The 55935-nt window shown below is 64.2% G+C and carries 57 protein-coding genes and 1 pseudogene (1 of these 58 only partly in view); 25 read left to right on the plus strand and 33 right to left on the minus strand.

What is annotated here, in order from left to right; all coding sequences use genetic code 11:
• The first annotated feature begins 212 nt into the window (after positions 1-212).
• Positions 213-1985 carry an ABC transporter ATP-binding protein gene (locus HGB41_RS22135; RefSeq protein WP_171088481.1) on the plus strand — a complete coding sequence of 591 codons (1773 nt, stop codon included), beginning with the start codon at positions 213-215 and terminating at the stop codon, positions 1983-1985.
• A 218-nt stretch (positions 1986-2203) separates the two neighbouring features.
• On the opposite strand, the gene HGB41_RS22140 is transcribed toward HGB41_RS22135, so the two are convergent.
• The gene (locus HGB41_RS22140; RefSeq protein ID WP_171088482.1) at positions 2204-2410 is read right to left on the minus strand and encodes a hypothetical protein; all 207 of its coding nucleotides are present in this window, start codon (positions 2408-2410) and stop codon (positions 2204-2206) included.
• Between the two features lie 57 nt (positions 2411-2467).
• Here HGB41_RS22140 and HGB41_RS22145 point away from each other — a divergent pair, with 57 nt between their 5' ends.
• Both HGB41_RS22145 and nudC read left to right on the plus strand, forming a co-directional pair.
• The gene (locus HGB41_RS22145; RefSeq protein WP_171088483.1) at positions 2468-3625 is read left to right on the plus strand and encodes an MFS transporter; all 1158 of its coding nucleotides are present in this window, start codon (positions 2468-2470) and stop codon (positions 3623-3625) included.
• An 84-nt stretch (positions 3626-3709) separates the two neighbouring features.
• A complete protein-coding gene (gene nudC, locus HGB41_RS22150; RefSeq protein ID WP_171088484.1) occupies positions 3710-4531 on the plus strand; it encodes an NAD(+) diphosphatase in 822 nt (273 codons plus the stop codon).
• Here the strand turns inward: nudC and HGB41_RS22155 are convergent.
• Positions 4528-5382 carry a hypothetical protein gene (locus HGB41_RS22155; RefSeq protein ID WP_171088485.1) on the minus strand — a complete coding sequence of 285 codons (855 nt, stop codon included), beginning with the start codon at positions 5380-5382 and terminating at the stop codon, positions 4528-4530. The genes nudC and HGB41_RS22155 overlap by 4 nt on opposite strands.
• Before the next feature lie 146 nt (positions 5383-5528).
• On the opposite strand from HGB41_RS22155, the gene folE reads away from it, so the two are divergent.
• The 3 genes and pseudogenes from folE to HGB41_RS22170 all read left to right on the plus strand — a co-directional run bounded on the left by folE (position 5529) and on the right by HGB41_RS22170 (position 6699).
• The gene (gene folE, locus HGB41_RS22160) at positions 5529-6095 is read left to right on the plus strand and encodes a GTP cyclohydrolase I FolE (RefSeq protein ID WP_171088486.1); all 567 of its coding nucleotides are present in this window, start codon (positions 5529-5531) and stop codon (positions 6093-6095) included.
• A gap of 95 nt (positions 6096-6190) precedes the next feature.
• A pseudogene (locus tag HGB41_RS22165) lies at positions 6191-6466 on the plus strand (transposase); the annotation flags it as partial.
• Positions 6467-6528: 62 nt separating this feature from the next.
• On the plus strand, positions 6529-6699 hold the full coding sequence (locus tag HGB41_RS22170) for a phosphatase PAP2 family protein (protein ID WP_212761065.1): 171 nt from the start codon (positions 6529-6531) through the stop codon (positions 6697-6699).
• Positions 6700-6910: 211 nt separating this feature from the next.
• Here the strand turns inward: HGB41_RS22170 and HGB41_RS22175 are convergent, their stop codons facing one another.
• Positions 6911-7321, minus strand: a complete 411-nt coding sequence (locus HGB41_RS22175; protein WP_229423176.1) for a polysaccharide biosynthesis/export family protein — start codon at positions 7319-7321, stop codon at positions 6911-6913.
• Between the two features lie 100 nt (positions 7322-7421).
• Entirely contained in the window at positions 7422-8492 is a 1071-nt protein-coding gene (locus tag HGB41_RS22180) for a lipid A deacylase LpxR family protein (protein WP_171088488.1), read from the minus strand.
• A 130-nt stretch (positions 8493-8622) separates the two neighbouring features.
• On the opposite strand from HGB41_RS22180, the gene HGB41_RS22185 reads away from it, so the two are divergent.
• Positions 8623-9876, plus strand: coding sequence for an RtcB family protein (locus HGB41_RS22185; RefSeq protein ID WP_171088489.1), 1254 nt, complete (start codon positions 8623-8625; stop codon positions 9874-9876).
• Between the two features lie 143 nt (positions 9877-10019).
• Here HGB41_RS22185 and HGB41_RS22190 read toward each other — a convergent pair whose 3' ends face one another.
• The 3 genes from HGB41_RS22190 to HGB41_RS22200 all read right to left on the minus strand — a co-directional run bounded on the left by HGB41_RS22190 (position 10020) and on the right by HGB41_RS22200 (position 12295).
• A complete protein-coding gene (locus HGB41_RS22190; protein ID WP_171088490.1) occupies positions 10020-10649 on the minus strand; it encodes an HAD hydrolase-like protein in 630 nt (209 codons plus the stop codon).
• A gap of 8 nt (positions 10650-10657) precedes the next feature.
• Positions 10658-11398 (minus strand): SDR family oxidoreductase, encoded by a 741-nt coding sequence (locus HGB41_RS22195; RefSeq protein ID WP_171088491.1) that lies wholly within the window; start codon positions 11396-11398, stop codon positions 10658-10660.
• A gap of 93 nt (positions 11399-11491) precedes the next feature.
• Complete coding sequence (locus HGB41_RS22200; RefSeq protein ID WP_171088492.1) at positions 11492-12295, minus strand: MBL fold metallo-hydrolase; 804 nt, start codon at positions 12293-12295, stop codon at positions 11492-11494.
• A 90-nt stretch (positions 12296-12385) separates the two neighbouring features.
• Here HGB41_RS22200 and HGB41_RS22205 point away from each other — a divergent pair, with 90 nt between their 5' ends.
• The gene (locus HGB41_RS22205; RefSeq protein WP_229423177.1) at positions 12386-13360 is read left to right on the plus strand and encodes a GlxA family transcriptional regulator; all 975 of its coding nucleotides are present in this window, start codon (positions 12386-12388) and stop codon (positions 13358-13360) included.
• 4 nt (positions 13361-13364) lie between these two features.
• On the opposite strand, the gene HGB41_RS22210 is transcribed toward HGB41_RS22205, so the two are convergent.
• From HGB41_RS22210 to leuA, 6 genes are all read right to left on the minus strand, one after another.
• Entirely contained in the window at positions 13365-13832 is a 468-nt protein-coding gene (locus tag HGB41_RS22210; RefSeq protein WP_171088494.1) for an MSHA biogenesis protein MshP, read from the minus strand.
• Positions 13829-14674, minus strand: coding sequence for a type II secretion system protein (locus HGB41_RS22215; RefSeq protein WP_171088495.1), 846 nt, complete (start codon positions 14672-14674; stop codon positions 13829-13831). The genes HGB41_RS22210 and HGB41_RS22215 overlap by 4 nt, the downstream gene beginning before the upstream one ends.
• On the minus strand, positions 14671-15141 hold the full coding sequence (locus HGB41_RS22220) for a type IV pilus modification PilV family protein (RefSeq protein WP_171088496.1): 471 nt from the start codon (positions 15139-15141) through the stop codon (positions 14671-14673). The genes HGB41_RS22215 and HGB41_RS22220 overlap by 4 nt, the downstream gene beginning before the upstream one ends.
• Complete coding sequence (locus HGB41_RS22225) at positions 15131-15589, minus strand: prepilin-type N-terminal cleavage/methylation domain-containing protein (protein WP_171088497.1); 459 nt, start codon at positions 15587-15589, stop codon at positions 15131-15133. Before HGB41_RS22225 ends, HGB41_RS22220 begins: the two co-directional genes overlap by 11 nt.
• Positions 15586-18378: a DUF6701 domain-containing protein gene (locus HGB41_RS22230; RefSeq protein ID WP_171088498.1), complete on the minus strand. Its 2793-nt coding sequence runs from the start codon at positions 18376-18378 to the stop codon at positions 15586-15588. Before HGB41_RS22230 ends, HGB41_RS22225 begins: the two co-directional genes overlap by 4 nt.
• 152 nt (positions 18379-18530) lie before the next feature.
• On the minus strand, positions 18531-20210 hold the full coding sequence (leuA, locus tag HGB41_RS22235; RefSeq protein ID WP_212761066.1) for a 2-isopropylmalate synthase: 1680 nt from the start codon (positions 20208-20210) through the stop codon (positions 18531-18533).
• Positions 20211-21108: 898 nt separating this feature from the next.
• Here leuA and infA point away from each other — a divergent pair.
• The 3 genes from infA to HGB41_RS22250 all read left to right on the plus strand — a co-directional run bounded on the left by infA (position 21109) and on the right by HGB41_RS22250 (position 24343).
• Positions 21109-21381 carry a translation initiation factor IF-1 gene (gene infA / locus HGB41_RS22240; protein ID WP_171088499.1) on the plus strand — a complete coding sequence of 91 codons (273 nt, stop codon included), beginning with the start codon at positions 21109-21111 and terminating at the stop codon, positions 21379-21381.
• A gap of 130 nt (positions 21382-21511) precedes the next feature.
• The gene (locus HGB41_RS22245; protein WP_171088500.1) at positions 21512-23140 is read left to right on the plus strand and encodes an ATP-binding domain-containing protein; all 1629 of its coding nucleotides are present in this window, start codon (positions 21512-21514) and stop codon (positions 23138-23140) included.
• A 117-nt stretch (positions 23141-23257) separates the two neighbouring features.
• Positions 23258-24343: an NHL repeat-containing protein gene (locus HGB41_RS22250; RefSeq protein WP_171088501.1), complete on the plus strand. Its 1086-nt coding sequence runs from the start codon at positions 23258-23260 to the stop codon at positions 24341-24343.
• A 109-nt stretch (positions 24344-24452) separates the two neighbouring features.
• On the opposite strand, the gene HGB41_RS22255 is transcribed toward HGB41_RS22250, so the two are convergent.
• Entirely contained in the window at positions 24453-24953 is a 501-nt protein-coding gene (locus tag HGB41_RS22255; protein WP_171088502.1) for an NMCC_0638 family (lipo)protein, read from the minus strand.
• 121 nt (positions 24954-25074) lie between these two features.
• Here HGB41_RS22255 and HGB41_RS22260 point away from each other — a divergent pair, with 121 nt between their 5' ends.
• From HGB41_RS22260 to HGB41_RS22265, 3 genes are all read left to right on the plus strand, one after another.
• On the plus strand, positions 25075-25743 hold the full coding sequence (locus HGB41_RS22260) for a flavin reductase family protein (RefSeq protein ID WP_308788949.1): 669 nt from the start codon (positions 25075-25077) through the stop codon (positions 25741-25743).
• Between the two features lie 104 nt (positions 25744-25847).
• Positions 25848-26063, plus strand: coding sequence for a helix-turn-helix domain-containing protein (locus HGB41_RS23665; RefSeq protein ID WP_229423178.1), 216 nt, complete (start codon positions 25848-25850; stop codon positions 26061-26063).
• A gap of 30 nt (positions 26064-26093) precedes the next feature.
• A complete protein-coding gene (locus HGB41_RS22265; protein WP_229423179.1) occupies positions 26094-27107 on the plus strand; it encodes an RNA-guided endonuclease InsQ/TnpB family protein in 1014 nt (337 codons plus the stop codon).
• Positions 27108-27329: 222 nt separating this feature from the next.
• Here the strand turns inward: HGB41_RS22265 and HGB41_RS22270 are convergent, their stop codons facing one another.
• Positions 27330-28091 (minus strand): HNH endonuclease, encoded by a 762-nt coding sequence (locus HGB41_RS22270; protein WP_171088503.1) that lies wholly within the window; start codon positions 28089-28091, stop codon positions 27330-27332.
• A gap of 168 nt (positions 28092-28259) precedes the next feature.
• Between HGB41_RS22270 and HGB41_RS22275 the strand changes: the two genes are divergently transcribed.
• Both HGB41_RS22275 and HGB41_RS22280 read left to right on the plus strand, forming a co-directional pair.
• Positions 28260-29546 (plus strand): MFS transporter, encoded by a 1287-nt coding sequence (locus HGB41_RS22275; protein WP_171088504.1) that lies wholly within the window; start codon positions 28260-28262, stop codon positions 29544-29546.
• 37 nt (positions 29547-29583) lie between these two features.
• A complete protein-coding gene (locus tag HGB41_RS22280) occupies positions 29584-29913 on the plus strand; it encodes a hypothetical protein (RefSeq protein WP_171088505.1) in 330 nt (109 codons plus the stop codon).
• 27 nt (positions 29914-29940) lie between these two features.
• Here the strand turns inward: HGB41_RS22280 and HGB41_RS23795 are convergent, their stop codons facing one another.
• From HGB41_RS23795 to dnaA, 4 genes are all read right to left on the minus strand, one after another.
• The gene (locus tag HGB41_RS23795; RefSeq protein WP_171088506.1) at positions 29941-31362 is read right to left on the minus strand and encodes a TonB C-terminal domain-containing protein; all 1422 of its coding nucleotides are present in this window, start codon (positions 31360-31362) and stop codon (positions 29941-29943) included.
• 156 nt (positions 31363-31518) lie between these two features.
• Positions 31519-34020, minus strand: a complete 2502-nt coding sequence (gene gyrB, locus HGB41_RS22290; RefSeq protein ID WP_171088507.1) for a DNA topoisomerase (ATP-hydrolyzing) subunit B — start codon at positions 34018-34020, stop codon at positions 31519-31521.
• Positions 34021-34266: 246 nt separating this feature from the next.
• Positions 34267-35373, minus strand: a complete 1107-nt coding sequence (gene dnaN / locus HGB41_RS22295; RefSeq protein ID WP_171088508.1) for a DNA polymerase III subunit beta — start codon at positions 35371-35373, stop codon at positions 34267-34269.
• 240 nt (positions 35374-35613) lie between these two features.
• On the minus strand, positions 35614-37020 hold the full coding sequence (dnaA, locus tag HGB41_RS22300; RefSeq protein WP_171088509.1) for a chromosomal replication initiator protein DnaA: 1407 nt from the start codon (positions 37018-37020) through the stop codon (positions 35614-35616).
• A gap of 366 nt (positions 37021-37386) precedes the next feature.
• Between dnaA and rpmH the strand changes: the two genes are divergently transcribed.
• The 5 genes from rpmH to mnmE all read left to right on the plus strand — a co-directional run bounded on the left by rpmH (position 37387) and on the right by mnmE (position 41460).
• Positions 37387-37521: a 50S ribosomal protein L34 gene (gene rpmH / locus HGB41_RS22305; RefSeq protein WP_057289000.1), complete on the plus strand. Its 135-nt coding sequence runs from the start codon at positions 37387-37389 to the stop codon at positions 37519-37521.
• Between the two features lie 31 nt (positions 37522-37552).
• Entirely contained in the window at positions 37553-37954 is a 402-nt protein-coding gene (gene rnpA / locus HGB41_RS22310) for a ribonuclease P protein component (RefSeq protein WP_171088510.1), read from the plus strand.
• On the plus strand, positions 37951-38220 hold the full coding sequence (gene yidD, locus HGB41_RS22315) for a membrane protein insertion efficiency factor YidD (RefSeq protein ID WP_171088511.1): 270 nt from the start codon (positions 37951-37953) through the stop codon (positions 38218-38220). The genes rnpA and yidD overlap by 4 nt, the downstream gene beginning before the upstream one ends.
• Before the next feature lie 10 nt (positions 38221-38230).
• Positions 38231-39910: a membrane protein insertase YidC gene (gene yidC, locus HGB41_RS22320; RefSeq protein WP_171088512.1), complete on the plus strand. Its 1680-nt coding sequence runs from the start codon at positions 38231-38233 to the stop codon at positions 39908-39910.
• A 173-nt stretch (positions 39911-40083) separates the two neighbouring features.
• Positions 40084-41460 carry a tRNA uridine-5-carboxymethylaminomethyl(34) synthesis GTPase MnmE gene (gene mnmE / locus HGB41_RS22325; RefSeq protein WP_171088513.1) on the plus strand — a complete coding sequence of 459 codons (1377 nt, stop codon included), beginning with the start codon at positions 40084-40086 and terminating at the stop codon, positions 41458-41460.
• Positions 41461-41469: 9 nt separating this feature from the next.
• On the opposite strand, the gene HGB41_RS22330 is transcribed toward mnmE, so the two are convergent.
• Complete coding sequence (locus HGB41_RS22330; protein ID WP_171088514.1) at positions 41470-42366, minus strand: LysR family transcriptional regulator; 897 nt, start codon at positions 42364-42366, stop codon at positions 41470-41472.
• Positions 42367-42473: 107 nt separating this feature from the next.
• On the opposite strand from HGB41_RS22330, the gene HGB41_RS22335 reads away from it, so the two are divergent.
• The 3 genes from HGB41_RS22335 (at position 42474) to HGB41_RS22345 (ending at position 44391) form a co-directional block, all read left to right on the plus strand.
• Positions 42474-43232 carry an SDR family NAD(P)-dependent oxidoreductase gene (locus tag HGB41_RS22335; RefSeq protein ID WP_171088515.1) on the plus strand — a complete coding sequence of 253 codons (759 nt, stop codon included), beginning with the start codon at positions 42474-42476 and terminating at the stop codon, positions 43230-43232.
• 100 nt (positions 43233-43332) lie between these two features.
• Positions 43333-43902, plus strand: a complete 570-nt coding sequence (locus HGB41_RS22340; RefSeq protein WP_171088516.1) for a DUF1439 domain-containing protein — start codon at positions 43333-43335, stop codon at positions 43900-43902.
• Between the two features lie 282 nt (positions 43903-44184).
• Entirely contained in the window at positions 44185-44391 is a 207-nt protein-coding gene (locus HGB41_RS22345; RefSeq protein WP_171088517.1) for a hypothetical protein, read from the plus strand.
• A gap of 14 nt (positions 44392-44405) precedes the next feature.
• Here the strand turns inward: HGB41_RS22345 and HGB41_RS22350 are convergent, their stop codons facing one another.
• Entirely contained in the window at positions 44406-44969 is a 564-nt protein-coding gene (locus HGB41_RS22350) for an Hpt domain-containing protein (RefSeq protein ID WP_171088518.1), read from the minus strand.
• 107 nt (positions 44970-45076) lie between these two features.
• Complete coding sequence (locus tag HGB41_RS22355; RefSeq protein ID WP_171088519.1) at positions 45077-46054, minus strand: CAP domain-containing protein; 978 nt, start codon at positions 46052-46054, stop codon at positions 45077-45079.
• 141 nt (positions 46055-46195) lie between these two features.
• On the opposite strand from HGB41_RS22355, the gene pssA reads away from it, so the two are divergent.
• Complete coding sequence (gene pssA / locus HGB41_RS22360) at positions 46196-46975, plus strand: CDP-diacylglycerol--serine O-phosphatidyltransferase (RefSeq protein ID WP_171088520.1); 780 nt, start codon at positions 46196-46198, stop codon at positions 46973-46975.
• A 199-nt stretch (positions 46976-47174) separates the two neighbouring features.
• Here the strand turns inward: pssA and HGB41_RS22365 are convergent, their stop codons facing one another.
• From HGB41_RS22365 to HGB41_RS22415, 11 genes are all read right to left on the minus strand, one after another.
• On the minus strand, positions 47175-47342 hold the full coding sequence (locus tag HGB41_RS22365; RefSeq protein ID WP_171088521.1) for a metal-sensitive transcriptional regulator: 168 nt from the start codon (positions 47340-47342) through the stop codon (positions 47175-47177).
• A gap of 234 nt (positions 47343-47576) precedes the next feature.
• Positions 47577-47888 carry a metal-sensitive transcriptional regulator gene (locus HGB41_RS22370; RefSeq protein ID WP_171088522.1) on the minus strand — a complete coding sequence of 104 codons (312 nt, stop codon included), beginning with the start codon at positions 47886-47888 and terminating at the stop codon, positions 47577-47579.
• A 2-nt stretch (positions 47889-47890) separates the two neighbouring features.
• On the minus strand, positions 47891-48817 hold the full coding sequence (locus HGB41_RS22375; protein WP_171088523.1) for an aldo/keto reductase: 927 nt from the start codon (positions 48815-48817) through the stop codon (positions 47891-47893).
• A 105-nt stretch (positions 48818-48922) separates the two neighbouring features.
• A complete protein-coding gene (locus HGB41_RS22380) occupies positions 48923-50068 on the minus strand; it encodes a D-alanyl-D-alanine carboxypeptidase family protein (protein ID WP_171088524.1) in 1146 nt (381 codons plus the stop codon).
• 102 nt (positions 50069-50170) lie between these two features.
• Positions 50171-50800 carry an alpha/beta hydrolase gene (locus HGB41_RS22385; protein WP_171088525.1) on the minus strand — a complete coding sequence of 210 codons (630 nt, stop codon included), beginning with the start codon at positions 50798-50800 and terminating at the stop codon, positions 50171-50173.
• Positions 50801-50824: 24 nt separating this feature from the next.
• A complete protein-coding gene (locus HGB41_RS22390) occupies positions 50825-51106 on the minus strand; it encodes a (2Fe-2S) ferredoxin domain-containing protein (protein WP_229423183.1) in 282 nt (93 codons plus the stop codon).
• Between the two features lie 138 nt (positions 51107-51244).
• Positions 51245-52441: a VanZ family protein gene (locus HGB41_RS22395; RefSeq protein WP_171088527.1), complete on the minus strand. Its 1197-nt coding sequence runs from the start codon at positions 52439-52441 to the stop codon at positions 51245-51247.
• Positions 52438-53079 (minus strand): ABC-type transport auxiliary lipoprotein family protein, encoded by a 642-nt coding sequence (locus HGB41_RS22400; RefSeq protein ID WP_371868573.1) that lies wholly within the window; start codon positions 53077-53079, stop codon positions 52438-52440. Before HGB41_RS22400 ends, HGB41_RS22395 begins: the two co-directional genes overlap by 4 nt.
• Positions 53080-53087: 8 nt before the next feature.
• Positions 53088-54035, minus strand: a complete 948-nt coding sequence (locus HGB41_RS22405; RefSeq protein ID WP_171088529.1) for an MlaD family protein — start codon at positions 54033-54035, stop codon at positions 53088-53090.
• A gap of 2 nt (positions 54036-54037) precedes the next feature.
• On the minus strand, positions 54038-54895 hold the full coding sequence (locus HGB41_RS22410; protein WP_171088530.1) for an ABC transporter ATP-binding protein: 858 nt from the start codon (positions 54893-54895) through the stop codon (positions 54038-54040).
• Positions 54895-55935: the 3' portion of an MlaE family ABC transporter permease gene (locus tag HGB41_RS22415; RefSeq protein WP_171088531.1), read on the minus strand. 93 nt of this gene lie beyond the right edge of the window; only the last 1041 of its 1134 coding nucleotides appear in the window; its start codon lies off the right edge, out of view; the stop codon is at positions 54895-54897. The genes HGB41_RS22410 and HGB41_RS22415 overlap by 1 nt, the downstream gene beginning before the upstream one ends.

Genomic DNA, 55935 nt, shown 5'->3' on the forward strand with positions numbered 1-55935 from the left:
TCACGCAGGGCACCACGGCAGCGAAGAAAGCATCCGCTCAAAAGCGAGTGTGACTTTTGGAAAACGGACATTTTAACTTTGCTAAAAGCGGACATTTCTACTTTGCTGTTACACACCCTACGAGAAACCGGCGGCTCTAAGTGATCGGCATTAAGGCAGCTCCGGCAGTGGGCCGTGCGCGCCCAATGCAGCCGGGTTGGTAAGATGCCAACATGTATATCCTCTGGAGCTACCTGCGCCCGCACTGGCGCCTTGCCGGGCTGGCGCTGCTGTTGGCGGGCATCTCACAGGTGCTGAGCCTGGTCGACCCGATCATTTTCGGGAAGATCATCGACGAATACGCCCTCAATCCAGGCAGCAAGACCGACGAGCAGCTGGTCTCCGGCGTGCTGAGCCTGCTGGGCATCGCGGTCGTGGTCGCCCTGCTGTCGCGCCTGGCCAAGGCGCTGCAGGAATACGTCACGCGGCTGGTGGTGCAAAAGCTGGGCGTGTCGATCTTCAACGATGGCTTGCGCCACGTACTGCGCCTGAAATACCAGGAATTCGAGGACCTGCGCAGCGGCGAAACGCTGTCGCTGCTGCAGAAGGTGCGCGCCGACAGCGAGCGCTTCATCAATACCTTCATCAATACCGTATTCGCCTCGCTGGTCGGGGTCTCCTTCCTGATCTGGTATGCGGTGAACAAGCACTGGCTGCTGGTGCCGGTCTTCCTGGTCGGCGTGCTGGTGCTGGGCGGCCTGACCGGCATGCTCAGCCGCGAGATCAAGACCCAGCAGCGCTCGATCGTGCGCGAGACCAACCGCAATTCCGGCTTCATCACCGAGTCGCTGCGCAACATCGAGCTGATCAAGAGCCTGGGCCTGACGTTTACTGAAATCCGGCGCCTCAAGGCGCAAACCGACAGCATCTTCGCGCTCGAGATGCAGAAGGTGAAGCGCATCCGCCTGCTGTCGTTCCTGCAAGGCAGCACCCTCAGCTTGCTGAAGCTGGCGATCCTGTTTGCGCTGCTGTGGCTGATCTTCCGCGACGTGCTCACGACCGGCGAGCTGATTGCCATGCAATTCATCTCGGTGGCGATCTTCGCCCCCTTGCAGGAACTGGGCAACATCATCCTGGCGCACCGCGAGGTCGAAGCGTCGCTGCTGAACTTCCGCGCGCTGATGGACAAGCCGATCGAGCGCCGTCCGGACGATTTCGTCGAGATCGGGCCGCTCGAGCAGATCCGTTTTGCGGACGTGGGCTTCCGCCACAAGGGGGCGCAGGAAGATTCGCTGGTGGACATCTCGTTCAGCGCGGCCCTGGGCCAGACCGTGGCTTTCGTCGGTCCTTCCGGCTCGGGCAAGTCGACCCTGGTAAAACTGCTGGTCGGGCTGTACACGCCGGAGCGCGGCAAGGTGTTCTATAACGAGATCTCGACCGAAGACCTGCGCTACAACGAAGCGCGGCGCCAGATCGGCTTTGTCACGCAAGAGACCAACCTGTTTGCGGGGACGCTGCGCGACAACCTGCTGTTCGTGAAACCGGATGCGACCGATGCGCAGATCGTGCTGGCGATGGAACAGGCCTCGTGCGCGAACCTGCTGCTCAAATCCCCGGAAGGACTGGACACCGTCATCGGCGAGCGCGGCATGAAGCTGTCGGGTGGCGAGAAGCAGCGCCTGTCGATTGCCCGCGCCCTGGTGCGCGAGCCGCGGCTGCTGATCTTCGACGAGGCGACATCGGCGCTCGATTCCCTCACCGAAGAGCAGATCACCAACACCGTGCGCCAGATCTCGGCGCGCGCGAGCCAGATCACGATCCTGATCGCGCACCGGCTCTCGACCATCATGCATGCGGAGTCGATCTTCGTGCTGGAGAAGGGGCGGGTGGTCGAAACCGGCTCGCATGACGAACTGGTGGCGCAGAAGGGCCTGTATTACGCGATGTGGCGCCAGCAGATCGGCGAGCGGCCGGTGCCGCCTGTGGGTGACCAGGCCATGGAGTAGGCACGGGATCGCACCGTTTCCGGACAAGATATTTCACAATTGAAGTATTCACGAACGTCCTCGCCGAGCTCAAACCATCAACGCGTCGAGCTGACGTTCCTGCATCTGTTTCAGGTACAAAAAGTTGGCTAAAAAGCAAGGTGAGCGGCCTGTTCCTCCATTTTTTTGCGTCTTGCTTCGCCGGGAACGTCCGCACGAAATTCGCGAGCTAAGCACTACTACGTATCAATTCCGCGCATTTCGCGCAATTTCATTGCGAACTTTTCAGAATTCTTAGTGCTGCGCCAATGAAGTTGTCTTCTTTGCGTCGACACACAACAACGAATCCAAATTTTTTTCTGCACGGCAAACATAAAATTTTGCCGCTCGGTAAAATTGCCACCTGTCAGCTGACGTACGCCAACTTTTTCGGTTGGCGTTTGCATTTCAAGGCCCGCCGGCAGTTGCTACTCACCCAAAAATTTAACAATTCGTCCCCATCGATGCACACTACTGTTTCCGCCCAGCGTAGTTCTTCTTCCTTCGCACAAACCCAGCAATACGCACTGCCGACCCTGTTCGCGCTGTTCGGCCTGATCATGGGCTCGTGGGCCGGCCGCATCCCGGCGCTGGCCGAGCGGGTCCAGGTGTCGCATTCGGCGCTGTCGATGGTCCTGCTGTGCGGCGGCCTCGGCGCCGTCCTGTCCTACCCGGTCTCGTCCTTCCTGATGGGCCGCTTCGGCGCGCGCAAGGCTATGCTCATCTCGGGCATGGCCCTCTTGGGCGTGCTGGTGGCGATTGGCATGGCGCCAACCGTGCCGCGCCTGATGCTGGCGGTGCTGATGTTGGGCATTACGGCCAGCACCTTCGACGTCGCCATCAACTCGGCCGCCACCAGGCGTGAAAAGCAGACCGGCAAGTCGGAGCTGTCGATGCTGCACGGGATCGGCTGCGCCGGCGGCCTGGCCGGCGCCACCCTCGGCAGCCTGATGGCCAGCATGAAGATCGCCCCTGGCACCCACTTCCTGATGCTGGCCGGTCCCCTGGCCGTGGTCCTGTGGTTCGCCTTCAGCATGATTCAGCTGGAGGACAGCGTCGAAAAAGTGGAGAAGAAGTCGTTCTCGCTGCCGCGCGGTCCGCTGGCGCTGCTGGGCCTGCTGGGTTTCCTGGGCTCGATGTCGGAAGGCAGCATCGCCGACTGGAGCGGCGTGTTCCTGAAAGAGCATTTCGGCGCATCGGACGGCCTGGCGCCGCTGGCCCTGTCGGCCTTCTCGGTCATGATGCTGCTGTCGCGCCTGGTCGGCGACAAGCTGAAAGTGCGCTTCGGCGCCCAGCGCCTGGTGACGGGCGGCGCGCTGGTGTCGGCCGCCGGCCTGTTCTTCGCCGTGGTGGCCCCGAACGCCTATGTCGCCCTCGGCGGTTTCGCGGTCGCCGGCCTTGGCCTGTCGCTGCTGTTCCCATTCGTGTTCAGTGCCGCAGGCAGCCAGGGCCCGATGGCCCTGGCTGCAGTGGCGAGCATGGCCTACAGCGGCAGCCTGATGGGCCCACCGGTGATCGGCGCCGTCGCCCACTTTGTCGGCATGCAGGCAGCCATCGGCTATGTCGGTGGACTGTCGGTGGTCATCGCCCTGGTGGCCAGCCGCACCAAGCTGCTCAAGTAATCCTCTCACCGGCTTAAGCCAGGCCCGGAGGCGGCGTCGGGATTGGCGGTATCATCAGGGCATCGACCTGCCCGGATACCGACCATGCTCCAGACGCCCGCCTCCTTCACGCCCCTTTTTTCCCCGCGTTCCGATCCCGCGCCCCTTAGTTTCCTGTTCCACGGCGGACGGCTGCTGGTGCGCGAAAGCGACCTCTCGCTGCCCGATGGCGGGGTGCTGAATAACCTGGACGTCGACCGCACCCGCCTGCAGCCGCTCGGGTTGTATGGCGAGCGCTATTGCGAGACCGGCTGGTTCGACAGCGAGCCAAGCCTGCCGCCGGGCTTTGCCTGGCGCGGCCTGCGTTCGCTGTTCGCGGAGATGGACGAGGAGCTGGTCGGACTGGCCGCACGCGCCGCCCAGGTGGCCGAGTGGGCGCGTACCCACCGCTTCTGCGGCGCCTGCGGCAATGGCACCGTGATCGCGGCCGGGGAGCGCTGCTTCAAGTGCAGCGCCTGCGGCCACATGGCCTATCCGCGCATCTCGCCGGCCATGATGGTCCTGATCCGCAAGGGCGACAGCGTGCTGCTGGCAATGCACCTGGCCTCGCCTACCAAGCGCTTCGTGCCGCTGGCCGGCTTCCTGGAGGCGGGTGAATCGGTGGAAGAAGCAATCCACCGCGAGGTGTTCGAAGAGGTGGGGCTGCGGGTGCAGAACCTGCAGTATTTCGCCAGCCAGTCCTGGCCCTTCCCGCATTCGCTGATGCTGGCCTTCACGGCCGATTACCTCGATGGCGAGATCCGCGTCGACGCCACCGAGATTGCCGAAGCGCGCTGGTTCGGGCCGGATGACGAATGGCCCGAACGGGTGCCGCATATGTCGGTGTCGAGCGTGCTGGTCGACTCGCACCGCCCGCCCAACCGCTAAGGCTGGACGGCGGCGCTCTCCGGCGTGCTGCGCGCGGCCTGTGCCTGCGGCTTGGCGCCGGTGCTGCGCAGTTGCACGGCGCGTTGCAGCAGGTCGAACCAGAACGGGGCGCCGAACAGCGTGGTGCCGGCCGTGATCAGCCAGCCGGCCACCTGCAGGGCGAACGCGGTATTCAGCGTGGGCGGGAAGGTGCTCCAGCCGATCGGCAGGGCCCACATCTGGCGCAGCGCTTCGGGATCTAACCCTGCCGGGGCTGCCTTGATCTGCGCGGCCAGCGCCGGGTTTTGCCACAGGGTCTGGAACAGGTGGATGCTGTCGATGTTGAGCATGATCGTCAGCAGCATGGCGAGTAAAAAGGAGATCAGCAGCTGGCGCCGCTTGTATACCCCGGACAGGCGTTCCATCGCGCTGTTGAACCAGCCGGCGATGCCGTCCTGGAAGCGCGCCAGGTCGCCGCCGGACTGGCGGTACAGCGCCAGCAGCACGCGCCGCACCTGCTCGTCCGGCAGGGCGTCGATGGCCGCCTGCAACGGGATGGCCGGGCTGCTGCGCAGCGAATCGAGCAGCGCAATCGCGAAATGCGCGGGTTCGATGTAGGATGGCCGCACCGACAACGGCCGCCGTGCATTTGAACTGCCGTGCGGATTGACCAGCGGATGGTCGTACAGGCTCTGCGCCAGCGCTTCGCAGCGCGGGTCGTCGAGCATGCGCTTGATGGCGGCAAGCAGCATGTTGGCGCGCAGGCTGAAGGCCGCCGCCAATGCTTCCTGCAATGTACTGACAACCAGTGCCAGCGTGCCGTAGCAAAACGTCAGGCCGATGGCGACTTCAAGGACTGTGCTGCCCAACATGGTGATCTCCCGAGGCTGGAACCACTGTCCACGCTACGCCGGCCGTGGCGGGGGTACATTAACCTTGCTCAAGAAACCGGCAGCATCCGGAACCCCGGGCGCATTTTCTATATACTTGCGGCAATTCGATTTATCTAGGGTTCACCATGTCTGACAAAGAAGCTTTCACCGAACACGACTGGCGCCGCCTGCTCAGCAGCCTGGGCGAGAATCCGGACCGTCCGGGCCTGCACGAGACCCCGGCCCGCGTGGCAAAGGCATGGAAACACTGGACCTCGGGCTACGACCAGGATCCGGTCGAAGTGCTGAAGGCCTTCGAGGATGGCGCCGAGGAATACAACGAGCTGATCGTGGTGCGCAATATCCCGGTGTACAGCCATTGCGAGCATCACCTGGCGCCCTTCTTCGGCAAGGCAACCGTCGGCTACCTGCCGAGCGGGAAGATCGTCGGCCTGTCGAAGCTGACCCGCCTGGTGGACATTTTCTCCAAGCGCCTGCAGGTACAGGAACGCTTGACGATCCAGATCGCCAACGCGCTGATGGAAGTACTGGAACCGAAGGCGGTCGGCGTGGTCATCAAATGCCGCCACCTGTGCATGGAAAGCCGCGGCATCCGCGCCATCGGCGAAGAAACCATTACCTCGGCCATGTTGGGCGAACTGCAGCCGAACCTCGGCCTTCGGACCGAGTTCCTGGCCCTCGCGCGCGACTAAAAACGCTCTGATTTTAGTCCCGACTTGCTGAAAGTCGGGACCGTCTTGGAACCTGTTCCGGATCCGCCCCCTCCAATTCATTTTGGGGGCTCGTCATGGAACGTCCCGCTTATCCCAGCGATATTTCTCTCGAAGAGTTCGAACCCGTGCGCGGCATGCTGGAAGCGGCACGCCGCAAGACCCGCCCGCGCAAGCACGACCTCTACGACGTGTTCTGCGCGGTGCTCTATTTCCTGCATACGGGCGCCACATGGCGCAGCATGCCGCCGGGTTTCCCGCCGTGGCGGACCGTGCACGAATATTTCACCCAATGGGCGATGGCGCGCGGAGGCGACCGCTCCCTGCTCGAGAGCGTGCTCGAGAAATCGGGACGCGAGGTCGAGCTCATCCAGCTGCGCAAGCTCCTCGGTCGCCGTTGAGTTGGGGTCTCGGCGTGCATTGGCCGAAAGACATGGCTGGCGCGCTGGTGATGTCGGCGTCGATGGCCGTGCTGGTCTATACGCCGGCGGTGCGCGCCGCCTGTGCGCAGCTGCTGCCAATGATGGAACAGGTATATCGGCGCCTGCTGGCGGTGCCGATCGGGCGCGGCTGGCTGCGTCCTTAAGCCGGGGCAGGGCCGGGCTATTGGTAAATCGTAGGGTGGGCAAGTTCCTTGCCCACGCGGCGATAGTTAGCGCTTGTATTTTCGCGGACGGGCCGGCGGACACTGGTTGAACGCGCGGGCCTTCGTAATTCCGGGCACTGCCCGAAATTACCCCGCCCACCCTACGAGACAGCAGCATATCCGGCCCTGGGTAGCTGCACGCGCTAACCCCTTACGACGCCGCTTCAGCCGCCTCGAACACCAGCTTCTTGTCCGCATCGAGATGGAACACGCCCAGCGCCTGGCCGGTCACGGCATTCGCCTCGGGGGCTTCGAGCTCGGCGCAGGCGCCGGTGTCGACTGCCCAGGTAGCTTCGCCCGAGCGCAGGGTATAGCTATTCGGGCCGCTGGCGAACAGTTCGATCTCAAGGCCCGACAAGGCCACCTGGCCCAGGTTGATCTGGCGCTGGCAGTCCGGCAGCCGCGCAGCGGTCAGCTTGACCGTCCCTTCCTTGCTCCAGAAATAATCCTGCACGACACGCACTGTGAGCGCGTGGTCGTTGCTGTCGATCCGGTAGGTGGCCGAGTCGTTCACGCAGCCGGTGAGGAGCAACGGTGCAAGCAAGAAAATTCGAAGGCGCATGGAGGTTCCGGGGTCAAGGATGCAGGAATGCATCGCCTGACGGAGTATAGAAGCGCCAGGAGGCAGGCGCAACCGCGCACCGGGGTTTGACCCGCCCAGGCTAGAACTCGACGCCGAGCGTCAGCGAACCAATCGTATGGCGCGGGACGTTCACCGGCGCCCGGAACTCGCCGCTACGGCGGGTGACCCGCAACTGCGCGAACCAGGGGCCGTGATCGCTGCCGCGGGTGGTGGGAAAATCCATCCGCAGCCCGGCGGTGAGGTCGCCTACCCAGCGCCGTGGCCGTACTTCCGGATCGTCGCGCCATGGCCGGCCCTGCAGGAACATGTTGTAGGCCATGCCGCGTACCTCGGCGCCCAGCGTCACCGTGCACTGGATCCAACGCAAGCGGCAGGCCGTGTCCACCGGGGCGGCCCGGTTGGCGATGCCTGGCGGCGCCGGCGACACGGGTGGCAGGTTCTTGCCCAGCGTGAAAGTCACGCCGCCCGCTGCATAGCTCATGAGGTTGCCGACGGCCAAGCGCCAGTGGCCGGCCGTGTGCAGGCGGATGTCGCCCAGCAACGCGCCGGACAGGCTGGGCCAGGCCGAGCGCCGTTCGGCCGACACCAGTACCGCCAGGGTATTGCCCACCTGGTGGTCCCAGCCCTGCGGCTCCGGTCGGTCGAAGATGCGATGGAACAGTTTCTGGGCAGGTTCGGCCAGCGACAGCTTGCCCGTCACGCCGGCTTGGGCGCTCAGGGTCGTGATCGCCTGCTCGTCCTGGTCGATGAACAGCCACGACCGCTCGACATACAGCAGGCCGGCATACGGCCGGTCGAAGGGCTGGGGGACGGGGATGGTGATGTCGCTGGGTGTGACCATCAGCTGTCCGACGCTGTGCTGGCTGAACAGGAAGCGCGCATCGCCGCAGCCGAGCCAGCGGCAGGCGGCGCCGGTCCAGCGCCGCGTGAAGTCGCCTCGGGCGTCTTCCGTGGTGCGCGAGCTGAACTGGATGCCGTTGGTGTAATAGCGGTCGGTCTCGAACCAGCTGTCGTTGTCCCAGGTGACAAACCTCGCTTCCGCCGCGCCCGCTGCCGGCGCATCGGTTAGCGCTACGCCTGCTTCCTGCGCCGCACACGGAACCGCGAGAAGACTGGCGAAGATGGTGAGAACACTGGCCGAGGCCCGCATGGTCGTCCTTTCTAAATCGAAATATTCTCCAGTCTTGACCTCCTGCCGGAGATCTTGTTGATCTGCAACAGCATCGAGTCGGATTCAAGCTGGACACACCGCTTTGGCGATTTGCGCGATCATAAGCAGCATGAAAAACGACGATATCGAACTGCTCGCCACCAAGGGCGGCAAGCCGGTCAAGATGTGGACGCAAGGCGTGCCGGTCGAGGCGGAAGCCAAGGAACAGCTTCAAAAGCTGGCGCAGATGCCCTTCCTGTTCCACCACGTTGCCGTGATGCCGGACGTCCATGTCGGCAAGGGCTCGACCATCGGCAGCGTGATCCCGACCCTGGGCGCGGTGATCCCGGCCGCGGTCGGCGTGGACATCGGCTGCGGCATGATGGCGGCCAAGACCACCTTGCGCGCGAACGACCTGCCGGACAACCTGGCCAAGCTGCGCAGCGCCATCGAACAGGCGGTGCCGCACGGCCGGGCCACGAATGGCATGTCGCCCAAGACCCGCAACCACAAGGGCAGCCGCGACGTCGGTTCCTGGAACAATCCGCCGCCGGTGGTCGATGCCGGCTGGGCCAGGCTCAGGGCCGAATTCGACGAGATCTGCCGCAAATACCCGAAGCTGCGCGGCACCAACAACTACAAGCACCTCGGCACCCTCGGCAGCGGCAACCATTTCGTCGAGGTCTGCCTGGACGAAGAAGGCGCCGTCTGGATCATGCTGCACTCCGGCTCGCGCGGCGTCGGCAACGCCATCGGCACCCATTTCATCGAACTGGCGCGCCAGGACATGCGGCGCCACCAGGTCAACCTGCCCGACCAGGACCTGGCCTACCTCGAAGAAGGCACCCAGCATTACGACGATTACGTCGAGGCGGTGGGCTGGGCCCAGAAATTCGCGCGCATCAACCGCGAAGTGATGATGGAGAACGCGATCCGCGCCGTGCGCAGCGTCATCACCAAGCCCTTCGAGACGCATGTGGAGGCGGTGAACTGCCACCACAACTACGTGCAGAAGGAGCGCCACTTCGGCAAGGACGTGCTCCTGACGCGCAAGGGCGCGGTGTCGGCCCGCGCGGGCGAGCTGGGCATCATTCCCGGCTCGATGGGCGCCAAGAGTTTCATCGTGCGCGGCAAGGGCAACCCGGAGAGCTTCAACAGCTGCAGCCACGGGGCCGGGCGCGTAATGAGCCGCACCGAAGCCAAGCGCCGCTTCACCAGGCTTGATGCCGAGCGCGCCACCGAGGGCGTCGAATGCCGCAAGGACGAGGGCGTGATCGACGAGATCCCGATGGCCTACAAGGACATCGACGCCGTCATGCATGCCCAGCGCGAGCTGGTCGAAGTGGTGCACACGCTCAAGCAGGTGGTGTGTGTAAAAGGCTAATCCGTCGAAACCCGTAGGGTGGGCAAGTTCCTTGCCCACGCGGTGATAGTTAAGGGCTACGATTTCGAGCTCGGCGAGCTTGCCGCTAACTATCACCGCGCGGGCGGCGAAGCCGCCCACCCTACGGACTACGAAAAGCAGCTTCAGCTGCGCAGAATGTGCAGCAGCTCGCCCGGCGCACCAAACTCGCGATCCAGCCCCGCCCGCCGCAACGCCTCGATCGGCGCATACCCCCAGCTCACCGCCCCAAATCCCACCCCCGCCTTGCGCGCCGCCTCCGCATCCAGCGCCTGGTCGCCCACATACAGCGCGTGGCCCGGCGCCACCGCTGCCTGCCGCAGCACCTTGCGCAATCGCGCCGCCTTCCCGAACACCGACATCCCGCACTCGACATGCGCGAACAGCCCGCCCAATTCCGGCCCCAATATCAACCGCACATTCTGCTCCGAATTCGACGACACGATCGCCAGCCGCACCCCCGCACGGTCGAGCCCCTGCAACACCTCCTCGATGCCGTCGAACAGCGGAATCCGCGCCGCGTTCTCGCGCATTAGCCCAATGAAGCTGCTTGATGCCAGCGGCAGCTTCCAGGCCGGCATGCCGACGTGGCGCATGATGGCGCGCATGTCGTGGTGGCGCAGGCCTTGCGCTTCGCCGGCCGCGATGCGCCGGAAGCCGTGCTGGTCGGCGATCTGGTTGAACACGCTGACGAAAAACGGAAAGGAATCGGCCAGGGTGCCGTCGAAATCGAAGATGGCAAGGCGGCAGGACATACAGGATGTCAGGCGGTGCCGCCGTTGGCGCGCAGCACCTGGCCGTTGATCCAGCCGGATTCTTCGCTCACCAGGAAGGACACGATGCGCGCGATATCGCCAGGCTCGCCCAGCCGCTCGAGCGGCGGCAGTTTCGCGAAATGGTCGACCTGTTCCTGCGTCTTCCCCGTGAAGAACAGTTCGGTGGCCACCGGCCCCGGCGCCACGGTATTCACGCGGATCTGCCTGCCGCGCAGCTCCTTGGCGAACACCCCGCTCAATGCTTCCACCGCGGCCTTGCTGGCGCTGTAAACCGCATAGCCCGGCAGCTTCATCGCCAGCACCGTGGTGGAAAAATTCACGATGCGCCCGCCGTCGTTCAGGCGCGTGGCCGCTTCGCGCAGGGTATTGAAGGTGCCCTGCACATTGACGCCGAAGGTCTGTTCGAACAGCGCGTCGCTGGTGTCGGCCAGCGCCATGGTCTTGAGCACGCCGGCGTTATTCACCAGCACGTCCACCTTGCCCAGCTCACGCTCGGCGGTGTCGAACATCGCGCGCACTTCGTCCGGCCTGGAGACGTCGGCTTGCACGGCGATGGCCGTGTGCCCGGTCGCATGCAGGGTGGCGACGACGCGGTGCGCCTCGGAGGCGTTGGCGGCGTAGTTCACGACGATCCGGTAACCGTCCTCGGCCAGCCGCTGCGCGATGGCCGCGCCGATGCCGCGCGAGGCGCCGGTGACGATGGCGACTTGTCGGGTGTCCTGGTTCATAGCGCGGGTCCTTGGGGCGTGGTGTCGTTAACGACATGATGAACCATTTTGCCAAAATTTTTGGCGCGGCGATTATTGCCGTGTACTCAACAATCAGGCCGGTATCTTGACCCTGGCGTCACAAGTGAAGGCGAGGGTAGCGCCGTCATCCGGCACCCGCAGCCGCTCGCCGAGGCCGGCCTCCTGCGCCGCCGCCAGCAATTCGCTGCGCGTCACCGGGCAGTGGCTCAGCGCCTCGAGGTGGTTCGCCACCACTGTGCCCTTCGCCACGCCCAGCAGGCTCACCACGTCCTGCGCATTCATGATGATCTCCTGCCCCAGGTCGAAGCGCGCACCGCCGGCCGGCACCACACACACGTCCGGCTGGTGGCGCGCGACGAAGTCGAGCACCCGCGGCGTCAGGATGGTGTCGCCCGACAGGTAGAGCGAAGGCTCGCCCGGCATCTCGAGAAAATAGCCGACGCCGTGCTCCATCAGCAGCGCCACCGCACCGCGCCCGTGGCGGCAGGGCACCGTCGTCACGCGCCCGCCCAAGAAGGGCTGGGACGCATGCTCGCTCGAGGCCAGCGGCTGCACGTTCAGCCCGCGCCCGCGCAGGTAGCCTGCATCGTGCGGCGTGCAGATGACGGGGATATCGCGCTCGCGCAGCCAGCGTTTGCCGGCGCGGTCGAGGTGATCGAAGTGGCCCTTCTGGCAGTGCGTGACGAGGCAGTGCGTGACGGTGTCGAGCATGGCGCTCCATCCAGGCGGCAGGCCAACGGTCGGATTGCGTTCGCGCCCGCCGCCCAGTTTCAAGGCCGGCAGGGTGCCCATGGGCGCGAGCATCGGGTCGACCAGGATGCGATAGGGGCCGAGTTCGACGATGATGGTGGCATTGCGCAGCTGGGTGATCTTCATGGGAGCTCCGGAAAAGGTAGGCCCCCATTGTCTGCCGGACCGCAGGCTGGTTAAATGGCAGGGAACGACATAAACCATCCATTTCCCGCCATGCCTTCTACCCAGACTTTGCGCGTCGGCCTGCTGCTCTATCCGGGCTGCATGCCGGCCGGGCTGCTCGCTTTTGCCGACCTGCTTCACGCCGCCAACCGCCGCGCGGGACAGCGCCTGTTCGAGACCCAATACGTGGCGCTGGCCCAAGGCCCGGTCGACTGCGCCCACGGCCTGCGCCTGCCAGCACAGGGCACGCTCGCAAGGGGCGAGGTGGATGCGGTGCTGGTGCCCGGCTTCTGGTCCGAGTCCGGCGAGCAGGTGGCCGCGGCGCTGGACGAGAACGCCGGCCTGATCGCCGCGCTCGGACGGCTGGATAAGCGCGTGATGGTCTGGAGCTACTGCACCGGCGTGTGCATCGCGGCGGCGGCACGCCGGCTCGATGGACACAGCGCCACCGTCACCTGGTGGCTGGCCGATGCCGTGCGCGCACGCTTCCCGCGTGTGGAATGGCAGGTCGAGCGCACGGGCGTGTTCAACGAGCGCAATGCCACCGCATCGGGCGTGAACGGCTACCTGCCGATCGCGCAGTCCCTCATCGAACAGCGCCTCAGCCGCGAGGCTTACCGCGACCTGACCCGGCTGATGGTGCTGCCGCGTCCCGAACGCACCCACCAGGCTTTCCAGGCGGTGAGCCTGGTTGCGCAACCGAACCGGCTGATGGCGCGCCTGCACGATGCGGCCGAGCGCCTGCCGGCAGGCGAGGCAACAGTGGAGCGGCTGGCGCGCGAACTCGACACCACCGAACGCACGCTGGCGCGCAAGGTGCTGGCGGCCAGCGGAACGCCGGCCGCCGCCTGGGTGCGGCGCATCAAGCTGAACCAGGTGAGCGAGCGCCTGATCCACACCTCGGCGCCCGCCAGCACCATTAGCGCAGAGCTGGGTTTCAGCAGCGATGCCGGCATGCGGCGCATGTTCAAGGAACTGACGGGCATGACGACCGTGCAGTATCGGCAGGCCTTCGGACGGGTGTGAAGGGTCAGCAACCGGTGTTGCTGGCAGCGATGCAGATGCTGGCGATGCGGCGCCGTTCGACATAGTCGGGCTGCGACACGGTAGCGGCATCGCCGGAAGGACAGGTTGCAGCGTTGCAGGACACCGCGTCGATGCTGTAGATGGCCTTGGCAATCGCGACGCCGGGACTGGACTCGCCCTCGTTGAAGCTGGTGCGCGTACAGCTCACGGTCACCACGAAACCGCTGTCGGCGGCGAAGTCGGCCAGGGTTTGTTCGCCGAAACAGGCGCCGCCATTGCGCAGCTGGTAGAAGCCCCATTCGACGCCGGCGCGCGCGGCCAGGCTGGCGCGCGCCCCCAGGAGGTTCTGGTTGATGGTGGCCTGCGAGGTGCTCGACAGGCGCAGCAGCGCAGCGCAGACGATGGCCACGACGATCAACAGGATCACCGCCGCGATGTAGGCAAAGCCCGACTGGCGCAAGCGGATGGTCATGGCACGTTGCTCACATGGGCGCCGAGCGTCAGCGAGACCGATTCGCCGCTGTCGGTGATGGTGAGCTTGAGCTGGACGAAGCCACTTTGCTGGGTCGCGCCCTGGTTGGGCGAAAACACGAATTCACAGCGTTCGACCTTGCTTGCCAGGACCGGCGAGCCGGGCGGAATGTCGCAGGCCGGAGCCGGGCTGCGGGCCCTGACGATCCGGTGCAGCGTGCCCGTCCCCGTCCCATTCGTGCCACGGGTCGGTTTCGTCGTGCAGACATAGCTCACGACCTGCTGCCCGCCAGGCACCACCACGAAGCGGCCGCCTTCATAGCCCGCCGGGATTTGCACCGGCGCCTGCAGGACGATCCGGTGCGCGCCCAGCGTCGCAGCAGGCGGCGCTTCCACGCGGTCGACGACGGCCATTTTTTTGACGGGGTCGTGGACATCCTCCGGGTTCTGGTTGCCGATCACGACCAGGTCACCCGCGACCGGAACCGTACGGAAGGTGGTGAGCACGTCGAACTGGTTGGCGGGGGTGTCGTAGTCGAGGAAGGCGTCGCCGGCGACGTCGACATCCGGCCCGGTGCGGTACCGTCCGCCACCGATGGTCGGCATCAGGTCCAGGCATTGCGCGCTCCCCAGCCTGAGGGAATTCGGCACGGCCGCGCGCACGTCGGTAACGATGCGGCGCAGCGCAGTATCGGCCTGGTCGGTCAGGCCTGCGCGCTTGCCCACGGCGATATAGCCGCGGATCGTCGGCCCCAGCTGCATCGCGAAGATGCCGCCGATGGCGCCGATCAGCACGATGACGACGATCAGCTCGACCAGCGAGAAACCCTGCTCGCGCTTCATGGCGCGGTCCTCCAGCCGGTCAGCGCCAATTGCTGGACGCCGTGGGTGACCCTGACGGTGACGCGCAGGGCGTCGCCCGCCGCCACGTTGTTCAGCGCGACACCATTGCGGTTCACCTGCACGCTGACGTTATACGTTTCCAGGCCTTCGATGGCGGCGCCGTCGACGTCCGTGATGCCGGTGCTGGCAAAGCCGGGGTTGGCGTCGTCGACCATGTCGTAGTCGCGCACGTCGTTGAAGTCGGCGCGGGTCGCCGCCGCCGCGTTGTCCACCGCGAAGGGCTTGAGCAGGACTTCTTCCATCATGCTCTCGCCAATGGCCAGCATCTGCTGCGTGATCACCGGATCGACGCTGGCGCGGTTGGCGGCCGTGAACGCCGCCACCAGGCCGGCCAGGGCCGCGCCGACAATGACGATGGCGATGATCAGCTCGACCAGGGTGACCCCGGCCATGCGCTTACTGTACATAACCGGTGCTCCCCTCGAACACGATCGCGCGGCGCGCCGTGCCATCGAGCTCGATGGTGACCGTGCCGCGGGCGACCGTGGCGCCGGCGGCATCCGAGGTGATCAAGCCGTTCGGCTGGAAGAACAGGGCTTGTCCAACCGCCGTCACACCTTGGGTGGTCGTGGCGTAGATCTCGCCGTTGACGGGTGTCGTGCAGTTGGTCGCGCCGGCAGCAACGGCCTGGGTCAGCGTGACGGAAGTGGCGCCGACGTTGGCGCAGACCAGCCGGCGCCGCGCGACGGCGGACTTTTGCGCAGTGCGCAGCGCGCTCACGACTTCGTCGCCGAAAGCGGAGGCCGCCATGGTGTTATTCCCCATCAGCTTGGGCACGCCGATGGCGGCGATCACGCCGATCAGCAAGACCACCAGCACCAGTTCCACCATGGTAAAGCCGCGGGCCGCCTTCAATTGAACACCTCGCGCACGTGGATGATGCGGCGCTGTTCCGGCGTGAAGATGCCGAAAGTGGCGCGGCCTACCGGGTCGGTCGCGATGGTCGCGCTGCAGGCCGTGTTCAGGGGACGCAGCCAGGGGATGGCGGCGCCGGTGGTCGCCGGCTTCATGCCGACTGCAATACAGGAGTTGTCTTCGCCGGCAGCGCCAAGGTTGACCGCGATATCGGCGCGGCCAGGACCGCCCGCGGTGAGCTGCAGGCCGAACGAAGCCGTACCTTTCGCCAGCGTGAGCGAACTGGGCGTGAAGGTCCGCGCCAGCGTCATGCCCGTCGGGTTCAGCGTGAACGCGAAGGAGGTGGATGAGATCACTGTATGGCTGTCTTCGTCGTTCAGCAGCCAGCTGCGCCCGGTCCAGTATTCCGCCATCACGGGAATCGTCAGCGGCCCGCGCAGGTTGCCGAAGCGGCTGCCCAGGCGCAGGCGCCCGCTGCGGATGAAGGGTTTGGCTTGCTCGGCAGTGTCGGGGAGGGCCGATGTGACCGTGGCGCTGGCGGCGCGCAGGCGGACTTGGGTAGGGGCGGTGGCCCGGGCCGCGAAGGTGTACACGGGCTTCGGTTTGGCGACACCGTTCTCGAATGCCGTCGCCGCGATGACCGCATCGCCCAGGCTGCCGGGAGACGGCGCGAACGCCGTGCCGTCTGTCTTGTTCACCGTCAGCGTGGCCGCTTCGCTCAGTCCCAGTCCGGTGGTGTAATTCTGCGTCGCCGTGCCGCCCTGGCTCATCGCGGTGACCGCCAGGGCGATCGGCTCGCCCGAGTAATAGGACGTGCGCGGGTCCACCTGCGCCACCTTGAAATAGGCCGGGATGAAGGGGCCGACCTTGCCGTTGGCATGGCAGCTCGCGGTGTCGGTGCGGGTGCTGCCGCCGCTGGCCAGGTTCGAACCGAGGAACCTGGCCAGGGTGGCCTTCAGGTCGATCTTGCCCACTTCCGTCCATGTCGCCGTGAAGCTCCCCACGCCAGCCACGAAAGGCACGCCCGGCGCACTGAAGTCGCCAGGTGCGCCTGCCATGCTCGGGCAGTCCATCGCGAGCGCGACCGCATGATCGGTGGCGCTGGCGTTATTCAGGGCGGTGGTGTCAAAATTCTTCGTCACCTCGTTCGCAGCATTGAGCGCGCGCACCTCGACCTTGAACCCAGCGCCTGCGCGGATCGGCACCGCGCTGGCGTTAGCGACCGCGAATGACTTCGGCGCGGTCTTGAAGGTGGTATTGCCGTGCGCGGCGGCTGTGGTGATCGATGCGGCCAGGGCCATCTCGCCGGCATCGGGATAGGACAGCGTCAGCGCCGTCGTCGCCTTGCCGTTGACGTCGAAATCGGTCGGGATGTTGAACGTGCCGGACGGGCATGCCAGCGCGGTGCCATTCAACGAAAGTGCCTGTGTGCCGCTCTTGGGCTTGCTGTAACCGCAGCTGTACGCCACCGTTTGCTGCACGCCCTTGAACGCCGGCACGCAGGCCTTCTGGTTGTCGCTTTGCTTGACGGCGGCGACGCCTACCGCCACCTTGTCGCCGGCATAGTGGTCGGGAACGCTCAGCAGCAGCTTGGCGCCGCCGATGAATTCCATGGTGCAGCCCGCACCGGGCTTGCCGGTATTGAGGCAAGTGGTGGCAAACAGATCGGCCGGCGCGGCGCTCGTCACGCCCAGCGTCGCCGCGCCCGAGGCGATCCGCGTGCCCAGGACATCGGTACTCTCGGTACCCGCCGGAATAGTGAATGCTTCACCGAATGGTCCAAGCGTGCCGCTCACGCCTGCCGTGTAATGCGGCGCCGTACAGGCAGCGTTGGCGCAGGCACGCACGTTGACCTTCTCCGGCACGCAGGTATCCCCTAAACCGTCGTGCGTAATCAGGAAATGGTGTGGGCCTTTGGGAAGCGGGCTCTCGCAGCGCGGACCGTCCTCCGTGTTGAGCTTGTAGCCGCTGTTGTTCGTCACGCAGTCGCACTTGTTTCGTGCGGTGCCGTTCTTGCAGTAGATGGTGCCGGTGACCTTTCCCCACTGTTCCAGCCTCGCACTGTTGACGCTGGCGTTGCCCGAAATGACAGCGGATGCGGCCAGCAGCACCAGGTCGCCGGTATCGACGTTGCCGCCGACCTTGCTGCCGGATTCCAGCGTGACCTTGCTGCTTGCAGTGACATTGCCCGTAATGACCACATTCGCCCCGGTCGTGACGACGGTGCCGGTCACGTTGCCGTTGACCCTGGAATCGGAGCTGAGGTTGACCAGCCCCGTGGAAATGAGGGAACCGGTGATCGTGACATCGTCCGTGCCGAGCTGAATGACGGCAGCCTTGACGTTCGCCGTCATCGCGATCGCGATGCTGCCCGCCGAGAAGGTCGCACCGACATCGAAGTCGCCTCCTGTGACCTTCAGGTTGGCAGGATTCATTGCCGCAATGTTCAGGTCGCCCGTGACGATCAGCCTGGCCGTGCCGCTCATCGTCAGGCCATGGTTATATCCGGTGACGACATTATTGTTGACCTTGACCGTATAGCCGTCGGCAATGACGACCTGGTCATATTCGGCCAGGTAAGCCGACGTAGGACAGGTATAGACCTTGTTCGCCAGGGTGCACGAATACACCGCGGCGCCATTGAAGGTATAAACCGTGGCCTGCGCCATGCTGCTCCCCAGCAGCCCCACCAGCGCAAAGACGAGCGCCGGCAGCCACTGCCCGAAGACGCGGAGGCGGGGCAGGTGGGCGCGGGCGAACAGGATCGCGAAGAGGGACGGGAAGGACAAGGCTTGGCCTGCGTCAAAGCATCAATGCCCGAAAGTGTGCATCAGTTGCCCGGGCGGGACAATGAATTTTTCGCTCGGGCAATGCTTTTCTTCGCATCAAGGCTCAGGCACAACGCCGCTTGCCTACATCACTTGCCAACTTGGCACCAAGATCAGGCCGCGATGGCTTCCTCGCCCGCCGCCGTCATGCCCAAATGACGGTTCACCGCCGACAGCACCGCGCGGAACGAGGCCGTCAGGATATTGCTGTCGATGCCGACGCCGAACAGCGTTTGTCCATTGCCCACCCGCAGCTCGACATAGCAGGCGGCGCGCGCATCGGCGCCGCGGCCGATCGCGTGCTCGTGGTAATCCATCAGGCGGATGTCCAGGCCCAGCGCCTTCACGAAGGCGTCGATCGGGCCATTCCCCTCACCGCGGCAGGCCTGCGTCACGCCGTTGCGCGCCACGGTCAGGTCGATCTGCACGCCGTGCTGGCTGTCCTCGGTCATGCGGTGCGATACATAATTGAACGGCGATTCCTGCTCCAGGTATTCCTGCGAGAACAGCGCATGGATGCTCGACGCGGCGATCTCGCGGCCGGTTTCGTCGGCCATGCGCTGCACGGCGCGCGAGAACTCGATCTGCAGGCGGCGCGGCAGCTCCAGGCCGTATTCCTGCGCCAGCAAATAGGCCATGCCGCCCTTGCCGGACTGGCTGTTGACGCGGATGACGGCGTCGTAGCTGCGGCCCAGGTCGGCCGGGTCGATCGGCAAATACGGCACTTCCCAGATCCCGTCCTTGTCCTGCTTGGCGAAACCCTTCTTGATCGCGTCCTGGTGCGAGCCCGAGAATGCGGTAAAGACCAGGTCGCCCGCATACGGGTGGCGCGGGTGCACCGGCAGCTGGTTGCATTCCTCCACCAGCTGGCGCACGGCGTCGATGTCCGAGAAATCCAGGCCCGGGTCGATGCCCTGGGTATACAGGTTCATGGCCAGCGTCACCAGGTCGACGTTGCCGGTACGTTCGCCATTGCCGAACAGGCAGCCCTCGACGCGGTCGGCGCCCGCCATCACGGCCAGTTCGGCCGCCGCCACGGCCGTGCCGCGGTCGTTGTGCGGGTGCACGCTGATGACCAGCGACTCGCGCCCTTCCAGGTTGCGGCACATCCACTCGATCTGGTCGGCATACACGTTGGGCGTGCTCGCTTCCACGGTGGACGGCAGGTTGACGATCATCGGGTTCTGCGGCGTCGGCTGCCAGACGGCGCTGACGGCATCCACGATCTGCTTCGAGAAATCGAGTTCGGTGGTCGAGAAGGATTCCGGCGAATATTCCAGGCCCCACTGGGTCTGCGGGTGCTGCGCCACCAACTCCTTGATCAGCTGGGTGCCTTTGACGGCGATCTGCACGATCTCGTCGCGCTCCATGCCGAACACCACGCGGCGGAACACCGGCGCCACCGAGTTGTAGACGTGGACGATGGCGCGCTTGGCGCCCACCGCCGAGTCCACCGTGCGGCGGATCAGCTCATCGCGCGCCTGGGTCAGCACGATGATGGTCACGTCATCAGGAATATGCTTGTCTTCCACCAGCATGCGCACGAAGTCGAAATCGGCCTGCGAGGCGGACGGGAAGCCGACTTCGATCTCCTTGATGCCGACTTTCAGCAGCATCTGGAAGAAACGCAGCTTCTTCTCCGGGCTCATCGGCTCGATCAGCGCCTGGTTGCCGTCGCGCAAATCCGTGCTCATCCAGACCGGAGGGCGGGTGATGGCGCGGGACGGCCACTGGCGGTCGGTCAGCGGGACGGCAGGGAAGGGACGGTATTTGGCGGCGGGGTTCTTCAGCATGATCGTTGCTCCTTGCGGGTATTCTCTGGGCCCTGATGAGGGCGGAAGTGCGGCGGGAGGTTGCCGGGCGGGCCGCGAAACGCTAGGCCCGGCAACCGGTCGGTAGCTTTAGCAGCAGTCGGACGAACGCACGTGCGGCAGCTGCCAGGTTCAGGCTGGTGGCGGAGTACGATGGTGCTGGAGAAGGAATCTTGGACATCGGGTCGGACTTTCCTGGACTACATGCTGCTTGCTTGGCCGGCTTGTGGCCGGGACCTACGGCGTGGTTACGCGCGTAGTAGCAGGGCGGCCAGCGCTAGCGCGCCGGCGGCAGGTAGGGAAATCGACAGATGCAGTGGGCAGGACATGTGAATGAATGTAAGAGAGCAGGGAAGGGCGTGTCAAGCGAAAATTTGTGCGCTGCGGTAAACCACAACATGTGCTTACCCACTACACCGTAAGGTGGGCAAGTTCCTTGCCCACGCGTTCAAATCACGCTCGCAGGCCAGACGCCTTTTTCGATACGCGAAGGCCCGTTGAACGCGTGGGCAGAATCTGCCCACCCTACGGGTTAACTTGTCTCCAATCACCCGGAAATCTCCCAACGCCACAACCTCGATCAACTCCTCTTTCTGCACCGCACGATGTTTACTGGTATACTGTGCTTTCCCTGTCGATGAAGCAGCAGCGCTTCTCGGCACCAATCCGGTAACGTACCTGCACACTGCGCCACCGCACTGCGATACGCCACCGCCCAAGCCTCCGCTCCTTCTTCAGGATGCGCGCTTCCGTTTTCAGCCCTGGCTCCCCGGTCAGGCCAGCACCAATCGCCGCCTTCGTGACATGTCTGGCGGTGCGACCGAACTACAACGAACCCGCGCGCCGCCCGGGCCGTAACGCACGCTTTAGGAGAACCAGCATGGCAAAAGAAGAACTGATTGAAATGAACGGCCTCGTGTCCGAAATCCTGCCGGAAATGCGTTTCCGCGTCGACCTCGACAACGGCCACAAGCTGATCGCTTATACCTCGGGCCGCATGAAGAAGAACCACATCCGCATCCTGGCGGGTGACCGTGTCACGCTCGAGCTGTCGCCGTACGACCTGAACAAGGGCCGTATCGTGTTCCGCCACATCGAAACCCGCGGTCCTTCGACCGGCGGTGGCCAGCGCCCGGCACCACGCCGCCGCTGATCCAGCAGGCGCCGGTCCTGTCCTTTCCAGGACGGACCGGCGGATTGTCCTGGCCCCCGCGCCAATAGTGCGGTTGCGTAACATGAACAGCCTTACAATATGTTCATAAAACGACAACTCCGGACGATCCATGGCCCATATCCATCCTGCCGGCTGGCGCGAAATGTCCGTCACCGGTTCTGCCGCACGTGAGATCGAAACGCTCACCCTCCTCGACAAGCGGCTGTCGGATACACCCTACGAGATCTACCACGGCGTCCACTGGACCAATGTCGAGCACGGCTTTTCGGCCTATGGCGACATCGACTTCATCATCGTCGCCCCCAACGGCAGGGTCCTGCTCATCGAGCAGATCGCCGGCTTCCTGAACGAATCCCCGGACGGCCTGGTGAAAAACTACCAGGGCAAGCCGCGCAAGATCCGCCAGCAGATCCTGCACAGCATCGAAGGCTTCTCCAAGCGCTACCAGGGCCAGCTGTCGATCGACTACCTGCTGTACTGCCCCGACTACATCGTGCGCGACCCGCAGCAGGCCGGCATCGACCCGACCCACATCATCGACGCCACCAACAAGGGCAGGCTGGGCGCGGTCATCCGCGAAATCCTGCCCATCACAGCGCGCTCCGAAGACTTCGACAAGGTCACCCGCTACCTCGGCGACACCCTGAGCCTGCGCCCGGACCCGAGCTCGATGATCGGCTGCGCCACGCAGATGGTCACGCGCCTGTCGGGCGGCCTGGCCACCTGGGCGCGCCGGCTCGAATTCTCGCCCTTTCGCCTGCGCGTGATGGGCACCGCCGGCAGCGGCAAGACCCAGCTGGCGCTGGCCGAATACACCGCCGCGTTAGATGCCGGCCTGCGCCCGCTTTACGTCTGCTTCAACCGCCCGCTGGCCGACCACATCGGGCGCCTGGTGCCGAGCGGCGGGCGCGTCGCCAACTTCCACGAACTGTGCGACGCCTGGCTGCGCGCCCAGGGCAAGACGCCCGATTACGCCTCGCCCGACGTCTGGGCCGAGATCGAAGGCTCGCTGGTGGCGGCCGACCTGCCGGAAACCTGGCAATACGACGTCGTCATCATCGACGAAGGCCAGGATTTCTCGACCATGTGGCGCGACATCGTGTTGCGCATGCTGAAGGAAAACGGCCGTGCCATCTGGCTGGAGGACCCGGACCAGAACCTGTACGGCAAGGCTACGGTGCCGCTGCCGGGCTGGGTGGTGCTGCACTCGAACACCAACTACCGCAGCCCGCGCCAGATCGTGCAGATGCTCACCTCGATCGGCGCCGTCAGCCAGCCGGTGGAGGCGGGTAGCCCGTTCAAGGGCGCCGACATCGAGGAAATGACCTACCTAGAGGGCGATACCGAGGCCATGCTGGCCGCGACCCGGCGCGCCGTCACCACTTGCCTGGCCGCGGGCTTCGGCCGCCAGGACATCGCCATCTGCTCCTTCCGCGGCCGCGAAAAATCCGCCATCCTCAAGCTCGACAAACTGAGCGACGCCCACACCCTGCGCTCCTTCACCGGAGAATACGACCTGTTCGGCAACCCGGTATTCCGCGAAGGCGGCCTGCTGGCCGAATCGCTCTACCGTTTCAAAGGCCAGTCCGCGCCGGCGCTGATCTTCACCGAAATCGACTTCGAAGAGATGGACGAACTCACCCTGCGCAAGCTGTTTGTCGGCATGACCCGCGCGCGCCTGAAGCTGGTGCTGGTGATGAGCGAGCGGGCGTCGGTGCAGATGCTGGATCGGATGTAAGGCCTTGCCGGACAATCCGAGCGATGGCGCATTTTATGCGTGCCTCATGGTGAATCTAGGGCGCAGGCCGGTCGGCACGTGCTAGCATTTTGCTCATCTACTCCCCGGGACGAACTGATGAAAAAGCAAGACATGGCGAAGGCTGCGCGGATGCGCCTGAAGGTAGTGGGCGCGTCGGCATTGATCGTGCTGCTTGCGGCCTGCGGCGACCACCCCCCCAAGGATGACGGCGACGGCGAAGAACCGCCGCCGGTGCGCAGCACGGGCATCAGCATTGTCGCAGGCAACGCCACCGAGTCAGGCGCCAGGGACGCCACCGGTACTGCCGCGCGCTTCAATGCACCGCGCGGCATCGCCATGGACGGTGCCGGGAACCTGTACGTCGTCGACGGCGACAATGACACCATCCGCAAGATCACCCCAAGCGGCGCCGTCACCACGTTTGCGGGTTTCGCCGGCGGGGAAGAATATATCGATGGCGTCGGTGGCAGTGCGCGTTTCACCAATCCGTATGCGATCGCGATCGACAGGAGCGGCACCCTGTTCGTCACCGATGAATTGCGTATCCGCAGCATCGGCACCGGCGGACAGGTGAGCACTGTGACTACGATCCCGGTCGGCACGAACGTCCAAGGTCGCAGCATGGGCCTGGTTCGTCCGGGAGGTATTGCCGTCGACACGAAGGGTAGCCTATACGTGACCAACAGCTACGGTACGCGTCGTATCGCCAACGGCACGACGACCATGCTCGAAGGCTCGAACGTGGTGAATAACCTGACCAATACCCAACCCTTCTATCCGCGCGGCATTGCTGTCGACAGCAACGACAACGTTTATGTGGCGGACCTGCAGAAGACGGTCAGCAAGACCAACGGCTCGACAACCCTGACCCATCTGGCCGGTACGCCTGGGACAACCGGATCGCGCGATGGCACCGGTACGGCGGCCAGCTTCGAGCGCGTGGTCGCGATGACGGTCGACCCGCAAGGTAATGTCTACGCGGCAGATGAAATCAACAACGTGGTGCGCAAGATCACGCCGGCCGGTGTCGTGACGACCGTTGCCGGCACGCTGAAAGCGACAACGCTGACGACCGGCGCACTACCGGGCAGCCTGCCGCCTATCAACGGCATCACGACGGACGGCAAGGGCAACCTGTACGCCACCACCGGTAACGCCGTGATCAAGATCGCCGTGCCTTGATCTGCCGGCTATTCCGTTTACCGTAGGGTGGGCGGGTTCTCCCGCCCGCGCGTTCAACGAAAGAACGCGTCGAGTTCCGCTTGCAATCACCCCAGGCGGCGTGCGGACGTCAATGCCCAATCGCCGCCGTCGCCACCCCCTGCGCCACACTCGACTTGCTGGTCGTCGTCGTCAACGCAAACAAGGGCTTGCGCTCCGACTTCTCCGTACTCCACTCATACGCCACCGTCTGCTTGACCCCGTCCGGCCCAGGTTCCGAGGTATTGCGCTTGCGCTCGCTATGAAACGGCGCCGGCGCCTTCCCCACCACCTTCTCGAACATCTGCTGCGCAACCGTGGCCGGCACCGTCTTCGCATACAGCGCGCACAAATTCTTGTCGGCGTGGACCACCAGCACGAACTGCCCATGCTGGCTCGGCATGACCCAGGCGCCCCCCTTCGCGCCCTGCAGGAACATCGCCGCCTTCTCCGCGGGAAGCTGCGGCAAAGCCTTCAGCTGCTTGCGCAGGCCGTCGAAGTCGTGCAGGTACTTGAGGCAGTGCGTCGAATAGATCTCCATGAACGCGGCGGCCTGCTGCTCAGGCGCCGCGATGGCGGTTGAAGTTAGCAAGATGGTCCCTCCGAGTGTGATGGCGGCTTGGCGAAGAAGTCGCATGGATCGTGCTCCGGCTGGTTGCGGGGAGACCCTACTATAACAATGTAGTCATCAAAACCCGGTTTGCCGTAAGGAATTGAACACCGCATTGGAGAGTCCATGGCGTCTGCCTACAAGAAGGAAGCTGTCCCCGCTGGAGAAGATCCGCCGCTACCTCGAGCCGGGCCCGATCGTGCTGGTCAGTTCGGCTTGGCGCGGCCAGCGCAACATCATGACGATGGGCTGGCACACGGTGATGGAATTCTCGCCCTCGCTAGTGGGCTGCGTAATCGCATCGAGCAACCACAGCTTCGAACTGATCCGGCAAAGCCGCGAATGCGTCCTCAACCTACCGACGACGGCGCTGATCGATGCCGTGGTCGGCATCGGCACCACGACCGGCAGCGAGATCGACAAATTCGAGCACTTCGGCTTCACGCCGGAAGCGGTGAAGGGCGTCGGGGCGCCGGCCATCCGCGAATGCCATGCGCAGTTCGTCTGCCGGCTGCACGACGACAGCCTGGTGGACAAGTACAACTTCTTCATCTGGGAAGTGATCGCGGCGCGGGCAGCGAAGTCGCCGAAGCATCCGGAGACGCTGCATTACACCAGTGAAGGGGTGTTCATAGTGTCGGGGAGGTGGTTAGCCTGCGCTCGGCTGGTCTTCTGGCCAAAGAACCAGGTTGACTCCCGGCCATCGTGCCGTTGGCCAAATCAGCCACGCTGCATGCTGATTGGAGAACGCTCCCGGTTTTTTCCTGTCTGAGACTGTGGAGAGCTGAAAACCACTATCGTCAACCAGGATGAGGACGGCATGCCAGAACAGAAATCGGCCAGCGCGAGTGAGTGCCCGGGAATGCAGGAGCCGCCATGCACCTAGGGCAGAAGATCAGGCTCGTTCCCAATAAGGTGCACGCCACTTATTTCGCCAAGGCGGCAGGCACAGCGCGCTTCGCCTACAACTGGGGGCTGGCCCGATGGCAGGAGCTGTACCAGGCAAGCCTGGCCGACCCGGCACAGCTAAAGCCGAACGAGGCGGCCCTGCGCCGCCAGTTAAACGCCATCAAGCGCGAGCAGTTCCCGTAGATGTTGGAAGTCACGAAAAGCGCGCCACAGATGGCGATCATCCAATTAGGCCAAGCCTTCGAAAATTTTTTCGCACACCGCACTCGCTTTCCCGTGTTCAGGCGCAAGGGCGTCGACGACCGTTTTACCTTGACTAACGACCTGGTCTGCATCGAGGGCGAGCGCATCCGCATCCCGAAACTCGGCTGGGTGCGCATGCGCGAAGCGCTGCGCTTTACCGGCCGCATCGTCTCGGCCACTATATCCTGCGTTGCTGGCAACTGGTATGTCGGCATTACCGTCGATATACCCGACGCGACATCCCTGCCGTCTGCCGAAAATCAAGGCGCTGTGGGTGTGGACCTGGGTGTAAACACGCTGGCCACGTTGTCCAACGGTGAAGTATTCACGGGGCCGAAGGCGCTGTGCACCCAACTCAACAAGCTGCGCCGCCTCGATCGTTCCCTGTCGCGCAAAGTAAAAGGGTCGCGCAACCGTGCCAAGGCAAAGCTGAAACTAGCGAGACTGCACGCCCGTATCGCCAACCTCCGTCGGGAAAGCCTGCACCAGCTGACGACCAGTATCACGCGGCGCTTTCACACGATCGGTATCGAGAACCTGAATGTGAAAGGGATGCTAAGCAATCGGAGGCTAGCGCGCAGCCTCGCCGACATGAGTTTTCATGAACTGCGACGGCAGCTGGAATACAAGGCGGTGTGGCGCGGCGGATGTATCGTGGTGGCGGACCGCTGGTATCCGAGCAGCAAGCAATGCTCGTGTTGCGGCTACCGGCTGGAAGCACTCGACCTGGGCGTGCGCCGTTGGCGCTGCCCGGGCTGCAGCGCTTTGCATGACCGCGATATCAATGCGGCGATAAATTTGAAGAAGTTGGCGGTGAGTTCCACCGTGTCGGCCTGTGGAGGGGACGGCGCTGGCCCTACGCGCAAGCGCGGGGTGAAACTGGCCCCTGTGAAGCAGGAATCCAACAGCAGGACGCTTGTAGCAGGAATGGCTAGCTTTTGCGTAAGTTTGGAGGAACGGACTGGTGGGGACATGATGACGTGAACTTCCCGGACATGCGTCGAACGGGGTAGCGCTCAAGATGATGATCAGCAAGATCGTTGTGGAATGCAGCGGCACCGTTCTCGTGCAGTTCAGTTGAATCAGAAACTACTGCCATGTTGCGACACAGCAGGTATACATGGGCGGGGGGTGTTACGGGTAGCGAACTTGTTCGTAAGCGATCAATGCCGTTAAATGAGTACCTAGCAAGCTGGACCCTCGGTATTAGTCAACAACAGCCTCATTTGCTGATTCTGGCACCTCGACAAGCAGTCGCGGGTTTCGTTCGTAAAGCGCGAGCTTGAATTCATCGCGGTCGGCGGAGTAATGGCAACGGCGATGACAGTTGGGGCATAGCGCAACGGCATTTGTCGTTTTGTCCGAGCCATGGCTGGACAAGGGCATGACGTGGTGGACTTCGAGATACGGTAGGCCGTCCGTACCCTTGAATGGGGCACGGGTGCCACAGCCTTCGCAGTTGCCATTTGCCGCCTGCAGCACCCATGCTTTTACCGCAGGATCGCGAACAAAAGTCGTTGTGGTCGTCGTCACGGTGGCGGGCGTGGCCGAACCTTTCGGTATGGAACCGAGATGCCGTTGTCTGAGTTCTGAAACGCGCTTTGCTAGCGTATGAATGTCCGGTGTCGGAACATAGGCCTCCAGCGATTCGATCCCTTGCATGCTCAGCAAGGCAACCATTCTCTCTTTGATGTCCGGGCCAATGTTGAGGGCCGGGAGATAACCGGCGATGTACGGCATCTTCAATTCGTACAATGCGGCAGAGATATTCTGCATTCGGAACTCTACTGACCCTTTTGTCCTGGCAGACAGTGGTCCGGCACGCAGCGCGCGATTCATTGCAGCCTTGTTATAGGGCACGCCCTGAAGCTCCAAATGCAGCATTTGGAGGTAAGCCTTGATCGTTGCGGCTAGCTCGGCATCGCTCCAAGCACTGGAGTCGGTCGACGTTGGCGGAGATTCGGACATGGACTGTTTAGCGTTCGTATCCAAGCAGTCTAGTCTGCGTTCAATATCTTCTCAACAATATTTAGCGTTGCCTGATGTGCTCACCCATCCAACAGCACTCGCGGCGCGTGATCCGATACCAGCAGAATATCTTTCCCTCTATCAACGTTCATTTGATAGCATTCTGGAATGAACGCTATCCCTGCTTACGGAGCCACTCCTCCACGAATCCGCCGCCGCCAAACCCTAGCCCTCGTGCTCTTGGTCGTCACCGGCGTCATCAACTACCTGGACCGCGCCACCCTCGCCGTCGCCAACGAATATATCCGTGCAGACCTCGACCTCTCGCTCGGCCAGATGGGCCTGCTGCTGTCGGCATTTTCCTGGAGCTATGCGCTCTGCCAGCTGCCAGTAGGCGCGCTGGTCGACAAGATCGGGCCGCGCTGGCTGCTCGGCTTGGGCTTAGTAGTGTGGTCCCTAGCCCAGGCCGCAGGCGGCCTCGTCTCGACCTTCGGGTGGTTCGTCATCGCCCGCATCGTGCTCGGTATCGGCGAGGCGCCCCAGTTCCCTGCCGCGGCGCGGGTCGTGAGCAACTGGTTCCCAATCCGTGCGCGCGGCACACCGACGGGCATCTACAACTCGGCCTCCCCGCTGGGTGTCGCGCTTGCGCCGCTGCTGTTGGCGCCGTTGATCGCAGCAACCAGCTGGCATTGGGCGTTCTTCGTGACTGGTGCGATGGGCCTGGTAGCGGCAGTGATCTGGGTCGCCTTATACCGCGATCCGGTCCGCGACCAGCTGTCTGCGGATGAGATCGCCTACCTCGACGCGGGGCAGAAATCGGAGCCGGCACCCGAAACGACCTTCGCATCCTGGCGCGCGCTGTTCCGGCACCGCGCAACCTGGGGCATGCTGTTCGGCTTCTCCGGATCGGTCTACTTGAACTGGGTCTACCTCACTTGGTTGCCTGGCTATCTGCGGACCGAGCGTCAAATGGATATCGCTTACGCGGGAATCGCCGCCTCTATTCCCTTCGCGTGTGGCTTTGCCGGCGCCCTGATTGCAGGTTGGGCTTCCGATCGCGTTGCCAGGCTTTCCGCTTCGCCGCTTGCTGGTCGTCGCAGGGCAGTAGTCGCGTCGATGCTGGGCATGGTGGCCTTCACGATTCCGGCGGCGCTGGTCGAGAGCAATACTGTCGCCATTGCCTGCATCTCGATCGTCATCTTCCTCGCCAATGCCGCTTCGGCCTGTTCCTGGTCGCTGGTTACAGTGGTGGCGCCACGCAGCCGCATTGGGTCGCTCGGCGCGATCCAGAATTTCGGCGGCTTCATTGGCGGAGCGCTAGCGCCGATTCTGACCGGCTTCATCGCACAGAGCTGGTCCTTCGTGCCGGCCTTGTTGACCGGTGCCGGCATTGCCTTCCTGGGGGCGATGTCTTACCAATTTCTGGTCGTTCGGTCGATACCTGAACAGGACTGAGCGCCATCGTTGGTTATTAAAATCTTGGAGCCGTTCCATGAAAATGCAGGTAAGGCTGAAAGTAGTTGTCGTTGCATTGTGCTTCGGACTCGCTCCAGCAGTGGCGGCAGAAGCTCGCCTCCCCGCTGATGTAGCCAATTACGTGGAGCAGCGTGAAGGCTGTGACCACTTCCGGGGAGAGATCCCCGACCCGCCGGACCAGCAGCGAATGAAGGAATTCGAACGCGAGATCCGTAAGCTCTGTACAGGCACCGACAAGAAACTCGTCAAGTTAAAGCGCAAGTACGCCAAGAATCAAGCCGTGATGAAGCGCTTGAACGAGTTCGAGGAGGGTATCGAGTCGCCTCCAGCGAGCAGCAGCTGGTGAGGCGAGGTGGCTTCACAGCTTGCGTCCTCACTGCAGCCGAATCGCGGTATCGAACACCCAGGTACGGCGAATTTCAATCACGTCATACTGCCGCGCTAGCGCAGGCGGAAATGCGCCGTAAGGCGCTTGGCCGGCTACGACCTTGCGTATCGCTTCATCGATGGCCGCCACGCCGCTGGAAACCACGAAGGTCACCTTCTCCACGGAGCCATCGGCACGAATCGCCATCGTTACGATCGGTTGGGTGTGACGCTGTTTCGCCACGTCGCGCACCATGTCCAGGGTCATGTTCAATTCGATTTTCCGGCGCAGGTTTTCCGCGTAGAGCACCAGGTCGGCATTCGGGTCGCCACGTCCAAACAGCCAGCCCCGGCGCATACCGCTTGTCGTGGGCTGCGCCGCCTCCTGTTTGAGCTGGTTCGCAATCGCGCGCAAGCGCTCCTCGCGCTTGGCCTCCTGCTCGGCACGTTCCCGCTGCACCTGATCCTGCTTCACCGCCTCTTGCTTGGCCGCGTCCTGGCGCGCCTGCGCCAGTTTCGCGTCCTGCTCGGCACGTTCCTTCTGTGCCTGCTCCTGCCTTGCCTGTGCCTGCCGCGCCGCCTCCTGCCGCGCCTGCGCCTGCTTCGCTTCCTGCTCGGCGCGCTCACGCTGCGCCTGCTCCTGGCGTGCGCGTTCCTGCCGCGCGGCCTCCGCAAGGGCAAGCTCTTCTCGCGCAACGTCTTGCTTCGCCTGTTCCTGCCGCTGCCGTGCGAGCTCCTGGCGTTCGGCCTCGATGCGTACAGCCTCGTTCCTGGCTATCTGCTCGGCACGCACGGCATCCAGTCGTCGTTGTTCCTGACGCGCCGCTTCACGCTGCGCTTCTGCCGCCAGTTCCGCCTGCCGCAGCTGTTGCGCAGTCTGCTTTTCCTGCTCGAGCCGGGCCTGCGCCAGCGCCTGTTCCCGCGCTTCCTGTTCGATCTGCTTCGGCGCGACGCTATCCGGTTTGGCGGGCGCACGCACGGGTGGCGCGTCCGCTGCAATCGGCGGCTTCACATCAGGTGGAACGATTGCCGCAGCGGCAGGCGCCTGGACGACGGCAGGAATACTGGCAGGCGCCGGTGCGGGCGCTGGCAAGGGGGCAGGTTCGAAGGGAGGAGGTGAGAACGAAACGCCAGTGGCTTCGCTTTGCTTGATGACGGGAGGTGGAACGGCCCTGGGCAGGGGCGTACTTGCCGCTGCAGGCTTGGGAACATCGACAGGCGCCGTATCGGCCACGGCTGCCGGCGGCAAAGCAGCCGCTGTTGAAGCAGCGGGCCGCCCCGGCTCCAGCAGCACCTGCAAATCATTCGCCCCGAGGCGCCGTTCTTTCCAGGGAAACTGAAGGCCGGGCAGGCCGGCACCGTTGCGACCCAGGGTCATGCTCAGCAACAGCACGTGCGCCAGCAGGGAAAGCACCACCGCGGCGCTCATTCGCCTGGGGTCGGGCCGGGTGAAGAACGCAGCACTCACATTGACAACCCTTTGCCAGGCGCGGAGATCCCGCCGATCTTGACGCCGGCGGGCAAGCAGGAACGATCGAACCAGCTGGTAGAGCCGGTGCCGGGATGCCGGCGCCGGCTGCCATCGTCAGACGTCGATATTCCCCGCGCGCAGTGCATTGCTCTCGATGAAGTTCCTGCGCGGTTCAACCTCGTCACCCATCAGGGTAGTGAAGATCTGGTCCGCCGCAATCGCATCCTCGATCTGCACCCGCAGCAAACGGCGCACGGTCGGGTCCATCGTGGTTTCCCACAGCTGCTCCGGATTCATCTCGCCCAGCCCTTTGTAGCGCTGTTTCGACACGCCGCGCTCGGCTTCTTCACGCAGCCAGATCATCGCTTCGTGGAATTCGCGCACGGCGAATTCCTTCATCTTGTCGCCTTCGCCGCGGCGCATGATGGCGCCTTCGCCCATCAGGCCCTGGAAGGTGGCTGCCGCATTGGCCAGCACCGCGTAGTCGTTGCTCAGCACGAAGTCGGCGTCGATCGAGGTCACCTGCACGTTACCGTGGCGCATGCGCTCGATCCGCAGCGAGTGCTTGTCGTTCAATTCGTCCGAACGCACGACCACTTTCACGGCCGGATCGTTGATCGCCGCTTCCATGGCCTCGGCCGAGGCGCTTGAATTCTCCAGCGTGTCCATCTGCAGCGTCACGCCGCTCATGATGGCGGTCAGCGCCGCGCGGTCGATCACGCGGGTCAGGCGCATCATGATGGCGTTGGCCAGGTTGTACTGTTTTACCAGTTCGCCCAGGGCGTCGCCGGTGATCGGGTCGGCGCCTTCGCGCGGAATCAGCGAGGCGGCGTTCAGCGCCACCGTCATCATGTAGCTGGCTTCCTCGACGTCGTCCTTCAGGTAGCGCTCGTCGCGGCCGGCCTTCACCTTGTACAGCGGCGGCTGGGCAATGTAGATGTGGCCGCGTTCCACCAGCTGCGGCATCTGGCGGTAGAACAGCGTCAGCAGCAGGGTGCGGATGTGGGCGCCGTCGACGTCCGCATCGGTCATGATGATGATTCGGTGGTAGCGCAGCTTGTCGACGTTGAATTCGTCCGGGCCGATGCTGGTGCCGAGCGTGGCGATCAGGGTCGTGATCTGCTCCGACGACAGCATCTTCTCGAAGCGCGCCTTTTCCACGTTCAGCACCTTGCCGCGCAGCGGCAAAATCGCCTGGAATTTACGGTCGCGGCCCTGCTTGGCCGAGCCGCCTGCCGAGTCACCCTCGACGATGTACAGTTCGGCCAGCGCGGGGTCGCGTTCCTGGCAGTCGGCCAGCTTCGACGACAGGCCCAGGCCGTCCATGATGCCCTTGCGGCGGGTCAGGTCGCGCGCCTTGCGTGCCGCTTCGCGCGCACGCGCGGCTTCCACGATCTTGCCGCAGATGATCTTGGCGTCGTTCGGCTTCTCGGCCAGGAAGTCGGTCAGCGTCTTGGCGACGATTTCTTCCACCGGGCCGCGCACTTCCGAGGACACCAGTTTATCTTTGGTCTGCGACGAGAACTTCGGCTCCGGCACTTTGACGGACAGCACGCAGGTCAGGCCTTCGCGCATGTCGTCGCCCGAGATTTCCACTTTCGCCTTCTTGGCGAAATCGTGCTCGTCGATGTACTTGTTGATCACGCGGGTCATCGCCGCGCGCAGGCCGGTCAGGTGGGTGCCGCCGTCGCGCTGCGGGATGTTGTTCGTGAAGCACAGCACCTGCTCGTTGTAGGCGTCGTTCCACTGCATCGACACGTCCACCGAGATGTTCGTGTTCTGGTCCGACATGCGGTCGCCGGTAGCCTGGAACACGGTCGGGTGCAGCACGGTCTTGGTCTTGTTGATGTATTCCACGAAGCCGCGGGTGCCGCCCTCAAAAGCGAAGATTTCTTCCTTGCCGTTGCGGTGGTCGCTCAGGCGGATGTTCACGCCATTGTTCAGGAACGACAGTTCGCGGATGCGCTTGCTCAGGATCTCGTAGTGGAATTCGACGTGGGTGAAGATTTCCTCGTCGGCCCAGAAGTGCACTTCGGTGCCGCGCTTGTCGGTTTCGCCAATCACCTTCATCGGAGAGGTTTCAAAGCCGTCGACGACTTCGATCAGGCGGTCTTGCGGGACGCCGCGCACGAATTCCATCTGGTGCACTTTGCCTTTTTGACGAACGGTCACGCGCAGCAGCTTCGACAGCGCGTTCACGCACGACACGCCGACGCCGTGCAGGCCGCCCGACACCTTGTAGGAGTTCTGGTTGAACTTGCCGCCGGCGTGCAATTCCGTCAGGGCGATCTCGGTCGCCGAACGCTTCGGCTCGTGCTTGTCGTCCATCTTGACGCCAGTCGGGATGCCGCGGCCGTTGTCGGTGATCGAGATCGAGTTGTCGGCGTGGATCGTGACGTGGATTTCGGTGCAGTGGCCGGCGAGCGATTCGTCGATCGAGTTGTCCAGCACCTCGAACACCAGGTGGTGCAGGCCGGTGCCGTCCGAGGTGTCGCCAATGTACATGCCCGGCCGCTTGCGAACCGCTTCCAGGCCTTCCAGGATCTGGATCGAGGCGGCGCCGTATTCATCCGCTGGAGGAGCGGGGGACGTTTGTGCTTGGGTATTCTCGGACATGGACTGCTTTCTCTATATAACGGGTGATTCAGGCTGCCGTGATGTCGGGCTGCTGCGCTTGAACCTACGCTTGCTTCAACCCTGGCCCGCAACGCCTGAACCCGTCGTTCCGGCGCAGGCCGGAACCCAAGTTCGTTGATGATCTCGCAAACTTGGATCCCGGCCTTCGCCGGGATGACGGTGGTAGCTAATCGGGTACTACAGTACTAGGTACTAAAGACCCCGTGACGATCGCTGATCGACCAATCAAATCCGCATCGGCATGACGACATACTTGAAGTCGCCATTCTCGGGAATCGAAATCAGCGCCGACGAGTTCGAGTCGCCCAGGGCGATGTTGATCTGGTCGCACTTCAGGTTGTTCAGCACGTCGAGCAGGTAGGTCACGTTGAAGCCGATGTCGATCGAGTCGCCGCCGTAGTCGATTTCGATTTCTTCGACCGCTTCTTCCTGGTCGGCATTGGTCGAGCTGATCTTCATGACGCCCGGCTCAATGATGCAGCGCACGCCCTTGAACTTGTCGCTGGTCATGATCGCGGCGCGCTGCAGCGAACGCAGCAGTTCGTCGCGGCTCATCGTGAACTCGTTCTTGTAGCCCTTCGGGATCACGCGGGTGTAGTCAGGGAACTTGCCCTCCACCAGCTTCGAGACCAGCTCGATGTCGGCGAAGGTGAGCTTTACCTGCGAGGCGGCGATGTCCAGGCGGACGGTTTCGTCGCTTTCTTCCAGCAGGCGCTGCAGCTCGATGATGGTCTTGCGCGGGATGATCACTTCCTGGCGCTCGAAGCTCTGCTCGGTGGCTACCTGACAGAAGGCCAGGCGGTGGCCGTCGGTGGCCACGGCGATGATGTTCTGGCCGTCCAGCACCAGCAGCAGGCCGTTCAGGTAGTAGCGGATGTCCTGCTGGGCCATCGAGAAGTGCACCATGTTGAACAGGTGCTTCAGCGTCTTCTGCGGCAGGGTGACCGAGGCGTTGTAGCTGTCGGCGACCGACACGGTCGGGAATTCTTCCGCGGCCAGGGTTTGCAGTGCGAAGCGCGACTTGCCGCTTTGCACAGCCAGGCGCTTGTTCTGCAGCGTCATCGTGACGTCGCCCGATTCCGGCAGCGCGCGCAGGATGTCCAGCAGCTTGCGCGCGGCCACCGTGGTGCCGGTCACGTCATCGCCCGAGCCGATGTTGGCCAGCGTGGTGATCTGCACTTCGGTATCGGTGGAGAGGAACGAGACGCTCTCGCCGTCCTTGCGAATGAGGATATTGGCCAGAATCGGCATAGTGTGCCGACGCTCGACAATACCGCTCACGATCTGCAGTGGCCGGAGAAGCGTGTCTCGGGTGGTTTTGACCAGTTGCATAGATATCCTCAGTTTGATTGATCAGGTTATTGCTTGAACACTATTTTGCCAATTGCTACAGAAGAACACAAACTTCCCTGCATGACATCGGCCGGCATCCGTTTTGCGGATTGACCGGCATTGTAGGGTGGTCGGCTCCGCCGACCGCGCGTTCAAACCACATCCGCGGTCCACGGCAACGTATTGATGTGCATACGTCCATTGAACGCGCGGGCGGGAGACCCGCCCACCCTACGAAAATCAGCCCTTCAGGGTCTGCTCCAGCACGTGCAGCTCATGGTTGCACTCGGCATTCTTCTGGCGGTCGGCCGAGATCTTGCGCACCGCATGCAGCACGGTGGTGTGGTCGCGGCCGCCGAACAGCTCGCCGATTTCGGGCAGGCTCTTTTGCGTCAGTTCCTTGGCCAGGTACATGGCGATCTGGCGCGGGCGGGCGATGTTCGCCGGGCGCCGCTTGGAGTACATGTCCGCGACCTTGATGTTGAAGAAGTCCGCGACCGTCTTCTGGATGTTCTCCACCGAGATCTGGCGGTTCTGCACCGACAGCAGGTCCTTGAGGGCTTCCTTCACCACGTCGATGGTGATGTCCTTGCCGTGGAAGCGCGAGTAGGCCAGGATCTTGCGCAGCGCGCCTTCGAGCTCGCGCACGTTCGAGCGCAGGTGCTTGGCCACGAAGAAGGCCACGTCGTCCGACAGCGTCACGTCTTCGGATTGCGCTTTTTTCAGCAAAATCGCCACGCGCATTTCCAGCTCCGGCGGTTCGATCGCCACCGTCAGGCCGGAGTCGAAGCGCGAGATCAGGCGGTCGTCCATGCCGGTGATTTCCTTCGGATAGGTATCCGAAGTGATGATGATCTGTTTCTTGGCCGCGATGAGCGCCTCGAACGCATAGAAGAATTCTTCCTGCGTGCGGCTCTTCCCGCCAAAGAACTGGATATCGTCGATCAGCAGCATGTCGAGCGAATGGTAGTAATGCTTGAAGTCGTCGAAGCCCTTGCGCTGGTAGGCGGTGACGACGTCGCGCACGTACTGCTCGGCGTGGATGTAGCGGATGCGGGCGTTCGGGTTGTCGGCCATCACCTGGTTGCCGATCGCATGGATCAGGTGGGTCTTACCCAGGCCGACGCCGCCGTAGAAGAACAGCGGGTTGTACGACACGCCCGGGTTGTTGGCCACCTGGATAGCGGCGGCGCGCGCCAGCTGGTTGGCCTTACCGGTCACGAAGCTGTCGAAAGTCAGGTCGGTGTTGATCCGGCTCTGCTCGCGCTTGGGCGAGTTGGCGATGTTGACGTTGCCCTGGCTCGGCTGGTCGATCGAGCGCACCATGCCGCCGCCGTTGCCGCCGCCATTACTACCGGCAGGCACTTCCGACGAACCGGGCGCGACAGGTTTACGCGGCGGGTTGGTCTTCGGGTCGAGCACGAACTGCACCTCCACCGGCGCTTCCCAGTACTGGCAGGCGAGCTCGGTGATGCGCTTGGCGAACTGGGTCTTGACCCAGTCGAGCTTGAAGCGGTTCGGCGCGCCAATGCGCAGCTTGCCGTCCTCGTAATCGATGACGACCAGTGATTTGATCCACGCACTGTATTGCTGCGGCGTCAGCTCGAGTTCCAGTTGCGTCGAACAGGACTGCCAAAAATTTTCCATACTTCGCTTATTGATACGTAACACGCTATTTTACCTGTCTCGGCCGAAGTTATCCACAGGTTGCGCCCACTATTTTCAACCGGGGGCGCTGTTTTGTGGGCACCGCGGGCCGCGCGGCAGGGATGCGCAAAAACTCATCAGAAACAACAGCTTCCTTGACAGCTGGACCGGAAATCGAGTCTAATTCAGGGTTCCCCGTCCGTGTACCCCATCAAACTGACTTTGTCAGCGTGACGCAGGCCGGACGATATGAGTATTTGCTGTGGCGTGACGCTGGCTTAACAACTGCGAACTGTCATTGGCGACGAATCCTGACACGACGTCAGACCCGATTTTGCACTTTCTTTTGCTTTAAGCGAGACCACCATGAAACGTACTTACCAACCTTCCGTCGTCCGTCGCAAGCGCACGCACGGCTTCCGCGCACGTATGGCTACCCGTGGTGGCCGTGCAGTCCTGAACGCCCGCCGCGCCAAGGGCCGCAAGCGCCTGGCTGTCTAAGCCTTTTGGCTGGCAGATCGACGCGGTCGACATGACAGGCGAAGGTTCGCACGACTTCGCGCGCGTTCGGCGTATCGTTAAAACGGATGAGTTTTCATCCGTTTTTCGTTTGCGGCCGGCGCAAAAAACTGCGCATTTCGTGCTGTACACCCGTCCCAACACGCTGCCGCATGCGCGGCTGGGCGTCGTTGCGGCCAAGCGTTTTGCACCGCGCGCCGTCACCCGTAATACGATCAAGCGCATCACGCGCGAACTGTTCCGCACCAGCGAACTGCAGGCACTCGATTGCATCGTGCGCCTGGCGCGCCCGGTCAATACCAAGGCCGGTCCGGCCACCACTGGCGCCCTGAAGGCGGAGCTGCGGGTCGAACTCGCACGCCTGTTTGCCTCGCAGCGCCCGCGCCTGACCAACCCTGCACCGTCATCGCCATGAAAGCCCTGCTGGTCTGCCTCCTTCGCGGCTACCAGCTGCTGCTGTCCCCGATGCTCGGGCAGAAATGTCGTTTCTACCCGACCTGCTCCAATTATGCGATCGAAGCGCTGCGCGTCCATGGCGCCGCACGCGGCTCGCTGCTGGCCGCACGGCGCGTCTGCCGCTGCCATCCGTGGCATGAAGGCGGCGTCGACCTGGTGCCACCGGTGCAGCAAGACCAGCAAAAGCATTCCCCACCAGCCGCTCGCGGTTGTAACCACTCCTGACTAGACCCAAATGGAACTCAATAAACGTACCGTCCTGTGGATCGTGTTCGCCATTTCCCTGATTGTTCTCTGGAACAACTGGATGGTGGCCAACGGGAAGCAGTCGCTGTTCTCGGCAGCATCGCCGGCCGCCCAGGTCGCGCAGCAGCAAGCCAAGCCGAATGACGTGCCAGCAGCAGCCGCTGCGGGCAGTGCCGCCGTGCCGGGCACACCGGGGGCGATCCCGGTCGCGCCGGTCGCGCCGGTTGCGCCATCGACCCAGCGCATCACCATCACCACCGACGTGGTGAAAGTGGACATCGACACCCTCGGCGGCGTCATCAAGCGCCTCGAGCTGCTGAAGTTCGCGGACGACACCGACAAGACCAGGAACAAGGTGCTGTTCAACGTGGGTGGCCCGAACACTTACCTGGGCCAGACCGGCTTGATCGGCACTACCGCGGCCGGCGTGCTGCCGAACCACCAGACCCCGTTCGTGGCCCGTCCGGGCGCGCGGTCGCTGGACGCCAGCGGCACCGTGCAGCTGGTGATGGATGCGGAGCAGGGCGGTGTGCGCCTGACCAAGACCTTCACCTTCCGCAAGGGCGACTACACCATCGGCGTGCGCCATGACGTGACCAACCTGTCGACCGCACCGGTCCAGCCGTCGCTCTACCTGCAGCTGCAGCACGACGGCAACAAGCCAGCCAACGATTCGTGGTTCATGTCGAGCTATACCGGCCCGACCATGTACACCGAAGGCGAGAAGTACCAGAAGCTGCTGTTCGAAGACATCGAAGACGGCAGCGTGCAGCACGCCACCAAGTCGAACAACGGCTGGGTCGCGATCTCGCAGCACTTCTTCGTCTCGGCCTTCATCCCGGCCGACAAGTCGCAGCGCGACATCTTCACCAAGAAGATCGCCACCAACCTGTACGCGATCGGCACCGTCCAGCCGCTGGGTACCGTGGCGCCCGGCGCCACCGTGTCGACCGACAGCCGCCTGTATTCGGGCCCGCAGGACGAGAAGACCCTGGAAACCATCGCCCCTGGCCTGGAACTGGTCAAGGACTACGGCGTGCTGACCATCATCGCCAAGCCGATCTTCTGGGTCATGGACCACCTGTACTCGCTGCTGGGTAACTGGGGCTGGACCATCGTCGCGCTGACCGTGCTGATCAAGCTGGCCTTCTTCCCGCTGTCGGCCGCCGGCTACCGCAGCATGGCGAAGATGCGCGTGGTGACGCCGAAGATGCAGGCGATCCGCGAGCGCTACAAAGCCGACCCGCAGAAGATGCAGCAGGCCACCATGGAGCTGTACAAGACCGAGAAGATCAACCCGCTGGGCGGCTGCCTGCCGATCCTGGTGCAGATGCCGGTCTTCTTCGCCCTGTACTGGGTGCTGCAGTCGTCGGTCGAAATGCGCGGCGCGCCATGGATCCTGTGGATCCAGGACCTGACGCAGCCAGACCCGCTGTACATCCTGCCGGTCATCTACGCGGTGTCGATGTTCATCACCACCAAGCTGAACCCGCAGCCGACCGATCCGGTGCAGGCCAAGATGATGCTGTTCATGCCACTGGCATTCTCGGTGATCTTCTTCTTCTTCCCATCGGGACTGGTGCTGTACTGGGTGGTCAACAACATCCTGTCGATCGCGCAGCAGTGGGTGATTACCAAGAAGTTCGAGAACGCGCCAGCAAGCAAGTAAGCAGTTCGTTTTCATGGAAAGCCCGCGCGTGTCGCGGGCTTTTTTCTTTTCGTGGCTGCGCTACTAAATTGGGTTCCCGCCTAGGCGGGAACAATGCCACTGGCATTGTTCCCCCCAAGTTTGCACGCACCCCACCACTGCCCCTTGCACCACCTATCCCTTACAATCCCCCCATGAAACTCGACACCTCCCCCATCGCCGCCATTGCCACCGCCCCCGGCCGCGGCGGCATCGGCGTCGTGCGCGCCTCCGGCAAGTCGCTTGGCGCCCTGATCGACGCCCTGTTCCCCGGCGTGAAACTGGCCCCGCGCCACGCCACCTACATCTCGTTCAAGGCCGCCAACGGCGACGTGATCGACCAGGGCCTGGCCCTGCATTTCAAGGGGCCGCATTCGTACACCGGCGAGGACGTGCTGGAGCTGCAGGGCCACGGCGGCCCGGTCGTGCTGCAGATGCTGCTCGCGCGCGTGCTGGAAGCAGGCAGCGCGCTGGGCTTGCGCCTGGCCGAACCGGGCGAATTCACGCGCCGCGCCTTCCTGAACGACAAGCTGGACCTGGCCCAGGCCGAGGCGGTGGCCGACCTGATCGACGCTTCCACCGAAGCCGCCGCCAAATCGGCCTCGCAATCGCTGTCGGGCGTCTTCTCGCAGGTGGTGCACAAGCTGGTCGACCAGACCACGAATTTACGCATGCTGGTCGAGGCGACCCTCGACTTCCCCGAAGAAGAAATCGACTTCCTGGAAAAATCGAACGCGCGCGGCCAGCTGGCCACCATCGTCGACTCGCTGGAAAACGTGTTTCGCCAGGCGGCGCAAGGCGCGCTGCTGCGCGAGGGACTGAACGTGGTGCTGGTGGGCCAGCCGAACGTCGGCAAATCGTCGCTGCTCAATGCCCTGGCCGGCGCCGACGTGGCCATCGTCACGCCGATCGCCGGCACTACGCGCGACAAGGTCACCGAGACCATCCAGATCGAAGGCATCCCGCTCAACATCATCGACACCGCGGGCATCCGCACCGATGAAGGAATCGACGTGGTCGAGCGCATCGGCATCGAGCGCACCTGGGGAGAGGTCGGCAAGGCCGACGTGATCCTGCACCTGCTGGACGCCAGCCGCGGCCCGAGCGCCGCCGACGAGGAGATCGTCGCGGCCTTCCCCGAGGGCGTGCCGGTGGTGCGCATCTGGAACAAGATCGACCTGTCGGGCCACCAGCCGTCAATCGACGTGGCGCAGGACGCAGTGCACCTCTACCTGTCGGCCAACGCGCATCTTGGGATCGACCTGCTGCGCACCGAACTGCTGCGCATCGCCGGCTGGCAGCAGACCGGCGAATCTCTCTACCTGGCGCGCGAACGCCACCTGATCGCGCTGCGCGCCGCCCGCGAGCACCTCGACATGGCAAGCCAGCACGCCGCGCAAGACGACCAGTCGCTCGACCTGTTCGCCGAAGAACTGCGGCTGGCGCAGGAGCAGTTATCGAGCATCACCGGCCAGTTCACGCCGGACGATTTGCTGGGCGTGATCTTCAGCCGCTTTTGTATCGGCAAATAAGCGCCAGGCTCACAGCCAGGGCGCCAGCAGCTCCGCCACCCAGTCCATGAAGAGCCGCGTGCGCGCCGGTACGTGGCGGCGCGACGGGTACAGGAAGGACAGCGGCATCGGTGCTGCGGGCCACTGCGGCAGCACCTCGACCAGCCGGCCCTCCGCCAGCAGGGGGCGCAGGCCGGCTTCCGGCGCCTGGATGATCCCGAGCCCGGCCAGGCAGGCGGCGCGGTAGGCGGCGGTGCTGTTGACGGTGAGGGCGCCGGGCATGGGCAGTCGCCGCGTCTCTTCGCCATCAAGCCATTCCCAGCACGGCGCGCTGCCGGCCAGGGCGCTGTCGTAGTGCACCAGCCGGTGCCGGGCCAGGTCGTCCAGGTTGTTTGGCTGGCCGTGCCGCGCGAGGTAGGCGGGACTGGCGCAGTTAATCAGCCGGAAGTCGCCGAGGTGGCGCGCCACCAGGTTGGAATCGGATAAGGTCCCGACGCGCAGCACGCAGTCATAGCCATCGCGCACCACGTCGACACGCCGGTCGGCGCTGCCCAGGTCGACCAGCAATTGCGGATGGCGCGCCATGAATGTGTCCAGGTGCGGCAGCACCAGGTCGGTCGCCAGGCCGACCGGCATGTCCACCCGCAGGCGACCGGTGACGTCGACGCCGCCCGAGCGGAACATGCCGCGCAGGGATTCGACCTGTTCCAGTACCTCGCGGCTGCGGCCAAAGAATGCTTCGCCTTCCTGCGTCATCTGCACCCGGCGCGTGGTCCGCTGCAGCAGGCGGGTGCCCAGGTCTTGTTCGAGCTCGCTCACCGCGGCCGAGACGGTGGCATTCGGCATGCCGAGCTGGCGCGCGGCGCCGCTGAAGCTGCCCAGTTCGGCCACCTTGAGGAAGACGGCAATGGCGTCGATATCGTTCATGGATTATTCGTGCTTTCTGCAAAGTCCAAGCAGGGATGGCTAGTTTATTTCAGCTGGGATGAAAAATATACTGGGTCTTCCATTGAGCAGTCACCCAGGAGACCAGCATGACCCAGCGTATAGCCCTTATCACCGGCGCCAGCCGCGGCCTCGGCCGGAACATCGCCACCCATCTTGCCGCGCGCGGCACCGATGCCATCCTCACCTACCAGCACAATGCCGACGCAGCAGCCGACACCGTGGACGCATTGCGCGCCCTGGGCTGGCAGGCGATCGCCCTGCCGCTCGACGTCGCCGACAGCCGCGCCTTCCCGGCCTTCGCCGGCCGGGTCCGCGCAGCCTTGGCGGCTACCTGGCAGCGCGAGCGTTTCGATATCCTGGTCAACAATGCCGGCAGCGGGCTGCATGCGGCCTACCTCGACACCACCGAGGAACAGTTCGACAGCATGATCGCCATCCACCTGAAATCGGCCTTCTTCCTGACCCAGGCGCTGCTGCCCCTGATGGCGGACGGTGGCCGCATCCTGAACGTGTCGAGCGGCCTGGCGCGCTTTTCCATCGCCGGCGCCTCGGCCTACGCACTGGCCAAGGGCGGGGTGGAAGTACTGACCCGCTACCAGGCGCGCGAACTGGCGCAGCGGCGCATCACGGTGAACGTGCTGGCGCCCGGCGCCATCGAAACCGATTTCAATGGCGGCATGGTGCGCGACAATGCGCAACTCAATGCCTTCGTCACCAGCCAGACGGCACTGGGACGCGCCGGCCTGCCCGACGATATCGGCGCCGCCGCGGCTGCCTTGCTGGACGAGGGCAACGGCTGGATGACCGGGCAGCGCGTCGAGGTATCGGGAGGCATGTGGCTGTGAGGTGAGCATGGGCGGTGCTGGTGTTCTGCCCGGTTATCGTCCCGGGCCGGCAGGCACAGTCGTGCTAGGCTGGTGCCTCATCCACCACGGGACTGCCACGATGCGCTTGCCACCGCTTCCACTACCCACCCTGGCCAGGTTTGGCAGCGTCATGTTCCTGGCCAGCCTGCTGGCCTCCTGCGCCAGCCTCAGCGGCCCGCGCAAGGTCGAAATCCCGCTGCACAAGCTGCAGGCCGGCCTCGAGCGCCGCTTCCCGGTCAACAACCGCCTGATGCAAATCTTCGACATCCGCCTGTCGCGCCCGATGCTGTCGCTGCAGCCGGAAGCCGACCGGGTTGCGCTGGCGCTGGAAGCCTCGGTGTCGCCGCCGTTCGCCAGCAATGCCTGGAGCGGCAGCCTGTCATTCTCGGGCCGCTTGTATGTCGATCCGGGCCGCGCCGCCGTCATGATGGCCGAGCCGCGCGTCGACCGGCTGGTGCTGGGCGCCAATCCGGAAGCCGAGCGCCAGCTCACGCGGGTGGCGAACACCCTGATCGACACGGTCGTGCGCGACGTGCCCGTCTACAGCTTCGACATGCAGGACCTGCGCTATGCGGGCGTCCAGTTCGTCCCAACACGCATTGAAACCACACGCTCTGGCTTGCTGGTGACGCTGGAGCCGGCGAAGTAGCGATTTCGCCACGCCCACCTTTGTGCGCCTACAAGCAAATTAGCAATGCGATATTATTTTCGCGTACTGCGACGTCAGGCGTTGGAGAAATGTTGCACCCATGCCGCATTGGTTGGCAGCCCCCATCCCGCGATTGCAGAGCCAACGCGTTGAGCGCACACTGATACGGGTTGAACTGCCTAGGCGCGTGCCCTCCACGGTCTGGGGTTGAGGTTTCTCATTGGCATGATGTTCCGCTGAAGTAATCTGGGTTGAACTTCAGTCTGTTGCAGGGGGTGGATCGTGGAAACGACACAGGAAAGTTTTCCGGACAACGGGCTGGCAACCGAGCCAGTGCTTGCCGCGGTTGCGACGGCCATGCCGACGCGACTGAGCTTGCCTGCAAAGGGATCGTGCTGGTATTGCGAGAAACCGCTCGACAGCGTACGCCGGTTCTGCGGCAAATCCTGCGCCGATGCGTTCGACGAGGAAGCGGAGTTCACCCGCTGAAAATTTGGGTATGGCTAGTGTCCGTACCCGGGGCGCAGCACATGCAGCGCCTCTTCGAAATCGAAGGCGGCCATCGCCGCCTGCAATTCCGTCATGCGCGCCGCACCCAGCAGGGTGCGCAGGCCGCCGCCCTGTTCCTCGATGAAGTCCTGCGCTGCGCTGTCGCCGGTGTCGAGCATCTCGCACAGGCGCGCCATATCCGACCCGCTCACCGGCGCATCCAGGGGCGCTTCCTCCAATCCTTCTTCTGGTTCCGTCACCGCTTCCGTACCCGCCTGCGCAGGACACTGCAGCAGCGCATCGAGTTGCGCCATCACGCGCGCCAACTCGCGGCCCAGGTGCTCGACCAGCCGCGGATCGGCGCCGGCGCCTGCGCGCAGTTCCTGTTCGACGTCGGCAGCGAGCCGGCGCAGGGGGCGTGCTTCGATCATGGCTGCCGCACCCTTGAGCGTGTGCGCGATGCGCTGCGCCAGCGGCAGGTCGCCGGCGCCGAGCGCCTCGCGCAGGCGCGCCGCATTGTCGCGGTAATCAAGATGGAAACGGGTGAGGACGCGCAGGTACATCGCTTGGTCGCCCATCAGGCGTTCGAGCCCGGCGCGGTAGTCTAGGGCCGGGCCCTGAGCATCAGCGGCCGCCTGGTCGCGATGCTCAAGGCCCTCGGTTTTGCCTGAAGAAGAGGGCGCGCTCACCGCGTCGTGAACGACCAGTCCCGGGTGACCGGGGCGCCGTTCACTGTGCCACTGAAGCTGGCCTCATAGGTGGTATTGGCCTTGAGCGGCGCCAGCGGGACAATCGCGACCGCGGTACGGGCGCCCGTCGGATACACCACCTGCACCTGCAGGTTGGCGCCGCCGCGCGGACGCACGGTGAAGGCCTGCATCGCTACCTGCGCGTCGATGTTCGCATGCACGCTGACCGGGTAGCCGACTTCATTGATGTTGGCGACCGGATCGGGTTCCTCGCTGTCGCTCAGGAAATTCGGAGTGACCCCGGCTTGCCCGCCGAACGGCCAGGTGACGACCGCATTGGCGCCGATGCCGGGGCCGAAGCCGTCGCGGGTCGTGAAGTCGGCCGTGAAATAGCTGTAGCGGCTGGACGAGGTGGCCGCGCCGGTACCGATCTCGCGGAACTTCGGCTCGAACATCACGAAGCGGTGGTAAATCGCCGTGATCAATTCTTCGGCCATGAAGAAACCATTGCCGTTGGTGCTGCCGGAAATGACTTCGCCATAGGCATAGCCCGATGCGGGAATGGTATAGCCGGCGGCACTCAGGCGCTCGCGCAGCGTCGCGCCGGTGAAGCCTGGCCTGCCTGCGACTTGGTCGTGGCTCATGAGGTTATTGGTGCGCAGGTATTCGGAGTGGCCGAGCGCCGCATTGTTGATCTGCGCGTTCTCGGTCACGACCGGCACCCCGGCCTGGGTGCGGCGGTAGTTGATCCAGTTGCGGCCATCGAGCGCGATATTGTTCGTTTGCACCGGGGCATTCGCATCTGGCGCGAAGCTGCCGGTGCCACCTCCCGTTCCGGTACCGGTTACTGGAGCGATGGCTTCTGGCGTAGCGGCGACGGGACTGGGGCTGTCGCTGCTCCCACCTCCGCATGCAGTCAGGCTCAGGGCTGCCACGAATGCGGCGATGAGAGAACGGCGGGGCATATAGCTCATATTGCAACTCCTGTCAATACTCGAAAACGAAGCGATATTCTAGAGTAAAACCCTGGCCGGTGCCCGCGATGGCTGTTGTGCGGGACCAGCTTATTTCGCTCCCTGTAGAATAGGGCAACCATTTCCTTGTCGAGCAGTCAATTGAAACCATCCAACCAGCAGCGCCTTGCGCGTGCCAAGTTCGCCCTGCCCAGTTTCGTCACGCTGCTGTCGATCGCCTGCGGCTTCGGCAGCATCGTCATCTCGGTGGACAACGCACACGTGGGCGACCCGGACGACTACCGCCTGGCGGCGATCCTGCTGGTGCTGGCCGGCGTGTTCGATGCGCTCGATGGCTTCGTGGCGCGTGCCACCAACACCCAATCTAGCTTCGGCATGCAGCTCGATTCGATCGCCGACGTCATGAACTTCGGCTGCGCCCCCGGCCTGCTGCTGTATTGCTATGGATTCGCGCAAATGAACATGGCGCATCCGACCCTGGTGCGCATGGGCGGCCTGGCCTGTTTCATTTTCGTCACCTGCGGTGCGCTGCGCCTGGCCCGCTTCAACATCAGCGTCGGCCGCACTGATCCGCGTTACTTCGTCGGTATGCCGATCACGGCCGGCGCGGCTTGCGTGGCCTCGGTGGTGGTGGCCTGGCCCGATCCGCTCACCAGCATGGCGCAGTGCTTCGCGCTGATGGCGCTGATGGTCGGTGTTGGCACCCTGATGGTGTCGACCATCCGCTTCCCGAGCTCGAAGCACCCGCGCGGCAAGGTCATGCTGGCGCTGCTGGCCGTGTGCGCGGTGCTGCTGGCGGTGCTGCAGACGCGCTTCTTCGTGCTGTTCTTCCTGCTGTATATCGGGGCGACGCTGCTGCTGAATATCGCGTGGCGCACGGGCTGGCGCGGGATTGCCCCGCCGAAGGTCTACGAGGACTGACGTAGGGTGGGCGGGGAAATTTCGGGCAATGCCCGGAATTACGGACGCCCGCGCGTTCAAATTACGGTAATGCTGCCAGCGCGGCTATTCATCCCCTGGTTGGACGCGTGGGCAGAATCTGCCCACCCTACGGGTCTGTGGTCAATCCAGCATCGTGGATTCACGCGAACCGTTCAGGCGTCAATTCGTCACCTAGGCGTTATGCAAACCTGTCCAGCATCGCCGCCAGGTGCGCCGCACTGGCCCGCGCCTCCTCCACATCGGCCGCATTGCCGGCCTGGGTCTGGATCGCCCCCGCCAGCAGCTGCACGAACGAGCGGTCGAGTGCCTTGCGCGCCGCCGCCATCTGCTGGGCCACGGCATCCACGTCCGATCGACGCTGCTGCTGAATATCGCGTGGTGGACGGGCTGGCGCGGGATTGCGCCGCCCAAGGTGTATGAGGATTGACGTAGGGTGGGCGGGTCTCCCGCCCGCGCGTTCAAATCACGGTAATGCTGCCCGCGCGGCTATTCACCCACTGGCTGAACGCGCGGGCAGGGAAAACAGTCAAGTGCATTGTTTTACGCCCACCCTACGGTACGACTAATCCGGTAGTAGCTCTTACGCAAACCTGTCCAGCATCGCGGCCAGGTGCGCCGCACTGGCCCGCGCTTCCTCCACATCAGCCGCATTGCCGGCCTGGGTCTGGATCGCCCCCGCCAGCAGCTGCACGAACGAGCGGTCGAGTGCCTTGCGCGCCGCCGCCATCTGCTGGGCCACGGCATCCACGTCCGATGGTTCCGCCGCCAGCGCGACCAGCTTCTGCACGCCGCGCAGCTGGCCCTCGATGCGCGCCAGCCGGTTCAGCAAGTCCTTCTTCTGCTGCCCGGTCAGGGCGCTGCCCTCGACGATCTTGAGCTGGCCGTCGGCCATGCTCAGGCGACTTCGTGCCCGCGCGCGGCGCGCAGGATGCGGAACCAGTCATCGCGCGCCAGGGTGAAGGTGGTGCCCAGCACGGCTTCGCGGATCGCTTCGATGCGCTTGGTTCCGGTCAGCGGGACCGGGCGGCTCGGCAGCGCCATGATCCATGCGAACAGCACGCTGGCGAGCGGCCATCCCATGCGGGCCGAGACCTCGTCGATCACGGTGCGCACGGCGGCGGCATTCGCATCGTTCGAGGTGAACAGGCGCCCGCCGCCCAGCGGCGACCAGATCATCGGCGCGATGCGCAGGTCTTGCAGGCCGTCGAAGGTCTCGTCGAACATCGGCCTGGTTTCCATCGGCGAGAACTCGACCTGGTTGGTGGCCAGCGGCACGCGCCGGTTCAGGCATTCGAACTGGTGGCGCGTGAAGTTCGACACGCCGAAATGCTTCACTTTGCCGGCCTCTTTCAGGCGCACGAAGGCTTCGGCGACTTCGTCGAAGTCCATCAGCGGATCCGGGCGGTGGATCAGCAGCAGGTCGAGGTAGTCGGTACCCAGCTGGCGCAGCGATTCCTCGGCCGAGGCGATGATGTGGGTGGCGGTGGTGTCGTAGTGCTGGATGCCGTGCTCCGGGCGCTTCGACGACACCAGCTTGATGCCGCACTTGCTCACCAGCTCGATGCGATCGCGCAGCGAAGGCTGGGCGCGCAAGGCTTCGCCGAAGGTGGTCTCGACGCCGTAGTCGCCATAGATGTCGGCGTGGTCGAAGGTGGTGACGCCGAGCGCGAGGCATTGCTCGATGAAGGCCAGGTGGGCGTCGGGCGACATGCCCCATTCGTTCATGCGCCACATGCCGGCCACGATGCGCGACAGTTCAGGGCCGCCTTCGCGCGTGCTGGTGCGCGGGCAGTGCAGGTCGGCGGAGTGTTGCTGGGTCATGGTGAGTCCTGTGGAATTGATGGTTCGATTATAGCGGTGCGGGGATCAACAAAAAGCCCGCCCGGCTTGCGCACGGACGGGCTCTCAAACATGCGCGGTAAAGGATTACTGCATCCAGAGGCGCATCGAATCCCAGGCGCGCCCGAAGATGCTCGCTTCCGGCACTTCTTCCAGCGCCACCACCGGCAGCGCGATCAGCGGCTTGCCGTCGACCGTCATCTTGAGCGTGCCGACCTGGCCGTTGCGGGCCAGGGGCGCCATCAGCGGGTCCTTGCGTTCCAGGACCGGCTTCATCTTCGACGCCACGCCCTTCGGCACGGTCACCAGCACGTCGCGGTTGAAGCCGATCTTCACGGTCGACTGCGAACCCTTCCACACCGGCGGCGTCGCCACGGCCTGGCCTTTCGCGTACAGCTTGACGGTGTCGAAATTCTGGAAGCCCCAGTTCAGCAGCTTCTGGCTTTCCTGGGTGCGCACCGCATCCGAGGTCGTGCCCAGCACCACCGAGATCAGGCGGCGCTGTCCGGCGTTGCCGTTCGGGCGGCGCGCCGAGGCGATCATGCTGTAGCCCGAGGAATCGGTGTGGCCGGTCTTCATGCCGTCCACGGTCGGGTCCAGCCACAGCAGGCGGTTGCGGTTCTGCTGGGTGATCTTGTTGTAGGTGAACTGCTTGATCGAGTCGATCTTGTAGAACTGCGGGAAATCGCGGATCACGCTCGCGGCCATCACCGACAGGTCGTAGGCGGTCGAGTAGTTGTTCGCATCCGGCAGGCCATGCGGGTTGGCCCAGCGGGTGTTCTTCATGCCCAGGCGCTCGGCTTCGCGGTTCATCAGCGTCACGAAGGTGCCTTCGTCGCCGGCCACGGCTTCGGCCAGGGCCACTGCCGCGTCGTTACCCGACTGGATCATCAGGCCGTGCAGCAGGTCGTCGACCGAGACCGGGGTGGCCGGGTCGATGAACATCTTCGAGCTGCTGGCATCGACCTTCCATGCGCGGGTCGAGACATTGACCATGGTGTTCAGCGCGAGCTTCTTGTCGCGGATGGCGCCGAAGGTCACGTAGGCCGTCATCACCTTGGTCAGCGAGGCCGGTTCGATGCGGGCGTTCTGGTCCTGCGCCGCGATCACCTGGCCGCTGGTGGCATCGAGCAGCAGCCACGACTTGGCTGCGATGGATGGCGCCGGAATGGTCTGCGCGCTGGCCGAAGCCATCAGCAGGCTGGCGGCCAGGGCCGCGAACAGTTTTTTCATGGGAATGTATTCGTTAATAAAAAGATGGTAACGCGTGCTAATGCGCAGGCAACTGGCAGTATTGCCTTGGAAAAAGAGACTAATTATTGCACAGGGAGGGCATCAAATGTCACGCCGCCACATTTCTACGACAAGATTTTTAATGTGGCCGAGCTTGCGGTGGAAGAAGTGGTCGGCGCCGGGAATGACCGTCACCGGGATGTCGAGCGGGCGCGCCCAGTCGAAGACTTCCTGCAGCGTGATCGTGTCGTCAAGCTCGCCGTGGATCAGGATGGTGTCCGCAGGCACGGGCGGCATTGGCCATTTGCCGGCCGCGGTACCGACCAGCACCAGTCGCTCGGCCGGACGACCTTCCGCAATCAGGCGCTGCTGGAACTGGGCCTGCACGAAGGTGCCGAACGAGAAGCCGCACAGGGCCACCGGCAGGCCGGGGTATTGTTCGACCATGTGCTTGTACATGATGTCCATGTCGTCCACCTCGCCGCGGCCGTCGTCATGCACGCCTTCCGACTCGCCCACGCCGCGGAAGTTGAAGCGCGCGGTGGCGTAGCCGAGGGTGACGAAGGTGCGCGCCAGGGTCTGGGCCACCTTGTTTTCCATGGTGCCGCCATACAGCGGGTGCGGGTGCGCGACCAGCGCGATGCCGCGCGGCGCGGCTTCCGGCAAATCGAGGATGCACTGCATCTTGCCGGCGTGGCCGTCGAGGGTAAACTTGTGCGAATACTTGTTCATGCGTGTTTTAACTTGCTTGGATAATCAGATTTTCAGGCGTTCCACGACCTTGCCGCCCACCAGGTGGGTGTCGATGATGTCGTCGATGTCGGCATTGTCGACATAGGTGTACCAGGTGCCTTCCGGGTAGACCACGACCACCGGGCCTTCTTCGCAGCGCTCGAGGCAGCCGGCCTGGTTGATGCGTACCTTGCCCGGGGCATTCAGCCCGAGTTCCTTGATGCGCTTCTTGGCATGCTTCTGGGCTTTCTCGGAGCCGCATTTGCCGCAGCTCTGGCGGGCATCCTTGCCTTCGCGCTCGTTCATGCAGAAAAAGACATGGTACTGGTAGAAGGGGCGTTTTTCGTCGCCCGGGACGCTGGGGTCGCGCGCTTCGTTCAGGTGGTTCGTGTCGTTCATGTCGTTCTCTTCCATGGAAAGCCGGCGCCATGCGCCAAGGCACAATCATACGGCATCGGCACCGGGGCTTGAGCCGGGAGTAGTGGGTCGCGGCTCCTGCCGGTTCAGCTTATGCGAAGGCAGCAGCAGGAACCACAGCGCAAAGAAGGGCCACAGCAGTGCCAGGAACTGGGCCGCACCATTGAAGTTCAGGAACTTGCCCTGCACCCAGCCCTGCAGCGTGGACACGAAATACGGGTTCACCGGGATCGTGTTCACGACGATGAGGCTCAGCACCAGGGTCACCACCGCCAGCCGGCGCTGCGCCACCTGCGGCGCGAACACCAGGCCAGACAGCATGATCAGGCCGATGATGAAGCCGCCCTCGGCCCCTGGCGTTACCCACACGAAGGCGTTATCGGGCCGGAATAGCAGCGAGCTCGACATGGTCTTGAACAGCAACGCGGTGGCAAGGAAGATCACCATCAGCAGGTAGCGCGGCGCGTTGCGGCGCACCAGGCACATCAGGGTGAGCACGGCGCCGGTCATGCCGCAGGCCGTGATGATGGTTTCCGACAGCCAGTACTGCTCCACCGTCATGGTGACCCCGGGGCGCAGCATGCCGACCAGGTCGATGTCGGTATCGAACCATTTCGACAGCCAGCCCGAAATCAAAGGCAGTACCTGGCCATGCCCGAACAAATAGCTTTGCGGGTAGAGCTGCGCCAGCGGCCACAAGGCGACCAGCACCAGGCCCTGGCTTGCATACGAGGCGAACCAGCGGCGCCGCAGCTGGAACAGGCGGCTCTGGTCGAGCAGGCTGCGTGCCCACCAGGCGCCCAGCACCGCGCCCACCATGCAGCCGCCGGCATTCGTGACCAGGTCGAGGTTCGACGGTACGCGGCTGGGCAGGAAGTTCTGTACCACTTCCATCGTGCCCGAGACCAGGATGCCGCCGAGGCTGGCCAACAGCACCGCCCACAGGCCGCGCACGCGCGGGTAGACCGACAGCACCAGCAGCACGCCGAAGGGGATGTAGCCGACGATGTTCACCGAGACGTCGAACCCGGTCCAGTAGCGCGGCCGCACCAGGTTCAGGAAGGTCAGCAGGGGCACGCCGCTGTTGCGCCAGCCCGTAAACGGGTACCAGCTGGCGTAGATGATCAGGAGCAGGTAGGCCAGCAGCGCCGCGCGCGCGATCGGCGAGCCGCGTCCTTCGCGCGGGCGTTCGCGTAGATCGGGGGCGGCGTCGGGCCTGCTCATTGTTTGCGGGTATTCACGGTCCCGAGCCAGGCCAGGATGTCGGCCGCCACCCCGTCGGTGCTGGCCGCGAGCGCACGGGCGCCGCCCGGTGCGTCGGCACTGCCCGCCGGCGTGCTGCGGCTGAAGGTACGCTGGTCGACCAGGCGGTGGTCGTTGAACAGCGAGGCGCGCAGCACCAGCTGGCCTTCGCTCTGGCTCACGCCGCTGAAGCCGTGCACGAAGTCGTCCACTTCCACCCGCAGGATCGGCACGCCGGTCGAGGCATCGGTGGCCGACAGCACCTTCATGCCGGATTGCGCCAGGCGGGTCTTGAAGCGCTGGGTCACCATCTGCAGCGGATTGCTGCTCCAGCGGCTGTTGGCATAGGTGCGGGCCTGCAGCGCGTCGGCGTAATTCAGGCGGTAATACATGCGCTCGTTTTCGAGGGCGGCCGGGCCGGTGGCGTCCATGACCACCAGGGCCGGGATGCTGCCCTGCGCCGCAGCCGGCGCCTGCTGGGCGCTGGAGGCGGCAGGGCCGAAGTCATAGGTCGCGCTCTCCTGGGTCTTGCTGGTGCTGGCGCAGCCCGCCAGCAGGACGGTAGCGGCAGCGAGCGCGGCCAGGGGATGGGCCAATAAGCGGAGCGGTTGGAAGGTCACGGTGGTCCTCATTTGGTCGGGGGCGCGAAGCCTGGTTCGCCGGGGCCTGGCTGGGCGCTCGGGGCGCCGAACAGGATGCTCTGCGGGCGGTCGGACAGCGAAGTCGCGGTGCGCTTCACGGCGCGCAGCGCGCCTCTGGCCTCGTCCGTCATCTGCACGACGTGCGGCAGCGTCTCGAGTTCGAGTTCGCTGGTTGCGCCTTGCAGCGAGCCGATGGCGCCGTTCAGGCGTTCGATCGGGCCGTCCTTGCCCTGCAGGCGCACGGCCAGCTCGTTATAGCTGTCGGCCGTCTTGTCGACGCTGGCGGCGGCCGAGTCGAAGGATGTCAGGCTGCGGTCGAGCTTTGCGGTCAGCGCCGGCAGGCGGTCGAACGTCGGTTCGAGCTTTTGCGGGATCGCCGCATAGGCGTCGGCCGCCTTGCCGATGCTGTCGAAGGCGCCGATGATGGACTTCTGGTTTTCCGGCCCGACCATCTTGCTCAGGCTCTCGGTGATCTGCTCGGTCTTCTCGAGGATGGCCAGGCCGCGCTTTTCCAGCTGGTCGAGCAGGCCGGGGCGCAGCGGAATACGTGCGATCTGGTCTTCGCGCTGCGCCAGGCGCGGCGAGCCGGTGCGGTCGTCATCGAGCTGGATGAAGGCGATGCCGGTCACGCCCTGGTAGCCGAGCGAGGCAAAGGTGGTGGTGGTGATCGGCGAATCCGTCTCGACCGACAGGCGGATCAGGATCTGGCCGGTGACGCGCGGGTCGAACACGATTTCTTCCACGCGGCCGACCTCCAGGCCGCGGTAGCGCACCGTCGCCTGCGGGTTCAGGCCCGGGATCGATTGTGTCGTCACGATCTCGTAGGGCACCAGCTCGGTGCGGTCGCGGTTGAACCACATCCCGGCCAGGATGGCGGCAATCACGAGGGCGATCGTGAAGACGCCTGTCATCAGGGCATATGACCTGTTTTCCATATTCAGTCCTCCGGTTCGTTCTGGGCGTGGCGCTCTTCGAGCACCTCGAGTGCCCGCTGGCCGCGCGGGCCCAGGAAAAAGTGCTTGATGAACGGATGCTCGATCCGCAGCACGTCGCACGACGGCCCCACCGCGATCACGTGCTTCTCCGCCAGCACGGCAATGCGGGAAGACAGCGCGAACAGCGTGTCGAGGTCGTGGGTGACCATCACCACGGTGAGCTTCAGTTCGCGGTGCAGGGTCTGGATCAGCGCCACGAAGGCATCCGACAAATCGGGATCCAGGCCCGCGGTCGGCTCGTCCAGGAACAGCAGCTGCGGTTCCAGCGCCAGGGCGCGCGCCAGGGCCGCACGCTTGACCATCCCGCCCGACAAATCGGACGGCATCTTGTTGGCATGCTCGGGGCCGAGGCCCACCATGTCCATCTTGAGCAGCACGGCGTCGCGGATCACGTCTTCGGGCAGCGCGCGCAGCTCGCGCATCGGCAGGGCGATGTTGTCGAACACGCTCAAGGCCGAGTACAGCGCGCCCTGCTGGAACAGCATACCCCAATGGTTGCGCATGTGCTGCAGCTGTTCCGGCTCGGCCGCGCTGATGTCCTCGCCGAAGACTTTCACGCAGCCGGCCGAGGGCTGCTCCAGCCCCAGCATCTGGCGCAGCAGCACCGTCTTGCCGGTGCCTGAGCCGCCGACGATGGTCAGGATTTCGCCGGCATAGATGTCCAGGTTCAGGTCCTGGTGCACGACGGTTCGGCCGAAGCGCTTCCACAGGTTGCGGATCTCGACCACCGGCGGCCCGACGTCTTCCTCGGGCCGTTTGTTCAGGCGCTGCGGCTGGCGCTGGTCTTTGGCTTCCGTCATCAGAACCCCACGCCGTTGAAGACGATCGCGAACACCGCGTCCGCCAGGATCACCAGGGTGATCGCGGTGACCACCGCGGTGGTGGTGCCGCGTCCCAGGCTTTCGGTGTTCGGCTCGATGCGCAGGCCGAAGTGGCAGGAGATCAGCGCAATCAGGATGCCGAACACGCAGCCCTTGAGCAGGCCGATCGTGTAGTTCACGACCGGCACCGCGTCCGGCAGCTTCTGGATGAAGTAGCGGAACGACATGCCGAGCTCGATCTTCGCCGAGACCATGCCGCCGATCAGGGCCATCGCATCGGTCCACACCACCAGCAGCGGCATCGAGATGGCCAGTGCCACCACCTTCGGCATGATCAGGCGGTAGCCGTGCGAAATGCCCATCACCAGCATGGCATCGAGTTCCTCGGTCACCCGCATCACGCCCAGTTGCGCGGTGATCGAGGAGCCGGAGCGGCCGGCCACCAGGATTGCCGCCAGCAGCGGCCCGAGCTCGCGGATCACGCTCATGCCGAGGATGTTCACCAAATAGATGTCGCCGCCGAACATGCGCAGCTGCTGCGCCGACAGGAAGGAGAGCACGACCCCGATCAGGAAGCCGACCAGCGCCGTGATGCCGAGCGCCTGGAAGCCGGAATGGTAGATATTGGCCGAGATCTCGCGCCAGGGGCCGGTCGCCGGGCGGCGGATGAAGCGCCACAGGTCCTGCATCAGCTGGCCGATCAGGGTGACGAAGCCGCGCAGGTGTTCAAAGAACGACAGGATGCCGGCGCCGAGGACGATCAGCCAGTTCAGCGGGCTGGTTCGGTGGCGCGCCAGCTTGATGGCGCCGGCCTTCTCGATGCGGTTGAAGAGTTCTTCCTGGCGCGGGTCGAGCGTGAGCCGTCCGGGACGGTGCTTGCCCCAGGCATTCCAGAACATCTGGGCGCCGATGTGGTCCAGGCGCTCGATGTCCGACAAGTCCCACGCGATGCTGTCCTTGTGCTTGAGCGCGGCCAGCGTGCGCGTGATGCCCTTCAGGACACCGCGCCGCGACAGCGT

The sequence above is a fragment of the Telluria aromaticivorans genome (genome assembly GCF_013003915.1).
Taxonomy (GTDB): Bacteria; Pseudomonadota; Gammaproteobacteria; order Burkholderiales; family Burkholderiaceae_D; genus Telluria; species Telluria aromaticivorans.

Coding starts and splice junctions, on each gene's coding strand:
- HGB41_RS22220 (WP_171088496.1), bottom strand. CDS start 15,141: ATGTACAGTAAGCGCATGGCCGGGGTCACCCTGGTCGAGCTGATCATC.
- HGB41_RS22340 (WP_171088516.1), top strand. CDS start 43,333: ATGCGCTTGCCACCGCTTCCACTACCCACCCTGGCCAGGTTTGGCAGC.
- HGB41_RS23795 (WP_171088506.1), bottom strand. CDS start 31,362: ATGAGCGCCGCGGTGGTGCTTTCCCTGCTGGCGCACGTGCTGTTGCTG.
- HGB41_RS23665 (WP_229423178.1), top strand. CDS start 25,848: ATGCACCTAGGGCAGAAGATCAGGCTCGTTCCCAATAAGGTGCACGCC.
- HGB41_RS22205 (WP_229423177.1), top strand. CDS start 12,386: ATGCCTTCTACCCAGACTTTGCGCGTCGGCCTGCTGCTCTATCCGGGC.
- HGB41_RS22390 (WP_229423183.1), bottom strand. CDS start 51,106: ATGAACGAGCGCGAAGGCAAGGATGCCCGCCAGAGCTGCGGCAAATGC.
- HGB41_RS22140 (WP_171088482.1), bottom strand. CDS start 2,410: ATGCAAACGCCAACCGAAAAAGTTGGCGTACGTCAGCTGACAGGTGGC.
- HGB41_RS22375 (WP_171088523.1), bottom strand. CDS start 48,817: ATGACCCAGCAACACTCCGCCGACCTGCACTGCCCGCGCACCAGCACG.
- HGB41_RS22200 (WP_171088492.1), bottom strand. CDS start 12,295: ATGAAGATCACCCAGCTGCGCAATGCCACCATCATCGTCGAACTCGGC.
- HGB41_RS22395 (WP_171088527.1), bottom strand. CDS start 52,441: ATGAGCAGGCCCGACGCCGCCCCCGATCTACGCGAACGCCCGCGCGAA.
- folE (WP_171088486.1), top strand. CDS start 5,529: ATGTCTGACAAAGAAGCTTTCACCGAACACGACTGGCGCCGCCTGCTC.
- dnaA (WP_171088509.1), bottom strand. CDS start 37,020: ATGGAAAATTTTTGGCAGTCCTGTTCGACGCAACTGGAACTCGAGCTG.
- HGB41_RS22275 (WP_171088504.1), top strand. CDS start 28,260: ATGAACGCTATCCCTGCTTACGGAGCCACTCCTCCACGAATCCGCCGC.
- rnpA (WP_171088510.1), top strand. CDS start 37,553: ATGACAGGCGAAGGTTCGCACGACTTCGCGCGCGTTCGGCGTATCGTT.
- HGB41_RS22385 (WP_171088525.1), bottom strand. CDS start 50,800: ATGAACAAGTATTCGCACAAGTTTACCCTCGACGGCCACGCCGGCAAG.
- HGB41_RS22215 (WP_171088495.1), bottom strand. CDS start 14,674: ATGAAGCGCGAGCAGGGTTTCTCGCTGGTCGAGCTGATCGTCGTCATC.
- HGB41_RS22195 (WP_171088491.1), bottom strand. CDS start 11,398: ATGAACCAGGACACCCGACAAGTCGCCATCGTCACCGGCGCCTCGCGC.
- yidC (WP_171088512.1), top strand. CDS start 38,231: ATGGAACTCAATAAACGTACCGTCCTGTGGATCGTGTTCGCCATTTCC.
- leuA (WP_212761066.1), bottom strand. CDS start 20,210: ATGCTGAAGAACCCCGCCGCCAAATACCGTCCCTTCCCTGCCGTCCCG.
- HGB41_RS22155 (WP_171088485.1), bottom strand. CDS start 5,382: ATGTTGGGCAGCACAGTCCTTGAAGTCGCCATCGGCCTGACGTTTTGC.
- gyrB (WP_171088507.1), bottom strand. CDS start 34,020: ATGTCCGAGAATACCCAAGCACAAACGTCCCCCGCTCCTCCAGCGGAT.
- HGB41_RS22330 (WP_171088514.1), bottom strand. CDS start 42,366: ATGAACGATATCGACGCCATTGCCGTCTTCCTCAAGGTGGCCGAACTG.
- yidD (WP_171088511.1), top strand. CDS start 37,951: ATGAAAGCCCTGCTGGTCTGCCTCCTTCGCGGCTACCAGCTGCTGCTG.
- HGB41_RS22190 (WP_171088490.1), bottom strand. CDS start 10,649: ATGTCCTGCCGCCTTGCCATCTTCGATTTCGACGGCACCCTGGCCGAT.
- HGB41_RS22410 (WP_171088530.1), bottom strand. CDS start 54,895: ATGACGGAAGCCAAAGACCAGCGCCAGCCGCAGCGCCTGAACAAACGG.
- HGB41_RS22245 (WP_171088500.1), top strand. CDS start 21,512: ATGGCCCATATCCATCCTGCCGGCTGGCGCGAAATGTCCGTCACCGGT.
- HGB41_RS22270 (WP_171088503.1), bottom strand. CDS start 28,091: ATGTCCGAATCTCCGCCAACGTCGACCGACTCCAGTGCTTGGAGCGAT.
- HGB41_RS22145 (WP_171088483.1), top strand. CDS start 2,468: ATGCACACTACTGTTTCCGCCCAGCGTAGTTCTTCTTCCTTCGCACAA.
- HGB41_RS22405 (WP_171088529.1), bottom strand. CDS start 54,035: ATGGAAAACAGGTCATATGCCCTGATGACAGGCGTCTTCACGATCGCC.
- mnmE (WP_171088513.1), top strand. CDS start 40,084: ATGAAACTCGACACCTCCCCCATCGCCGCCATTGCCACCGCCCCCGGC.
- HGB41_RS22180 (WP_171088488.1), bottom strand. CDS start 8,492: ATGCGGGCCTCGGCCAGTGTTCTCACCATCTTCGCCAGTCTTCTCGCG.
- infA (WP_171088499.1), top strand. CDS start 21,109: ATGGCAAAAGAAGAACTGATTGAAATGAACGGCCTCGTGTCCGAAATC.
- HGB41_RS22265 (WP_229423179.1), top strand. CDS start 26,094: ATGGCGATCATCCAATTAGGCCAAGCCTTCGAAAATTTTTTCGCACAC.
- HGB41_RS22350 (WP_171088518.1), bottom strand. CDS start 44,969: ATGGGCGACCAAGCGATGTACCTGCGCGTCCTCACCCGTTTCCATCTT.
- HGB41_RS22250 (WP_171088501.1), top strand. CDS start 23,258: ATGAAAAAGCAAGACATGGCGAAGGCTGCGCGGATGCGCCTGAAGGTA.
- rpmH (WP_057289000.1), top strand. CDS start 37,387: ATGAAACGTACTTACCAACCTTCCGTCGTCCGTCGCAAGCGCACGCAC.
- dnaN (WP_171088508.1), bottom strand. CDS start 35,373: ATGCAACTGGTCAAAACCACCCGAGACACGCTTCTCCGGCCACTGCAG.
- HGB41_RS22370 (WP_171088522.1), bottom strand. CDS start 47,888: ATGGCCGACGGCCAGCTCAAGATCGTCGAGGGCAGCGCCCTGACCGGG.
- HGB41_RS22380 (WP_171088524.1), bottom strand. CDS start 50,068: ATGAAAAAACTGTTCGCGGCCCTGGCCGCCAGCCTGCTGATGGCTTCG.
- HGB41_RS22280 (WP_171088505.1), top strand. CDS start 29,584: ATGAAAATGCAGGTAAGGCTGAAAGTAGTTGTCGTTGCATTGTGCTTC.
- HGB41_RS22210 (WP_171088494.1), bottom strand. CDS start 13,832: ATGACCATCCGCTTGCGCCAGTCGGGCTTTGCCTACATCGCGGCGGTG.
- HGB41_RS22335 (WP_171088515.1), top strand. CDS start 42,474: ATGACCCAGCGTATAGCCCTTATCACCGGCGCCAGCCGCGGCCTCGGC.
- nudC (WP_171088484.1), top strand. CDS start 3,710: ATGCTCCAGACGCCCGCCTCCTTCACGCCCCTTTTTTCCCCGCGTTCC.
- HGB41_RS22175 (WP_229423176.1), bottom strand. CDS start 7,321: ATGCGCCTTCGAATTTTCTTGCTTGCACCGTTGCTCCTCACCGGCTGC.
- HGB41_RS22185 (WP_171088489.1), top strand. CDS start 8,623: ATGAAAAACGACGATATCGAACTGCTCGCCACCAAGGGCGGCAAGCCG.
- HGB41_RS22355 (WP_171088519.1), bottom strand. CDS start 46,054: ATGAGCTATATGCCCCGCCGTTCTCTCATCGCCGCATTCGTGGCAGCC.
- HGB41_RS22135 (WP_171088481.1), top strand. CDS start 213: ATGTATATCCTCTGGAGCTACCTGCGCCCGCACTGGCGCCTTGCCGGG.